General features: G+C 44.7%; 54 protein-coding genes (2 of these 54 cut by a window edge). 6 read left to right on the plus strand and 48 right to left on the minus strand.

Going from position 1 to position 57,671, the window contains the following annotated elements; genetic code table 11:
- The 10 genes from hflX to prmB all read right to left on the minus strand — a co-directional run.
- Positions 1-891, minus strand: partial view of a GTPase HflX gene (hflX, locus tag ACFI6G_RS16880; RefSeq protein ID WP_010439465.1) — the 5' portion only. 477 nt of this gene lie to the left of the window's left edge; the window shows 891 of its 1,368 coding nt (coding positions 1-891); its start codon is at positions 889-891; its stop codon lies off the left edge, out of view.
- Positions 892-1,163: 272 nt separating this feature from the next.
- The gene (locus tag ACFI6G_RS16885) at positions 1,164-2,276 is read right to left on the minus strand and encodes an ABC transporter ATP-binding protein (protein ID WP_010439463.1); all 1,113 of its coding nucleotides are present in this window, start codon (positions 2,274-2,276) and stop codon (positions 1,164-1,166) included.
- Between the two features lie 6 nt (positions 2,277-2,282).
- The gene (locus ACFI6G_RS16890) at positions 2,283-3,140 is read right to left on the minus strand and encodes a carbohydrate ABC transporter permease (RefSeq protein WP_009848502.1); all 858 of its coding nucleotides are present in this window, start codon (positions 3,138-3,140) and stop codon (positions 2,283-2,285) included.
- Positions 3,137-4,075: a carbohydrate ABC transporter permease gene (locus ACFI6G_RS16895; protein ID WP_010439457.1), complete on the minus strand. Its 939-nt coding sequence runs from the start codon at positions 4,073-4,075 to the stop codon at positions 3,137-3,139. The genes ACFI6G_RS16890 and ACFI6G_RS16895 overlap by 4 nt, the downstream gene beginning before the upstream one ends.
- Before the next feature lie 181 nt (positions 4,076-4,256).
- A complete protein-coding gene (locus ACFI6G_RS16900; protein ID WP_004736057.1) occupies positions 4,257-5,504 on the minus strand; it encodes an ABC transporter substrate-binding protein in 1,248 nt (415 codons plus the stop codon).
- A 110-nt stretch (positions 5,505-5,614) separates the two neighbouring features.
- Positions 5,615-7,060 (minus strand): ATP-binding protein, encoded by a 1,446-nt coding sequence (locus tag ACFI6G_RS16905; protein WP_010439452.1) that lies wholly within the window; start codon positions 7,058-7,060, stop codon positions 5,615-5,617.
- 73 nt (positions 7,061-7,133) lie between these two features.
- Positions 7,134-7,862: a response regulator gene (locus ACFI6G_RS16910; protein ID WP_010439451.1), complete on the minus strand. Its 729-nt coding sequence runs from the start codon at positions 7,860-7,862 to the stop codon at positions 7,134-7,136.
- A 159-nt stretch (positions 7,863-8,021) separates the two neighbouring features.
- A complete protein-coding gene (locus ACFI6G_RS16915; protein ID WP_016785768.1) occupies positions 8,022-9,479 on the minus strand; it encodes a protein adenylyltransferase SelO in 1,458 nt (485 codons plus the stop codon).
- A gap of 479 nt (positions 9,480-9,958) precedes the next feature.
- A complete protein-coding gene (locus ACFI6G_RS16920; protein ID WP_010439447.1) occupies positions 9,959-10,600 on the minus strand; it encodes a LysE family translocator in 642 nt (213 codons plus the stop codon).
- Positions 10,601-10,823: 223 nt separating this feature from the next.
- Complete coding sequence (gene prmB / locus ACFI6G_RS16925) at positions 10,824-11,756, minus strand: 50S ribosomal protein L3 N(5)-glutamine methyltransferase (RefSeq protein ID WP_010439444.1); 933 nt, start codon at positions 11,754-11,756, stop codon at positions 10,824-10,826.
- 62 nt (positions 11,757-11,818) lie between these two features.
- Between prmB and smrB the strand changes: the two genes are divergently transcribed.
- Positions 11,819-12,349 (plus strand): endonuclease SmrB, encoded by a 531-nt coding sequence (smrB, locus tag ACFI6G_RS16930; RefSeq protein WP_010439442.1) that lies wholly within the window; start codon positions 11,819-11,821, stop codon positions 12,347-12,349.
- A 148-nt stretch (positions 12,350-12,497) separates the two neighbouring features.
- On the opposite strand, the gene sixA is transcribed toward smrB, so the two are convergent.
- Positions 12,498-12,962: a phosphohistidine phosphatase SixA gene (gene sixA / locus ACFI6G_RS16935; RefSeq protein ID WP_010439440.1), complete on the minus strand. Its 465-nt coding sequence runs from the start codon at positions 12,960-12,962 to the stop codon at positions 12,498-12,500.
- A gap of 304 nt (positions 12,963-13,266) precedes the next feature.
- Between sixA and ACFI6G_RS16940 the strand changes: the two genes are divergently transcribed.
- On the plus strand, positions 13,267-16,044 hold the full coding sequence (locus ACFI6G_RS16940; protein WP_029189366.1) for an insulinase family protein: 2,778 nt from the start codon (positions 13,267-13,269) through the stop codon (positions 16,042-16,044).
- A 295-nt stretch (positions 16,045-16,339) separates the two neighbouring features.
- Here the strand turns inward: ACFI6G_RS16940 and fadJ are convergent, their stop codons facing one another.
- Both fadJ and fadI read right to left on the minus strand, forming a co-directional pair.
- Positions 16,340-18,568, minus strand: a complete 2,229-nt coding sequence (gene fadJ / locus ACFI6G_RS16945; protein WP_016788643.1) for a fatty acid oxidation complex subunit alpha FadJ — start codon at positions 18,566-18,568, stop codon at positions 16,340-16,342.
- On the minus strand, positions 18,568-19,875 hold the full coding sequence (gene fadI, locus ACFI6G_RS16950; RefSeq protein ID WP_010439432.1) for an acetyl-CoA C-acyltransferase FadI: 1,308 nt from the start codon (positions 19,873-19,875) through the stop codon (positions 18,568-18,570). The genes fadJ and fadI overlap by 1 nt, the downstream gene beginning before the upstream one ends.
- 564 nt (positions 19,876-20,439) lie before the next feature.
- Between fadI and ACFI6G_RS16955 the strand changes: the two genes are divergently transcribed.
- From ACFI6G_RS16955 to ACFI6G_RS16970, 4 genes are all read left to right on the plus strand, one after another.
- Positions 20,440-20,988, plus strand: a complete 549-nt coding sequence (locus ACFI6G_RS16955; RefSeq protein WP_010439430.1) for a sigma-70 family RNA polymerase sigma factor — start codon at positions 20,440-20,442, stop codon at positions 20,986-20,988.
- Positions 20,981-21,709, plus strand: a complete 729-nt coding sequence (locus ACFI6G_RS16960) for a DUF3379 domain-containing protein (protein WP_010439428.1) — start codon at positions 20,981-20,983, stop codon at positions 21,707-21,709. The genes ACFI6G_RS16955 and ACFI6G_RS16960 overlap by 8 nt, the downstream gene beginning before the upstream one ends.
- Before the next feature lie 298 nt (positions 21,710-22,007).
- The gene (locus ACFI6G_RS16965) at positions 22,008-23,276 is read left to right on the plus strand and encodes an outer membrane protein transport protein (RefSeq protein ID WP_016767068.1); all 1,269 of its coding nucleotides are present in this window, start codon (positions 22,008-22,010) and stop codon (positions 23,274-23,276) included.
- A 295-nt stretch (positions 23,277-23,571) separates the two neighbouring features.
- Positions 23,572-24,894, plus strand: coding sequence for an outer membrane protein transport protein (locus tag ACFI6G_RS16970; protein WP_016767067.1), 1,323 nt, complete (start codon positions 23,572-23,574; stop codon positions 24,892-24,894).
- 94 nt (positions 24,895-24,988) lie between these two features.
- Here the strand turns inward: ACFI6G_RS16970 and ACFI6G_RS16975 are convergent, their stop codons facing one another.
- The 35 genes from ACFI6G_RS16975 to fliG all read right to left on the minus strand — a co-directional run.
- Positions 24,989-25,774: an MlaA family lipoprotein gene (locus ACFI6G_RS16975; protein ID WP_010439421.1), complete on the minus strand. Its 786-nt coding sequence runs from the start codon at positions 25,772-25,774 to the stop codon at positions 24,989-24,991.
- Positions 25,775-25,892: 118 nt separating this feature from the next.
- On the minus strand, positions 25,893-27,113 hold the full coding sequence (gene ccmI, locus ACFI6G_RS16980; protein WP_010439419.1) for a c-type cytochrome biogenesis protein CcmI: 1,221 nt from the start codon (positions 27,111-27,113) through the stop codon (positions 25,893-25,895).
- Positions 27,113-27,601, minus strand: coding sequence for a cytochrome c-type biogenesis protein (locus ACFI6G_RS16985; protein WP_010439418.1), 489 nt, complete (start codon positions 27,599-27,601; stop codon positions 27,113-27,115). The genes ccmI and ACFI6G_RS16985 overlap by 1 nt, the downstream gene beginning before the upstream one ends.
- A complete protein-coding gene (locus tag ACFI6G_RS16990) occupies positions 27,598-28,149 on the minus strand; it encodes a DsbE family thiol:disulfide interchange protein (RefSeq protein ID WP_010439416.1) in 552 nt (183 codons plus the stop codon). The genes ACFI6G_RS16985 and ACFI6G_RS16990 overlap by 4 nt, the downstream gene beginning before the upstream one ends.
- Before the next feature lie 5 nt (positions 28,150-28,154).
- Complete coding sequence (locus ACFI6G_RS16995) at positions 28,155-30,125, minus strand: heme lyase CcmF/NrfE family subunit (protein WP_016767066.1); 1,971 nt, start codon at positions 30,123-30,125, stop codon at positions 28,155-28,157.
- On the minus strand, positions 30,122-30,604 hold the full coding sequence (gene ccmE / locus ACFI6G_RS17000; protein WP_009848524.1) for a cytochrome c maturation protein CcmE: 483 nt from the start codon (positions 30,602-30,604) through the stop codon (positions 30,122-30,124). Before ccmE ends, ACFI6G_RS16995 begins: the two co-directional genes overlap by 4 nt.
- Positions 30,601-30,807: a heme exporter protein CcmD gene (gene ccmD / locus ACFI6G_RS17005; protein WP_010439411.1), complete on the minus strand. Its 207-nt coding sequence runs from the start codon at positions 30,805-30,807 to the stop codon at positions 30,601-30,603. Before ccmD ends, ccmE begins: the two co-directional genes overlap by 4 nt.
- A gap of 14 nt (positions 30,808-30,821) precedes the next feature.
- Complete coding sequence (locus ACFI6G_RS17010) at positions 30,822-31,562, minus strand: heme ABC transporter permease (RefSeq protein ID WP_010439410.1); 741 nt, start codon at positions 31,560-31,562, stop codon at positions 30,822-30,824.
- Positions 31,563-31,708: 146 nt separating this feature from the next.
- Complete coding sequence (gene ccmB, locus ACFI6G_RS17015) at positions 31,709-32,377, minus strand: heme exporter protein CcmB (RefSeq protein ID WP_004736228.1); 669 nt, start codon at positions 32,375-32,377, stop codon at positions 31,709-31,711.
- A gap of 1 nt (position 32,378) precedes the next feature.
- Positions 32,379-32,996, minus strand: coding sequence for a cytochrome c biogenesis heme-transporting ATPase CcmA (gene ccmA, locus ACFI6G_RS17020; protein WP_010439401.1), 618 nt, complete (start codon positions 32,994-32,996; stop codon positions 32,379-32,381).
- A gap of 278 nt (positions 32,997-33,274) precedes the next feature.
- Entirely contained in the window at positions 33,275-33,787 is a 513-nt protein-coding gene (locus tag ACFI6G_RS17025; RefSeq protein ID WP_010439397.1) for a DUF2802 domain-containing protein, read from the minus strand.
- Positions 33,787-34,281 carry a chemotaxis protein CheW gene (locus ACFI6G_RS17030; RefSeq protein WP_009848530.1) on the minus strand — a complete coding sequence of 165 codons (495 nt, stop codon included), beginning with the start codon at positions 34,279-34,281 and terminating at the stop codon, positions 33,787-33,789. Before ACFI6G_RS17030 ends, ACFI6G_RS17025 begins: the two co-directional genes overlap by 1 nt.
- Positions 34,282-34,335: 54 nt before the next feature.
- Positions 34,336-35,490 carry a chemotaxis protein CheW gene (locus ACFI6G_RS17035; RefSeq protein ID WP_412496503.1) on the minus strand — a complete coding sequence of 385 codons (1,155 nt, stop codon included), beginning with the start codon at positions 35,488-35,490 and terminating at the stop codon, positions 34,336-34,338.
- Positions 35,477-36,259, minus strand: coding sequence for a ParA family protein (locus ACFI6G_RS17040; protein ID WP_010439391.1), 783 nt, complete (start codon positions 36,257-36,259; stop codon positions 35,477-35,479). Before ACFI6G_RS17040 ends, ACFI6G_RS17035 begins: the two co-directional genes overlap by 14 nt.
- A gap of 10 nt (positions 36,260-36,269) precedes the next feature.
- Complete coding sequence (locus tag ACFI6G_RS17045; RefSeq protein ID WP_010439388.1) at positions 36,270-37,391, minus strand: protein-glutamate methylesterase/protein-glutamine glutaminase; 1,122 nt, start codon at positions 37,389-37,391, stop codon at positions 36,270-36,272.
- Positions 37,392-37,404: 13 nt separating this feature from the next.
- A complete protein-coding gene (locus tag ACFI6G_RS17050; RefSeq protein ID WP_371964902.1) occupies positions 37,405-39,579 on the minus strand; it encodes a chemotaxis protein CheA in 2,175 nt (724 codons plus the stop codon).
- Positions 39,580-39,588: 9 nt separating this feature from the next.
- Positions 39,589-40,320 (minus strand): protein phosphatase CheZ, encoded by a 732-nt coding sequence (locus ACFI6G_RS17055; protein ID WP_010439383.1) that lies wholly within the window; start codon positions 40,318-40,320, stop codon positions 39,589-39,591.
- 106 nt (positions 40,321-40,426) lie between these two features.
- Positions 40,427-40,795 (minus strand): chemotaxis response regulator CheY, encoded by a 369-nt coding sequence (gene cheY / locus ACFI6G_RS17060; RefSeq protein WP_016767062.1) that lies wholly within the window; start codon positions 40,793-40,795, stop codon positions 40,427-40,429.
- 42 nt (positions 40,796-40,837) lie between these two features.
- Complete coding sequence (locus ACFI6G_RS17065; RefSeq protein WP_010439379.1) at positions 40,838-41,572, minus strand: RNA polymerase sigma factor FliA; 735 nt, start codon at positions 41,570-41,572, stop codon at positions 40,838-40,840.
- Complete coding sequence (locus tag ACFI6G_RS17070; protein ID WP_016767061.1) at positions 41,565-42,452, minus strand: MinD/ParA family protein; 888 nt, start codon at positions 42,450-42,452, stop codon at positions 41,565-41,567. Before ACFI6G_RS17070 ends, ACFI6G_RS17065 begins: the two co-directional genes overlap by 8 nt.
- Positions 42,453-42,465: 13 nt before the next feature.
- Positions 42,466-43,986: a flagellar biosynthesis protein FlhF gene (gene flhF / locus ACFI6G_RS17075; RefSeq protein ID WP_010439374.1), complete on the minus strand. Its 1,521-nt coding sequence runs from the start codon at positions 43,984-43,986 to the stop codon at positions 42,466-42,468.
- A gap of 27 nt (positions 43,987-44,013) precedes the next feature.
- Entirely contained in the window at positions 44,014-46,113 is a 2,100-nt protein-coding gene (gene flhA / locus ACFI6G_RS17080; protein WP_016767060.1) for a flagellar biosynthesis protein FlhA, read from the minus strand.
- Between the two features lie 241 nt (positions 46,114-46,354).
- On the minus strand, positions 46,355-47,485 hold the full coding sequence (gene flhB, locus ACFI6G_RS17085; protein WP_010439371.1) for a flagellar biosynthesis protein FlhB: 1,131 nt from the start codon (positions 47,483-47,485) through the stop codon (positions 46,355-46,357).
- Between the two features lie 9 nt (positions 47,486-47,494).
- Positions 47,495-48,277: a flagellar biosynthetic protein FliR gene (fliR, locus tag ACFI6G_RS17090; protein WP_010439369.1), complete on the minus strand. Its 783-nt coding sequence runs from the start codon at positions 48,275-48,277 to the stop codon at positions 47,495-47,497.
- Between the two features lie 6 nt (positions 48,278-48,283).
- The gene (fliQ, locus tag ACFI6G_RS17095) at positions 48,284-48,553 is read right to left on the minus strand and encodes a flagellar biosynthesis protein FliQ (protein WP_004736211.1); all 270 of its coding nucleotides are present in this window, start codon (positions 48,551-48,553) and stop codon (positions 48,284-48,286) included.
- An 11-nt stretch (positions 48,554-48,564) separates the two neighbouring features.
- Positions 48,565-49,494 carry a flagellar type III secretion system pore protein FliP gene (fliP, locus tag ACFI6G_RS17100; protein WP_010439367.1) on the minus strand — a complete coding sequence of 310 codons (930 nt, stop codon included), beginning with the start codon at positions 49,492-49,494 and terminating at the stop codon, positions 48,565-48,567.
- Entirely contained in the window at positions 49,481-49,939 is a 459-nt protein-coding gene (gene fliO / locus ACFI6G_RS17105; RefSeq protein WP_016767058.1) for a flagellar biosynthetic protein FliO, read from the minus strand. Before fliO ends, fliP begins: the two co-directional genes overlap by 14 nt.
- Positions 49,939-50,349 (minus strand): flagellar motor switch protein FliN, encoded by a 411-nt coding sequence (gene fliN, locus ACFI6G_RS17110; RefSeq protein WP_004739851.1) that lies wholly within the window; start codon positions 50,347-50,349, stop codon positions 49,939-49,941. Before fliN ends, fliO begins: the two co-directional genes overlap by 1 nt.
- Before the next feature lie 29 nt (positions 50,350-50,378).
- Positions 50,379-51,422: a flagellar motor switch protein FliM gene (gene fliM, locus ACFI6G_RS17115; protein ID WP_010439360.1), complete on the minus strand. Its 1,044-nt coding sequence runs from the start codon at positions 51,420-51,422 to the stop codon at positions 50,379-50,381.
- A 7-nt stretch (positions 51,423-51,429) separates the two neighbouring features.
- Complete coding sequence (gene fliL / locus ACFI6G_RS17120) at positions 51,430-51,918, minus strand: flagellar basal body-associated protein FliL (RefSeq protein ID WP_010439358.1); 489 nt, start codon at positions 51,916-51,918, stop codon at positions 51,430-51,432.
- Positions 51,919-51,988: 70 nt separating this feature from the next.
- Positions 51,989-54,193 carry a flagellar hook-length control protein FliK gene (locus tag ACFI6G_RS17125; RefSeq protein ID WP_016785778.1) on the minus strand — a complete coding sequence of 735 codons (2,205 nt, stop codon included), beginning with the start codon at positions 54,191-54,193 and terminating at the stop codon, positions 51,989-51,991.
- A gap of 182 nt (positions 54,194-54,375) precedes the next feature.
- Positions 54,376-54,813 (minus strand): flagellar export protein FliJ, encoded by a 438-nt coding sequence (fliJ, locus tag ACFI6G_RS17130; protein WP_010439339.1) that lies wholly within the window; start codon positions 54,811-54,813, stop codon positions 54,376-54,378.
- Positions 54,814-54,832: 19 nt separating this feature from the next.
- Positions 54,833-56,152, minus strand: a complete 1,320-nt coding sequence (gene fliI / locus ACFI6G_RS17135) for a flagellar protein export ATPase FliI (RefSeq protein ID WP_010439337.1) — start codon at positions 56,150-56,152, stop codon at positions 54,833-54,835.
- Positions 56,152-56,952, minus strand: coding sequence for a flagellar assembly protein FliH (gene fliH / locus ACFI6G_RS17140; protein ID WP_016785779.1), 801 nt, complete (start codon positions 56,950-56,952; stop codon positions 56,152-56,154). The genes fliI and fliH overlap by 1 nt, the downstream gene beginning before the upstream one ends.
- 124 nt (positions 56,953-57,076) lie before the next feature.
- Positions 57,077-57,671, minus strand: partial view of a flagellar motor switch protein FliG gene (gene fliG / locus ACFI6G_RS17145; RefSeq protein WP_010439333.1) — the 3' portion only. It continues 467 nt past the right edge of the window; the window shows 595 of its 1,062 coding nt (coding positions 468-1,062); its start codon lies beyond the right edge, outside the window — the gene reads right to left on this strand; its stop codon occupies positions 57,077-57,079.

A 57,671-nucleotide genomic window follows, 5' to 3' on the forward strand; every position in this document is an offset into this window, starting at 1 on the left:
TGGCAATTTCTTGATGAAACCAACGGTGTCTGAAACCAAGATACGCGGTTGAGTAATTGGTTGAAGTGCACGAACCGTAGTATCTAGTGTTGCGAACAGTTTATCTTCACCCACCACTTCGGTTGCGGTCATTGCACGCATCATCGAAGATTTACCGGCATTGGTGTAGCCAACTAAAGCAACAGTGAAAAGCTCCGCACGCCTTGTGCGTCGGGTCTTCATTTCATCTTGTACGCTTACTAGCTCACGCTTAAGCGCAGCAATTTGGTCACGTACGTTACGACGGTCTAGCTCAAGTGAAGTTTCACCGGCGCCCTGACCCATTTGACGCTCTTTATCACCCTCAGCCGTTTCACGCAGTCGCGGCACTAAGTAGTTTAGACGAGCGATATCAACTTGCAGACGAGCAGTACGAGTACGAGCGTGACGGCTGAAAATTTCGATGATGATACCAGTACGGTCAAATACTTCCACACCCAAACTCGCCTCAACAGTACGCATTTGAGATGGACTTAAATCACAGTCGAATACCACAACATCAGCGGCACCGTATTGGAAGTTGCCCGTTGGAAGATCATCAAAATCTAACTCATCGATTTCAGAATCAAACAAACCCGACTCATCAAGAAAGTCTTCATCTTCAGCTTCTTCAATAGAGCCTTGGTAACCAGTTAGATGTGCAATTTCGGCAAGCTTACCTGCACCCAACACATTCTGTCTTTGAGATGAACTGTGGTGTTGCGATTGTGTACCGACGACTTTAAACCCTAGGGTTGTCACTAAGCGAGCAAGTTCGGCAAGAGACTCTTTTGCTTCGTCACCTTTAAAATCCGGTGTCGTAATAGAAATAAGTAAAGCGTTATTCGCCGCTGGTTTTGCTGTTAGTTTCATGTATTCTTCTGTTTATGCACCAAGGTGCAACCTAGTTTTTGGTCTAAAGTAGTGTGATCCTACGCGTTTCTACGTCAGCTTTATAGAGCTAAGGGATACTAAATCAAGATATTATTGCAGTAGAAGCATATATATCGTTTATCCCTCTGTTTTTATAAGGGATAAAAAGCAAGTATAGACAACGAAAAAGGCAGCATCACATTACTTATTAGTAGTTGGTGATACTGCCTTTGATTTAGACATGAACTTTGATTGTTAAACTAACTCAGCAACTAGAAGTCGATTCTCGCTTCGGTTTGAGCATCGAAGAATACCGCCTTTGATAAGTCAAAATGCAGCGGTGCCATTTGACCAACCGATACTTCAAACTCTGGCGACAAACGACACGCGACTTCTTGATCGTTCACTTTAACCATTGCGATGGTATCTGGCCCTGTCGGTTCCAGCACCTCCAGTTGTAAGTCTAGCTTTGTGGAGGCAGAAACATCATCACTTTCTTGCTCGGTAATGTGCTCAGGACGTAGCCCTATCACCAATTCCTTGCCATCTTGGTCGCGCATACTCTGTGGCAATCGAATGTGGTGTTCTTGTTCGGCAGTGCCCACAACCTTAATAATTGGATTCTGTTCCTCATCCAAATCCACCATGGTCTTAATGAAGTTCATTGATGGTGACCCCATAAAGCCCGCTACGAACATGTTGTTTGGCTTGGTGTAGATCTCTTGTGGAGTACCGAGTTGCTGCAGTTCACCATCTTTCATTACTGCGATGCGATCTGCAAGAGTCATAGCTTCGATCTGATCATGGGTTACATAAACAATCGTGGTATTCAGCTTCTGGTGCAAACGTTTGATCTGGTGGCGCATTTCAACACGCAGCTTGGCATCCAAGTTAGAAAGCGGTTCATCAAACAGATACAGCTTAGGACGACGAGCCAAGGCGCGCCCCATCGCGACACGTTGACGCTGACCACCAGAAAGTTGCGACGGTTTACGATCCAGCAACTGTTCGATTTGCAGCATTTCAGCCACTCGGTTTACTTCTGCATCGATCTCGTCCTGTGGCATCTTACGGATCTTCAAACCGAAAGCGATATTGCCGCGTACCGTCATGTTTGGGTAAAGCGCGTACGACTGGAATACCATCGCAATATCGCGATCTTTAGGTTCTACCTGCGCCACGTCTACACCATCAATTACAATCTCACCCGAGCTAATATTCTCGAGCCCAGCGATGGTGTTCATTAGGGTGGATTTCCCACATCCCGAAGGGCCGACAAGTATCAAAAATTCCCCCGAATCGATACTGATGTCGATGCCCTTTAACGTTTCGTTGTCCGCGTTGCGATAGGTTTTACGGATCTGTTTTAAATCTAATGTTGCCATGGGTAATTATCCTTTTACTGATCCTGCCGTTAGGCCACGAACAAAATATTTTCCTGCGAAGACGTACACCAATAGCGTTGGCAGTGCGGCGATGATCGCGGCAGCCATGTCGACGTTATATTCTTTAACGCCTGTGCTGGTGTTGACTAGGTTGTTTAATGCCACGGTGATCGGCTGAGTTTCTGAGCCCGAATACACCACCCCGAACAAGAAATCATTCCAGATTGCGGTGAACTGCCAGATCACCGTCACCATGATGATTGGCGTTGAGATCGGTAATAAGATCTTGAAGAAAATGGTAAAGAAGCCTGCACCATCCAGTTTTGCCGCTTTGATCAATTCATCAGGAATCGAGATATAGAAGTTACGGAAAAACAGGGTCGTAAACGCCATGCCGTAGATAACGTGCACGATCACCAGACCAATGGTCGTGTTAGCCAAGCCCATCTTGCCAAGCATGGTTGCCATCGGCAGTAGCACCACTTGGAACGGAATGAAGCAACCAAACAACAGCAAGCTGAAGAACAGGTTCGAGCCTCGGAATTGCCATTTCGTCACTACATAACCATTGAATGCACCCAACAATGTTGAAATCGCAACCGCAGGAATCACCATTTGGAACGAGTTCCAGAAATAGCCTTTGATACCTTCACATTTCACGCCCGTACAGGCGGTATCCCACGCTTTATACCAAGCATCGAAAACCCACTCTTTCGGCAAGCTCATTAAGTTACCCGCCTTGATGTCAGGCAGAGTTTTGAATGACGTCAGCGCCATTACAAACAGTGGCATTAAATACACCAAGCAGAAGAAAAGCAGTGCTGAATAGATAAAGATTCGAGCAAAATTGATGTTATTCATCATGACTTTTTCTCCCTAAGTTCAGAGTAAAGATAAGGCACGAGAATCGCTAAGATACCAGCAAGCATCATCATGGCACTGGCAGCACCAAGGCCAATTTGTCCGCGAGTAAAGGAGTGGGCGTACATAAATAGCGCTGGAAGATCCGATGAATAACCCGGGCCACCCGCCGTCATTGCCGTCACAAGGTCAAAGCTCTTAATTGCAATGTGTGAGGTGATGATCACCGCACTGAAAACCACAGGGCGCAAGCAAGGTAAAATGATTTTGAGATAGATAGTGGGTAAGCTTGCCCCATCGATTTGAGCCGCTTTGATGATTGAAGAATCGATGCCACGCAGACCTGCTAAGAACATCGCCATCACGAATCCAGAAGACTGCCAAAGTGCTGCGATAACCAAGGTGTAAACGGACATTTCAGAATTGACGAGCCAATCGAATTTGAAGTCAGTAAAGCCCCAGTCTTGCATCAGCTTTTCAATGCCCAGACCCGGGTTAAGAATCCATTTCCACGCCGTACCCGTCACAATGAATGACAACGCCATTGGGTAGAGATAGATAGTACGAATCGCGCCTTCTTGGCGGATATTTTGGTCAAGCAACACAGCCAAACCAACACCTAACAAGATAGCAATCGCCATGAATAGAAAACCAAACACACCGAGGTTAGTGATTGAGGTGATCCAGCGATCGTTATCCATCAGCTTTTCATATTGGGTTAAACCAACGAAGTTAAAGCTCGGCAGAAATCGAGAGTTGGTGAACGACAAAGCTGCCGTCCAAAATATATAACCGTAGATACACACCACGGTCACTAACGCAGTTGGCGCCAGCACAATTTTAGGTAACCAATGTTGCAACCTGTCAGCAAAACTCGGTTTCGGTGCCGGCTGGCTCCTTGTGGGTTTTGGAGTCGACTCAGTCAAAACATGCTCCATAACTTATCCTTGTTGCACAATCGAGCCAATGGCTTACCTTTCGGCACCACATCAGCATCACGCATATTAGAATTGGGAGTGAAGAGCAGATAGGCTCCCTACGAGCCTACCCACCCTGGGGGTTCGATAAAGCAACACAACCCGACACTCACGTGCGTTGTGTGTCACTTATCAAGTTTGATTAGATAGCCGCTTTCACTGCTTTTGCTAACTTAGCTGCCGCTTGTTTCGGATCGGCATCTTTCTCATTGAAGAAGTTGGTCACTACGTCATAGATAGCGCCTTGAGCGTAGCTTGTTGTCGCTAGGCCGTGAGCCATACTCGGAACAAGATCGCCCGATTCAGCACTTGCTTTGAAGGTTGCCATTGAGTCCAACGCACATTGGTCAAACTTAGACATATCCATATCTAGACGTACAGGGATAGAACCTTTGTTAAGGTTAAAGACTTCTTGGAAATCTTTGGTAAGAATGGTTTTTGCCAGGTCTTGCTGCGCTTTTTGGTTCTCTTTGTCACTTAACTCAAAGAACGCAAAGCTATCGATATTGAAGGTAAATTGACCGTCAGTACCTGGAGCTGGTGCACAGATGTAATCTTTACCCGGCACTTTACCTGCCGCAGTAAATTCACCTTTCGCCCAATCACCCATGATTTGCATCGCGGCTTCGCCATTGATAACCATTGACGTTGCTACGTTCCAATCACGACCGGGAGAGTTGCTGTCGATGTAGTCACGCATCTTTTTGAACTTGGTGAAGACTTCCACCATCTTGTCGCCAGATAACACATCCATATCAAGATCAACGAACGCTTTGTTGTAATCTTCACTGCCTAATACATCAAGTGCTACTGCTTCGAATACCGTCGCGTCTTGCCAAGGCTGGCCACCATGAGCCAGTGGAATAAAGCCAGCTGCTTTAATTTTGTCTGCGGCAACAAAGAACTCATCTAACGTAGTTGGAACCGTCACGCCTGATTTTTCTAAAACAACAGGGTTAGCCCAAAGCCAGTTAACACGGTGAACGTTGACAGGAACCGCGACATATTCACCATCCCACTTCATCACTTTAGTCACGACTTCTGGTAGTAGTTCATCCCACTGTTCTTGTTTCGCAGTTGCATCGAGAGACGTTAGAAAACCTAAACCACCCCACTCTTGAATATCATGACCTTTAATCTGCGCAGCAGATGGAGGATTGCCCGATACTGCTCGCGTTTTCAAAACAGTCATCGCACTTTCACCGCCGCCACCAGCAACAGCAAAATCTTTCCAAGTATGGCCTTGTTCTTCAATCATCTCTTTCAGTACCGCTGCTGATTTCGCTTCACCACCGGCAGTCCACCAGTGAAGCACTTCCACTTCACCAGCTTGAGAAAATGTTGAGGCAGCAAGAAGAGATAGAGTAAGTAGGGTTTTATTAATTTTCATTATTATCTTCCATGTTTAGCGGACTCGACGTCCGGTTCAATAAAGAGTCTACTTATTCTAATTTTTAAGATTGAAACAAAAGGTAAGCCCAATGTAACGCAATTGTTACATTACACTTCTAGGCCTCTAGGGATATAGACTTTGGCTTCTAAACCACCTTGAGGGCAGTTGCGAATAATGAGATCTCCGCCGTGTCCATGCAAAATATTTCGGCAGATCCCGAGGCCAAGTCCGTGTCCTTGGTCATCGGTTGCGAGCCTAAAGTAGGGTTCGAAAACCAACTCTAACTTGTCTTCAGGGATACCCTTACCGTGATCTTGAATCGTCACAACCACCCATACAGAATCACTACCGATATCTACCTCAGCTGATTTCCCATATTTCACCGCATTATCTATGAGGTTGGTCAGCACACGTTTTATGGCTAATGGTTTGGCGACTAACGGTTCAACCACGGACGGCTCAAACTCAACTAAGGTTTGATGTTGGTTGTGCAGTTCAATTACAGAGAGCATCATCTCGTTGAGATCGATAATGGCATTGTTTTCATGAAGGTCTGTGTCTCTCACAGCCTGAAGAGCACCTTTAACCATCATCTCAAGCTCATCAAGATCTTTATTGAATTTGTCTTTCTTTACTTCACTTTCCAACAATTCTGCCCGTAACCTGAGTCGGGTGATAGGTGTCTTTAAGTCATGAGAAATAGCAGAGAAAAGATGTTCACGGTCGGCAACATAGCGACGAATCCGTTGCTGCATGCGATTAAAAGCTCGGGTCGCGGTGACCAGTTCTGTTGCCCCTTCTTCGTTAAGCGGAGGCTGCTGAATATCCATACTCATTTCATTAGCCGCTCTTGCTAACTTTTTGAGAGGACGCACTTGGCGACGAATCATAAAATAGGTAAGTACAAGCAGAATGAGCGTTGAAGATACTAAGAAAATCACCTGTTCCCGACCGAGAATTGTATCGTCGAGCTTTACATAAGGCGCAGGCAACAACGCCGCAATATAGACCCATTCATGGCTCTTTAATTCTATTTGGACAACCAGAATAGGAGGATTGAGAGGTTCTAACGTTAGAGTATGATGTGCCCACGATCGCGGGAGGTCGCTTAAATAGATATCATTTTTAAGCAAACGAAGATGCTCAGGTCGCGAAAAGTCGACCCTTACCGATTCGACTTTATTGAGTTTGCTACTTAAAACACTTTCTATCGCTTCTATCGATGCGGTTTTTAAGCGGGTGTCAGGGATAGGCTCAACAATCAAAGCCTCTTTATTGAAAGAAACGAAGAAGCGCGTACCGCCCATATTGCGGATCTGATCTAATACGATATGACGATACTTGACGGGCAAAGATTGGAAGAAAGTCACCGTTGAGGCAAACATGTTTGCCATGCTCGACGAGGCAGAACGAATCCCCTCCAGTTCTTTGTGTTTGGATTCGCTATACCAAATAGATGTAGCGATACCTTGAGCAATCACAACGGCTAACAAGGTCAGCAACAATGTTCTTGCGACCAAGGAGTTTGGTTTTAATCTACTCAACCACTTCATGCGAGATACTTTATCCGGAATACTTCATTGGAAATGACTCTATTAGCATTAGTTCATTAACAGCAAGTCATGCTTAGTGTTCATACTGAACAGGCACAGCGAGAATATAGCCGTTACCGCGCATGGTTTTGATGTAGTGAGGATATTTTCCGCTATCGCCCAATCGACTTCTCAGGCGACTAAGCTGTACATCAATGCCACGTTCAAAAGGCAGCGCTTCACGACCTCTAGTAGCAAAAGATATGGTGTCACGATCTAGAACTTCGTTTGGACGAGTTAAAAACAACATTAACAATGAAAAGTCGCTGCCCGACAAGTCCATCTCTTCTGAGTTTTCATTGTGAGAGATTCGATGCGCGAGCGTATCGAGAGTCCAGTCACCAAAAATGATCTGCTTTGGTAGTGCATCGCTTGGCTTGTCATCCACCACTTGAACACGTCGTAATAACGCTTTAATACGAGCCATTAACTGACGAGGGCTAAACGGTTTGGCGATGTAGTCATCGGCACCAATTTCTAAACCGATAATCTGGTCGGTTTCATCCGATACCGCCGTTAGCATGATGATTGGCACATTGGATCGTTTGCGGACTCGTTGGCACAAGGTAAAACCATCATCACCGGGTAGCATCACATCAAGCAGAATCAGATCTGGATAACCTTGCTTTTGCAAGTGAGCTTCTAGTTCAACACCATCTCCCACAGAAGAAACATCGAAACCAGATTTTGTGAGGTACTCTTCCAGCAGTTCGCGGATTTCTTGATCATCATCCACCACGAGAATTCGAGTATTTGTTGGCATCGCCCAAACCTATTAAATTTACAACTTATTCACATAGTGTATAGGCTGGCCGATTGTTTGATTATTGACATGTTTGTAAAGTTAGAAGAACAAACAGATAAAGATCACAACTTAGTGACCTCTATCTGAATCTTAACGGCTTAATCCGCTATTGGTTAATTATGACGAGCAGCTGATCTCCATGGCTTTGCCCCACTCAGGAGGTAGAGCCGCTAGATGTTCATAGTCCGGATGTTCCGCATAAGGGTTTGCAAGCACCACCATCAAAGCGTCAATATCGCTACTATCACCGCGCTCAGCTTTATCGATAGCTAGTTGAGCTAGATAGTTTCTGAGAATGTATTTCGGGTTTACCTGTCGCATGTTTTCGCAGCGCTTTACCACTGAACTCTCTTCTAATTCGCAGCGCTGTAAATAGTTATCTACCCATAGCTTCGCGGCCTCGCGATCGATAACCAAATCAATCACGTCTTGAGGCTTCAATGTATCTAGGTTCGACAGCGTTCTAAAGAACCTTGGGTAATCGACTTTGTTTTGCGACATTAGCTCGAACATAGATTCAAACAAACGACTGTCGCCCTCTTGTTTCGAAAGCAGCCCTAACTTACGACGCATCATCTGACTGAAATAACCGTTCATTTGTGGTTCGTACTGCTCTAACGCCGCCTCTAAATCGGCCTTATCCACCAACGGAGAAAGTGAGTGAGCCAGTGCCGATAGGTTCCACAATCCAATTCGAGGTTGCTGATTGAAAGCATAACGACCTTGATAATCGGAATGGTTGCAGATCAAGCGAGGATCATATTCATCAAGAAATGCAAACGGGCCGTAATCGAAGGTTTGCCCGATGATCGACATGTTATCGGTGTTCATCACCCCATGAGCAAAACCATTCGCTTGCCACAAGGCCACCATTTCTGCGGTGCGGTCAACAATCAGGTTAAACATAGCAGCGTAAGGTTTCTCAGCATCCAAACACTCAGGGAAGTGCCATTCAATCACTTTATCGGCCAACAACTTATGCTCAGCCAATTGATTGGTATAAAAAAGGTGTTCAAAGTGACCGAAACGGATGTGTGATTCAGCAGCACGCACCAACAATGCGCCCCACTCTTGCTTCTCGCGGTAAACTGGCGTGTCACTGGTCATCATGGCTAATGCACGTGTGGTTGGGATATTAAGCCCTGCCATTGCTTCACTACACAGGTACTCACGTACAGTTGAACGAATAACAGCGCGCCCGTCCCCCATACGAGAATAAGGCGTTTTACCTGCACCTTTAAGGTGTAAGTCGAACGTTTCACCACATTTAGCAACAACTTGAGCTAATAACAACCCTCTTCCATCACCTAAATCAGGGTTATAAGAGCCAAACTGATGGCCAGCGTATTTCATTGCTACTGGTGAGAATTGATCAGGTTCAACATTGCCCGATAACGTCTCAAGCAATTCCTCAGAAGCACCTTCAAATGACGGAAAGCCGAGTTCATTCGCAAGGTTATGGTTCCATGAGAGCCATTGAACATTACTGAGCGGTGTAGGTTGAATTGGGGTATAGAACAGTCGAGGTAATGCAGTAAATCGATTGTTAAATGAAATAGAATCCCAGACAGACATGAGAGGCACACTGTAGATAAAAGATAACTTAAGATTATCACAGTTTAGTAACAACTTCAGATTGGCTTACGTGTCTAGTTTGTTGAGCGAAAAGGACTTGACTGCTTTGCGAAGAGAAAAATTAGGTGGCTAGACTGATGAGAAGAGCCACATTTACGAGAATAAGAGTTCTGACTTTGAAGACTTTTTGAAAAGTGTATTCATAATAAAAACTGAAAATATAGAGCCGAAAAGCAGGCTACATTAGAGCGAGAATACCCAGAAGAGAAAGAGTAGAGAAAATCCAAGTACGACTGATTACGCCAAAGTTACTGTGTTGAATCATTTCTTGATGCTGCATATGTCTCTCCTTGAGAACGTGATGGTGTAACACCAATATATCGACTTTATGCCGATATCAGCAAGCACATTAATATTAACCTTTTATTACAGCATCAAGAATATTCCGTAATCATTCACCTCTATTATAAAACAGAAAGTTATGCTCGGCTTGTCGTCGAAAGCAGTGCACCAGCACCAATAAAGACACCACCAGTCACACGATTAAAAACCTTGGCTCTACCTTTAGCGAACAACCAATTAGATGACTTAGCTCCTAGATAGGCGTAAACCAATAACCAAGATAACTCCATCACAGCGAAGGTCAAAGCGAACACAGCAAACTGAGGAAGAAGTGCTATTGAAGGATCAATAAACTGTGGGAAAAGTGCGGTAAAAAACAAAATCGCTTTAGGGTTACTCGCACCAACAATAAAACCACTGACATAATGCTTTGCAGCGCTCTCTTTAACAGATTGAGAATCTGCTTTTTGATTCGATAATTTGTCATAATCTTGCTGGCTAGAACGTAATGATTTCCAACCAAGGTAGATAAGATAGGCAGCACCAGTCCATTTGATAATGTTAAAAACCAGTTCCGACGAAGCGATAATCACACCCAAACCGGTAAACGATAACGTAAGAATTCCGGTAATCGCGGTCAAGCTACCCAAGGCAGTAAATATTGATAACTTAAAACCAGACTGCACACCCTTGGTCATGCACAATAAAGAACTTGGCCCAGGTGAAGCTGTCAGTATCAGCACTGCTAGTAAATAATAAATCCATGTATCAAAACTCATCGCGAATTCTCCTTAACTCACTAGAACGTCTAAATATTAAGCATCAATATGTAATAATTATTCATATTAAGCAACTAAATACTGAGCGTAACATCTTCGCTCTAAGCGCAAACAGCCTCAATGTGGACAATAAAAAACGCCATACATTGCTGTATGGCGTTTGAATTAATACCGAGAGGGTTTATTCAGTTGTTAACTGATATCCCTATCTAACTAAAACGGTTTAGTCTTTGTAGATTGAAAACTCATCTGCACAAGCCACTAACTGCTCGCGAGTGATCATGAATACGCCATGGCCACCATTTGAGAACTCAATCCAAGTGAATGGAATCTCAGGGTATTGGTCCATCATGTGAACCATTGAGTTACCCACTTCACAGATCAAGATACCATCATCAGTTAGGTAATCTGGTGCGTTAGACAGAATACGGCGAACCAGTTTAAGGCCATCAGTACCCGCTGCTAGGCCAAGTTCCGGCTCATGAGTAAACTCTTCCGGTAGGCTGTTCATATCTTCTTCGTCCACGTAAGGTGGGTTCGATACGATCAGGTTGTATTTCTCTTTAGGCAAATCACGGAAAAGATCTGAACGGATTGGGAATACTTGTTGCTCCATGCCGTGATCTTGAACGTTCTGCTCTGCAACTTGTAGTGCATCCGTCGAGATATCAATCGCGTCAACTTCAGCATCTGGGAAAGCGTGAGCACATGCGATAGCAATACAACCACTACCCGTACACATATCCATGATACGAACTGGTTCTTCAGTTAACCATGGTTGGAACTGAGCTTCGATCAATTCACCAATTGGAGAGCGAGGCACAAGAACACGCTCATCAACAAAAAACTCAAGGCCACAGAACCAAGCTTTATTGGTTAGGTAAGCCGTTGGTGTACGATCATTGATACGCTTGATCACACGTTCAACGATGCGTAAACGCTCGCTGCTCGTTAGACGAGAGTTCATAACGTGCGAGGGAACATCAATCGGTAGATAAAGAGTAGGTAAAATAAGTTGTACCGCCTCATCCCACGCGTTATCAGTGCCGTGACCATAAAATAGGCCCGCTGCGTTAAAGCGGCTAACAGTCCAACGAATCACATCTTGAAGCGTGTGTAGTTCTGATACCGCTTCTTCTACAAAAATCTTATCCAAAATTGTCTCCGAAAAGCGCTACAATACTGCTAATTACGTTTCTAATTAGAATTCATAACCTGATGAGCAAAAAAGACACCGACTTTGATGACGATTTCGCCCTGTTCAACGATGCAGTAAAGGGCGTTAAAAAGTTGCAACAGGATACCATAGTCCAGCAGCCAAAAAGAAATGCCAAACAAAAAGAAATTACTCGAACGGCAAGACAAGCCAGCGATAGCGAGTTTTATTTCTCTGACGAGTTCATTCCGCACCTTAGTGAGGAAGGGCCAACACGCTATGCGCGTGATGATGTCTCTAAATACGAAGTCAAGCGACTGCGTCGCGGTGTTTACGTGCCTGACGTGTACCTAGATATGCATGGTATGACACAACAAGAAGCAAAGCGCGAACTAGGAGCTATGATTGCTCACTGTATTAAAGAGAGCGTAGCTTGTGCTTGCGTGCAACATGGTATCGGTAAGCACATTCTTAAACAAAAAGTGCCTTTGTGGTTAGCACAACACCCAGATGTAATGGCTTTTCACCAAGCACCTTTAGAATTTGGTGGTAATGGCGCACTACTGGTTTTGCTTTCAATTCCTGAGAAGTAACTCTCATTTACTCGACGGGTTTACTTGTTACCGATTAACTCCTTCCCCCAAAGCCAAAACAACAAAGGGCACCTCAATATGATTGAGGTGCCCTTTCTATTTATCTTTGCTTATTGTTGTCTTTAGGATTTCACCAAGCTTTGTCAGCCTATGGATTAATGTTCCAAAGCAACTCGCCCTTTTGTGTCTCAAGGTCAAATTCAATACAAGCTAAACCAGAAGTCGGAAACATGGGCGGTGCCATGCCTGTCGCGAACTCTGCGGTTAAGTAGCCAACTAGAGGTAAATGAGAAACAAATAAAATGGTCTCTAGTTTTTCTACTTCAGCCATAGCTAAAGCCAAATCAAACACATCGTCGGACATACCATAAGGGGTAATATCATCACAGGTTTCTACTTTTTTTCCAGAAAACGCCTGAGAGATCTCTAACCATGTTTCTTGTGCCCTTAGATATGGGCTCACAAGCACTTTATCGAACTGGCTGAACCCTTGCTCATTTGCAGCTTGTGCCACCGCAAGAGACGCCATTTTGCCGCGCTTCGTTAACGCTCGTTCTGCATCCGAGTTAGCAAAATGTTCTGCTTCACCGTGGCGCATTATGAATATTTTCATGTTCAGTCCTGTCTACGTAACATTTCGAAAGTCGATATATCCCATATCAGCGATACGCTACTTAGCGTTTGGCTCTCAATCCAGAGAATCCGCAGTCTATATAAATAATTATATCAAGTCACTTGCTAAAGAGTCCGACTTTCTTAACAATCTTATTAAAAGAAAATAAATCACTGATAAAAATCGATAAAAGTGATTTAGAAGTCGCCAAAAAGCTCTTGATATCCCAAAATATGAACGCAAGGTTTGCACCTCAAATCATCACGTACATAATTTAAAAACCACCTTCTCTGGAGATGCTTCTGTGCATTTAAGCCCTAATGATGAACATCAATACCGTTACCTAACGCTAAATAACGGATTGCGAGTAATGTTAGTTCAAGATCAAAACGCTCAAAAAGCTGCAGCCGCACTCGCCGTTAATGTTGGGCACTTTGATGACCCTGCAGACCGAGAGGGGTTAGCTCACTACTTAGAGCATATGCTATTTTTGGGAACTGAAAAGTATCCAAAGGTCGGAGAGTTCCAAAGTTTTATCAGCCAACATGGCGGTAGTAACAACGCTTGGACCGGAACAGAACATACCTGCTTCTTTTTTGATGTCGAATTGAATGCATTTGAAACAGCACTCGATCGATTCAGCCAATTTTTTACAGCACCACTTTTTAACGAAGAAGCACTAGATAAAGAACGCCAAGCGGTGGATTCTGAGTACAAGATGAAACTCAATGATGACTCACGACGCTTGTACCAAGTTACCAAAGAATTAGTTAACCACAATCACCCATTCTCGAAGTTTTCTGTCGGTAATATCGATACGTTAGGTGACAGAAACGGTGAAACAATTCGACAAGAGATCTTAGCTTTCCACCAGCAACAGTACTCTGCAGATTTAATGACACTGACATTGTCTGGCAACCAATCATTAGATGAGATGCAAAGTTGGGTGGAGAATCGTTTTAACTCAATCACCAATCACAATCTACAAGGTAAAAAGGTTGAAGTGCCTATTATTGGCGAGTTAAGCACGGGCGTACAGGTCCACGTTGAGCCGATAAAAGAAGTTCGCAAACTGATTTTAACCTTCCCGATGCCAAGCATGGATGAGCACTATGGTATTAAGCCATTGTCATTCTTTGCACACCTTTTAGGTTATGAAGGGGAAGGTAGCTTGATGATGCAGTTAAAAGAGAAAGGTTGGATAACCTCACTCTCAGCTGGTGGCGGCGCAAGCGGCAGTAACTATCGTGATTTCACTGTGAGTTGTTCATTGACCATCGAAGGTTTGACCAAAACAGACCATATTATCCAAGCGGTGTTTCAATACATCAAACTGATCGAACAACAAGGCATTGAAGAGTGGCGCTATTTAGAAAAGCGCGCGGTTTTAGAATCTGCATTCCGCTTTCAAGAACCAGCACGGCCACTCGATGTTGTCAGTCACCTCGTGATCAACATGCAGCACTACCAAGAGCAAGACGTGGTGTATGGCGATTATAAGATGTCGCATTTTGACGAAGAGTTACAACGTTCTTTGCTTTCTTACCTATCTGTCGAAAACATGCGTGCGACCATCGTTGCTCAAGGTTTGGAATACGATAGAGAAGCAAAGTGGTACTTTACGCCCTACTCGGTCACGCCTTTCAGCACAGAGCAAACTCAGTGTTTTATGTGCATAAATCCCGGTTGGCAGTTTGAGCTACCCAGCAAAAACCCATTTATTTGCTATGACCTCGATCCGGCTGAGATCGAAGGCAACGCTGAACACCCACAACTATTGGAAGAGCTTGACGGCTTTAAACTATGGCACCTGCAAGACCATCAGTTTCGAGTGCCTAAAGGTGTCGTATATATTGCTATCGACAGCCCTCATTCGGTAGCTAGCCCGAGAAACATCGTAAAAACTCGCCTATGTGTAGAAATGTTTTTGGACTCACTTGAAAAAGATACCTATCAGGCTGAAATTGCTGGTATGGGTTACAACATGTATACCCATCAAGGCGGCGTGACTCTGACTCTTTCTGGGTTCAGCGAGAAGCAGCCACAGTTGCTCAATATGATCCTTGAACATTTCCAAGCTCGTAACTTTAGTCCAACACGCTTCGAAACGATCAAGCATCAATTGCTCAGAAACTGGAACAACGCATCGCAAGATCGTCCTATTTCTCAGCTATTTAATGCGATGACTGGAATACTTCAGCCAAACAACCCACCCTATTCCGTTTTGATAGAAGCCTTGGAAACGATAGAGGTCGATGAGCTTTCTTCCTTTGTTCAAGCTATCTTGGCAGAACTGCACGTAGAAATGTTTGTGTATGGCGATTGGCGACAAGCTGATGCTTATAAGATGGCTGAAACACTTAAAGATGCACTGCGTGTTCAAGATCAGGCTTACGAAGAGTCATTGCGTCCATTAATCATGCTTGGTGAAAACGGCAGTTTCCAACGTGAAGTTGTGTGTAATCAAGATGATTCGGCAATTGTGGTTTACTACCAATGTCCGGATATCTCACCTAAAAACATTGCACTGTATTCGTTGGCAAACCACTTGATGTCAGCTACGTTCTTCCATGAGATTCGCACCAAGCAGCAACTAGGCTATATGGTCGGCACTGGCAACATGCCGCTGAACCGGCACCCAGGTATTGTACTTTACGTGCAGTCGCCTAATGCAGCTCCAGCAGACTTGTTAGCTTCTATAGATGAATTCCTCAATGCCTTTTATATGGTGTTGTTGGAACTTAATGACTATCAATGGCACAGCAGCAAACGCGGGCTTTGGAATCAGATTTCAACGCCAGATACGACTTTACGAGGTAGAGCTCAGCGCTTATGGGTTGCGATTGGCAATAAAGATTTGGAATTCAACCAAAGGGATCGCGTACTAGAAGAGCTCAAAGAGCTGACTCGCTCGGACATGATGCGTTTTGTGGTCAGTCAACTTAAACCTCGTACGGCAAATCGTCTGATTATGCACGCGCAAGGTAATGCACACCACGAAGAAGAAAAGCTGTCCGCAGGTGTGGAAATAGGCTCTATTGATGAGTTTCAGTTACGTCCGAAAGATACTGAACTTGGCTAGTAATTCTAGATAAAAAACCGAAGGTTGATGCGGATGCATCAACCTTTTTTATTGGGGCAATATAAAAGCAGATCTCCTATTACGCTCCTTCGTCGCTTTAGGAGATGACGATAGTTTTGATTGAGATGTGTTTGCCCCCTCATTTATCAACGCAATAACTTACTTTTTGTCTCTCGCTCGTTATTCCCGAGAAAGAGGAACAATTGAATCGAGAATCTCATTCCTTTCGCTCACCCATAAAACAGAAAAGCCCGCATCAACTTGATGCGGGCTCAATAATTAGCGTACTAGAGAGTTACTTATAAAAAGACTCATCCAAACCAGCACGTGTCAGTAGGCCATCACATGGTGCGAAACGATCACCGTACTTCTTAGCGAAATCGTTCATCATCTCAACCAGTGACTTAATGCCCACTTGGTCCATATAACGGAAAGGCCCACCTAAGAATGGCGGGAAACCAATGCCGAAAATAGCACCGATATCACCGTCTCTTGGACTACGTATAATACCATCATCCAGGCAGCGAACCGCTTCGTTTAGCATAGGAAGCACACAGCGCATTGCGATATCGTTATCGCTCAACTTAGGATCTGGTTGTAGCTTAAGCAGCTTGTAAACTGACTTATCGACTTCTTTCTTCTTACCTTTGTAAGTGTAGAAACCTTTGCCACTCTTACGACCTTTACGGTTGTCATTTAAAAGAATATCGAACACATCAGGGCCTTGGAAACGATCGCCGAGTTCATTCACTAAAATCGGAATAATCTTCGCTCCGATATCAACACCTACCTCATCTAACAAGGTAATTGGGCCAACCGGGAAACCGAAATCCAGTAACACGCTGTCAAGTTTTTCAATCGGCTCATTCGCCAGTAACAAGTGCGCAGCTTCATTCATGTACGGAGCAAGAATACGGTTCACATAAAAACCAGCCGTGTCTTTAACAACAATCGGGGTCTTGCCTTGCTTCTTCGCTAATGCCACAACTGTCGAAATCGTCTCTTCTGACGTTGTTTCATGAGGAATAACTTCAACCAATGGCATTTTATCTGCTGGGCTGAAGTAGTGAAGGCCCACAACGTTTTCTGGTCGCTGTGCCTTCTCTGCAATCTTGTGGATTGGCAATGAAGAAGTGTTGGTCGCAAAAATAGTCTCAGGTTTCGCATTCGCCTCAATGTCGGCAATCATCGATTGCTTGAGATCAAGGTCTTCAAATACGGCTTCAATCACGACATCGGTGTGATTAAAGCTCGTAAAATCGATGCCACCAGAAAGCTGCAGCATTTTGCTTTCAAGTTCAGCTTTACTCAAAATGCGACGTTTACGCTGCTTGTCGAACAACTTAAAGTTGTAGTTAAGTGCGTTCAGAACGCCTTCGTTGGAAACGTCTTTAATGCGAACCGGCACTTTAGCTTTAGCAACACTAACATGGCTAATACCAGCCCCCATTAGGCCACCACCCAACACCCCAACACGCTTAACGGCTTTAGGCTCTGCGTCTGCACCGTGCTCTTTTTTCATTTCAGTGGTTGCGAAGAAAATCGAACGCAGGGCTTTGGATTCCGAAGTCATCACCAGCTCAGAGAAACGCTTTGCTTCATACTGAAGGCCTTTGTCGAAGCCGTTCTCGAGGCCATAACGAATTACATCAAGAATCGCATCTGCTGCTGGGTAATTGCCGCGTGTTTTCTGATTAGTTTTCTTAGAAGCTTGTTCGAAAATCACTTTACGACCAAGGCCATTACGTGAAATTAGCTTTTCTTTAGTTGAAGCCTGATTTTGAGACGCTAGGCGTTTGCCTTTTTTGCTACCAGCATTCTTTTCAACAAAGCTTTTAGCCACTTCGAGCAAGATAGTTTCCGGAACACAAGCATCGACTACACCTAAAGATTTTGCTTTCTTAGCACGCAACTGCTTACCCGTAAGGATTAAGTCCAGAGATGGCAATAAACCAATAAGGCGAGGAAGACGTTGTGTGCCGCCCGAGCCGGGCAACAAACCTAGTTGGACTTCTGGCAAACCAAGACGAGTCTTGTCTGAATCGGTACATACGCGATAGTCACAGGAAAGAGCTAGCTCTAAACCACCGCCTAAACAAGGGCCATGTATCGCTGCAACCACTGGGTAAGGAAAATCAGATAATGTTTGGAACATCTCTTGCCCTTGGCGAGCGAGAGACTGTGCTTCATCAGCCGTTTTACACGCATCAAGCATTCTTACATCAGCACCAGCGATAAAGTTATCTGGCTTCAATGAATGTACGATCAAGCCTTTAACTCGACTTTGCTTTTCTTTTAGCTGCTCAAAAATAGCTTTCATTTCTTCAGCAAAAGCGGCTTGCAGTGTGTTCATTTTCTCGTTTGGCACATCGATCGCAAGCCATGCAATATCTTGATCATCGATACTCAGAGAAAACGCTGCTTTCTTATTGGTTGGTTCACTATTTTTCGATTCAATGGTAGTCGCTGAGTCTGGTTGAGTGACTACTTCTTTTTCTTTTTTTGCATCAAGAGTCGTAGACATTATTCTACCTCCAAGATCATTGCTGCACCTAAACCACCAGCCGCACAAGCTGTATTCAGTGCCAAGCCGCCACCGCGACGTTTCAATTCACGTAATGTTTGAGTCATCATACGTGCGCCAGTTGCTGCAAACGGGTGACCATAAGCAATTGAGCTACCCAGGACGTTGAACTTCTCCATATCAATCTCACCGATCGCTTTGTCACGATCTAAATTCTTCTGAGCAAATTCATCGCTTGCAAACATTTTGACGTTAGCCAGAACTTGGGCTGCAAATGCTTCGTGCATCTCGATCAACGTCAAATCTGAAAGCTCGAGGCCTGTGTTCTTCAACACTTGAGAAGTCGCATAAGTTGGACCCATCAACATATCTGTTTCAACACCAATCGCTGAAAACGCATAACCACGGATATAACCAAGCACTTCTAAGCCTAGTTCTTTTGCTTTGCCTTCTCGCATCAACATCACTGCTGCACCACCATCAGTAAGCGGTGTAGCATTGGCTGCAGTAACACTACCGTACTTTCTATCAAATGCTGGGCGTAATTTAGCGTAACCCTCAACGGTTGAGTCGTGGCGAATATTGTTATCTTCAGCTAGGTATTTTTTATAAGGTGCTGGGAATGCAGTCATCACTTCATCTTTGATTTTCCCCTCTTTCCAGGCTTTAGAAGCCAAAGAATGAGATCGATGAGCGAGTGCATCTTGCTCTTGACGAGTAATGCTATGGGTTTTAGCCATCTGCTCTGCTGTTTGACCCATTGAAAGGCCTGTTGAGTACTCAGCGACAGCTGGTGGAACTGGCATTAGATCTTTCACTGAAAGCGTTTTAAGAATCTTCAGCTTTTGACCCATAGTTTTCGTTTTGCTTAACGCCAATAAATTTGCCGCCAACTTCTTAGAAACACCGATAGGCAATACAGAAGAGGAATCCGCACCACCGGCAATACCGACATCTATCGTGCCCGCCATAATGCTCTCAGTCACGTTAACCGCCGCTTGAAAGCTAGTTGCACAAGCTCGTGTCACACTGTACGCATCGGTATTAATATCCATACCGGTGCCAAGCACAATTTCACGTGCAATATTTGGCGCTTCTGGCATCTGTACCACTTGACCAAACACAACTTGTTCAATTAGCGCAGGATCGACATCTGTTCTCGCAAGCATTTCACTCACGACCATTTTGCCTAAGTCGACCGCAGGCACTTGACTAAATTCAGTGCTCTGACGAGCGAATGGGGTTCGTAATCCAGCGACAACGGCAACACGTTCTCCAGAACGGGTTTTGACTTCCTGTTTGCCCATGGTTTCTCCTTAAAGTTAAGAGGTCTGACCTGAAGCATTGTAAAGAAGTTGTTAATTAAATCAAACAAGCGTTTAAATAAACGTGATACGAGTATCTCACTGTTTGAAAATTTAACTGTACCTTCAGGCGAACCTTTTGGGGTGAAAGGTTGTCCTAAGAGACTAAACTATTGTTAAAGGGCACTGTTACTACAGTGTTTGGGGATTGTTTTCTTGAGGCAAAAAAAAACCACACAAAGATGTGTGGTCGGAATGTATATAAAGCAATTAACTTAACGCCAATTGAAATAATCAGTTTCCTGATTAGGAGAAAGTAAAGTCAGCCTTCAAAAGGAAGTGTCGTCTTGCTCAACATGCTAGCCACGAATGACTAACTAGACGACAAGGTGTACTATAGCTTGTTCGAAGCCTTAGATTTTGAAGTAGATCAATTTTCATTGTGATTTTACGATTTCCAGTAAATCGGTAGCTCTAAAAACGAAACACAATATAAAAACAAAGCACAACGTATAGAAGACAGCTATACACAGAGCAATTATGGAGGCTCGTGTGTCGATAATAAAAATGTTTGGAAAGAAAACTGCCAAGCGTCCGGTCAACTCTGATATGGACAAACAAAGAAAATACGAAGCACTCGTGCGTGCCTATCATCGTGACCTGTTTCGCTACGCCTATTGGTTATGCAAAGACAAAACCGTTGCCGAAGACTTAGTGCAAGAGACTTGCCTTCGTGCATGGAAGTCACTCGATAGCCTTCAAGATGAAAAAGCCGCTAAATCTTGGCTAATTACCATCTTAAGACGCGAAAACGCGAGACGCTTTGAACGCAAACAGTTTGATCTGGTTGATATCGACGATCATGGTAATGATGCTAGTGTCAGTGACGACCCGCATCACCAACACCAATGGTTGCAAGCTCAGATCATGAAACTTGAAGTTGATTACCGTGAACCACTCTTTCTACAAGTCATTGGTGGATTTAGTGGTGAAGAGATTGCCGATATTCTCAATCTCAACAAAAACACAGTAATGACACGTTTATTCAGAGCTCGAAATCAGTTGAAAGAGATGCTGGATACAGAAGAGGCAGAGAGGGGGCAACATAATGGATGATTTAGAATTTCGTCGTCGTGTTTTGTCGGAACCTAAACAACGAACACCAGATATTATCAATGCAGTAGCAAACAGCGAAGCCAATAGTCATTTCTTAGACGATGTACTATCGCTTGATAAGCAGATCCATTCAGCAATGAATGTGGATGTGCCAGATGATCTTGCCGATCGCATTCTATTCAATCAGACCTCAAGCGAAGAGAGTAAAGTCGTAAGACCTACTTTTGCTCGTCGAGCAATGGCGATGGCCGCTTCAGTGGCGTTTGTTGCGGGCTTATTGGTTGGACAGGTTAATTGGGGAAACGCACTGGTTGCTCCAGCTCAAGCAAGTTTGGTCGATACTGCGATGAAACATGTTGTTGATGAAAAAAGCTTTGTGAGTTCAATCGACGAACAAGTGACATCACAACAAATCAACGCAAAAATGAATCCATTTGCTTACCAGTTTGATGAGGCATTCCCTTATCATGTCTACTACCTGAACCACTGTGGTTTCGGGAAGTCCAATGCAATGCACATGGTTTTCCAAGGTGAAAAAGGCAAAGTAACGCTATTTTTAACAGGAATTCCAACAGACAAATCTGTCGACTTTGACGAAGAAGGCATGTCTGGTTCGGTAACACCGATCGATAACAGCAGCCTGATCCTCGTAGGTGAAGATGGTGAGAACGTTTCTAAAATCGCCGAAAAGCTGACAAAAATCATCAAACCTATGGGCTAACACTCCTCTTAAGCCCCGTTACCAAAAGGCCCAGCAATTATACTCTTGATATTGCTGGGCTTTATTTATAAACAAACCACAAAACCATTCACCACACCAATACCTCTAGAGTTAAAACTCTAAAAAACAGTATTTCTCACCATTTTCGTGCCAGATAGGCGTCATTTCCATAATTTTCCACTCAAAATTCTCAATGGTCGGATTTGTATATCGTATACTTGCGAATAGGATCAGCCACCATTGAGCAATTGCTCAAATTAATCGCCCTGTAGAGGCGGATATATAAAGGAATAAATGAATGACTACCAACAACACGCGTCTGTTTAAAAAGTCTCTTTTAGCAGTAACAATTACACTGGCGTCTTCGCAAGCGATGGCAGCAGGTTTCCAACTTAACGCACAATCAGCAACTGGCATCGGCCGTGCATTCGCTGGTGATGCAGTAATCGCAGATAACGCGTCAGTAATGGCACGTAACCCTGCAGCAATGGCACTGTTTGACAAAACTGAGCTATCTCTTGGTTTTGAAAGCATTACTTCAATGATTGAAGTAAGCGATGCTGAATATAATATTAATGGCAATCCGGTCCCTGTTGCCAACACCGACGATGTAGGTGACACTTCTATTGCACCCAATATCCACCTTATCGTTCCAGTAAATGATAAATTTGCTTGGGGTGTGAATGCATATTCAAACTTCGGAACCAAGACTGAATTTGATGATAGCTACACAGCTGCAGAATACGGTGGATTGACAGATGTTCAGAGCATTAACTTTGGACTTGCTGGCTCATATCGCCTAAATGAACAATGGAGCTTTGGTGCTGGTTTAGACCTTATTTATGGTCAAGGCACAATGAAAAGAGAAACAAGTGCAGCTCTAGGAGTCGCTAGTGGTGGCTTAGTACCAGCTGGAACAACTTTAGTTGATGTTGATGAGGCTGATGGTTGGGCAGTAGGCTTCAACCTTGGAGCTGTTTATGAGCTAGATGAAAACAACCGTTTTGGTCTAGCTTACCGCTACAGTCCAGAGATCACAGCTAAAGACGACAAAGGCCAAGAAATCACTCTGCCTTTACCAGATATCGCTGAATTCTCTGGTTACCACAAAATAGAAGATACAAAATTCGCAGTTCACTACTCCGTACAGTGGATTGGCTGGGGAGCATTCGATCAGATTGACTTTGATAACTTACAAGGTTCACCACTTGGATCGACGTATGCAAAACAATATCAATGGCAAGATGGTTGGCACTACGCTATTGGTGGTACGTACTACCTAAACTCTGATTGGACTTTACGTGCAGGTTACATGTATGACACGAGTGCACAGGATGAACTGACTTCGATTTCTGTTCCAGATTCCGATCGTCAATGGTTCTCTGCTGGTTTCACATACCACATTGACACAGTATCTAATGTTGACTTCGGCTTCACATACCTGATGGGTGATGATGTAGATGTATCAGAAACTACACCAATCGCTCCAGGGCTTTCAACAGGTGTTAACGCAACTACACACGCAGATGCAATCCTAATGGGTCTACAGTACAGCCGTAGCTTCTAATATAAGCTTCCGCTAGAAAAATTTAAGGGTCGCATTGCGGCCCTTTTCTTTGCCAAAAATTAATCAAACTAAAATATTTAGGCTTACAGGTGTACTCCACAGAGGTCATATGGCGCTACAAGTGTACGCTCAAATTTCGCAACACGGTCGAAACATTTAGATTATTTCTCTAATAATTAAACACATTTACTCATTTAATCCCTAAAACCATGTTTTATTCGAATTTCATTTTTAAAGTAATGACTCTAAAAGTAGAATCACGCCACTAAATACTTATGATTCAGCGAACATAATAATGAAAATGAATAAGACTCTTCTATCTGCTGCAGTGGCAGTTGGACTACTTTCGACTTCTACCGTTACTCACGCGGCTGGCTTTCAACTAGCAGAATACTCAGCAACAGGCCTAGGCCGTGCATACGCTGGTGAGGCTGCAATGGCGGACGGTGCAGATGCTCAATGGCGTAACCCTGCAATGCTAACTTACCTAGAAGGTACACAAGTTTCTGTTGGTGGTATTTACGTTAACCCTAACATTGATGTTAAAGGTGAAGTAAACCACGCTCACCCAGCGTTAGGTACAAGCCAAGCATCTTCAAACGATTTCGCAGATGACGCTATTATCCCGAATCTTTACATTTCTCACCGTTACAACGAAAAGTTTGCTATCGGTTTTGCATTTGGCACGAATTACGGAATGGAAACGAATTTAGGTGACGACTTCAACGCATCTCATTTCGGTAACGAAGCAAGCGTAATCACTAAAGAAGCTAACTTAAACTTCGCTTATCAAGTTGTTGAGCAAGTAAGCATTGGTGGCGGTATCCGTTACGTTATGGGTGAAGGCAGCTTCGGTGCAACAGCACCAGCGAAAAATGCAATTGGTCTAGATTCAAACCAAATGCCGATCTCAGCTCCAGAAGGCACTACACTGAAATATATGGAAGGTGAAGACACCGCTTGGGGTTGGCAAGTAGGTACAGCGTGGCAGATCAACGAAGACCACCGTATCGGTTTTGCCTACAAGTCTGAGGTTGAGCTGAAGTTAGAAGGTCACGCAGAAGGCATCGGCTTTGGCATGACACCTGGTCAACGTGACAATGGACATATGATGTTAGCACTTCCTGCAACAGCAGAGCTTGCAAGTTTCCATCAACTCACTAAAGCACTTGCAATCCATGCTAGTTTTAATTGGACTGACTGGAGTTCTTTCGAAAAATTGCAAGCTGAGCTAGATACATATGGTAGCCATACAGTTAAGGTTGAGAATTGGGAAGATAACTATCGCTTTGCTGTAGGCGCAACTTACCAAATTGACCCTAAACTGGCACTACGTACAGGTGTGGCTTACGATACTTCTGCAGTTAGCGATAAAAACCGTACTATCACTATTCCAGAAACTGACCGCACATGGTTAAGTGTTGGTGCTGGTTACCAATGGTCTGAACAGCTTTCATTGGATGCTGGCTTTACTTACATCATTGCTAAAGATGCTCCCATCACAGAATCTCGCGGTTACGCATCTGACGATGCAGCCGAAGCTGTTGGCGGCCAATTTATTGGTACAACAACGGGTAATGTTTGGCTAGTTGGTGTACAAGCTAACTACCACTTCTAATCTGTTTTACTTAATCTAAAGTAACAAGCATTAAAAAGGCTCGATGTTGTATCAACATCGAGCCTTTCTTTTGTCGATTTTCTAAAACGTATTTCTAGTAATCTTCTAGATAACCATCAATGAAGTCTTCTTCTTCGAGATCAAACTCTTCAGGTTCAATTTCGGCTTTAAAGTCACGACGTTGAATGTAGACCTCACGAGTCAAAGCATATGGATCTGGCGAGTCGTCCAATAGTGATTCTTGTGACACTAACTGAGCGCGAGTCTCCATACCTTCAAATGCCCACTTACCTAAGCTAGCCCAAAAGTTCAAAAACGATAGAGGGACATACAAACCATCGACGGTTTCAGTGACTTCACGCGTCGTTAGTGGACCATAACCCGGCACCATAAAATACGGACCATTACCTACCCCGTAATGACCAATCGCATCAGAAAATGATTTGTCGTCGTACTTGGTGATCCCTGCTTCGCTGGCAATATCGATTAAGCCTAACAAACCAATCGTTGAGTTAATCCAAAAACGATTAAAATGGTCGAGTGCTTTTTCACCATTGCCCATAATGAGGTTGTTCACCATACTTGATGGCTCGTCTAAGTTGGCTAGAAAATTCGAAATGCCAGAACGTATTGGCACAGGAGTATAGTCAACATAAGCGAGAGAAACAGGGCGAACCAAATAAGGATCTAGATATTCGTAGTTGATATCCCACATCGCTCTGTTGAAGCCTTCAAAAGGATCGTTCGGGTGGGACTCTTCGACGTATTCAGAGGTTTCGAAGTTATCATCGTTAACGCTTTCGTCCGGCGCGCTAGAGCAACCCACCGTTAAGCTTGCGATAAATAATAAACTCGAGAGTCTTAAAACACTGATAGACATATCACCTTTTCCATAAGGAATAATAAAAAAGGCCAGCAATCGCTGGCCTCAATTGTTTGCGTAAGTCTATACCGTTTATCGCAAAATCGGAATAGCTAACACCTATGCAAACTGATGATTAATATTGCTTATTGATGTTGATAGTCACTGGAGCACCCAGTTCAACAACTTCACTTTCACCGTACCAATCACCATCGCGAGTTGAAACATTGCCATCTGTATCAAGCCTAGCTCGAACCATCAGAGTTTCAAGGCTAGACAGCTTCAGACCTTCCATCATGCTATTGCCGTCATCGAGCACAACAGTACGAGGGAAAGTACCCAATGGGTAACGAGCCGCAGCGATAGGCATTGGTGAGCCATCAGCTCTGTGTACTGAAACAACCAACACAGACTTAGGGTCAGCGTTCACATCAGCGGCCAATTCAAGCGTTACTGCAACACTTTTACCTTGGTCAACACCCATGGTGTCGCCCATTTTCTTCTGAGCACTTTCAATACTGCGTGACAACATTTCGTAACGGCTATCTTGTGGACCAATCATCTGCTGCATGATGCTCCAGTACTTAACAGCACCAGGATAATCTTGACGTTCAAACGAATCGAACGCTAGCAAAGAGAATACTCGAAGGTCTACATAATCGTTTTGAATCAAACGGCTCAAAATCAGACGAGCTTGGTTTTGATCGGCTTCATCTGGTGAAAGCATCAATGCCTGTGCGAAACCTAGTTGAACATCTTCATTCTTAGGTTCAAGTTTGTAAGCTCTTTCCATAGAATCTTTTGCCGTTTCAGCATCACGGTTTGCGAGCGCAATACGACCAAGCAACAACCAACCCGTTGAATCTTTTGGTTGATAGTGAAGTCGAGTACGAAGTGCTAAAGTCAAATCTTCAAGCTCATCATCCGTTAACGCACCACCTTCCGATGACATCAACTTTTTAGACAACTCGGGAAGATTCGAGCTCACTTCTTGCCAGTGTTGAACCTTATCTAATGCACCGAACTGAAAGTACATGCCATAAGTCACAACCAGAACCAGAATCACAGAGGGTACTACCACACCAACCGTAGAGATTTGTGTTTTTGCCGTATCTTTCTGTGTTGGAACATCATCAAGTAGAGACTGCTTTAGATCTGCGATCAACTCTTGCTGGTTGTCAACAAGGCCTTCTTCTGCTTCTACTTCTAGTTCAACTAAGCGATCTTTATAGAACGCTTTATTCAACTCATCGCGAAGCATTTCATCATTGTTGGCCTTCTTATTAATGAACGGCAGAACAATAAGCAAAATCGCCGCTAATGAAAGGACAACTGTAGAAATCCAAAATAGAGTCATTACTTCTTATCTCCGTCGTTCTCTTCGTCGAGTAACGCTTTTAAGCGAGCTTCTTTGTCTGCATCCCAGTCTTTATCTGACTCTACTGCTTTCGACTTTGACTTTCTGCTTCGTAAAATGATCAAACCGAATCCAAACACAACAACCGAAAATGGGCCGACCCAAAGAATCGATGTTGCTAGCGTCAATGGCGGGTTGTAAGTCACAAAATTACCATAGCGCGCAATCATGTAATCAATGATGTCTTGCTTCGATTTGCCGTCTTTCGTCATCTCATACACTTTTTGACGCAAATCGACCGCAAGCTCTGCGTTCGAATCACCAATCGTGTTGTTTTGACATTTCGGACAACGAAGCGTGTTACTCAACTCTTTGAACTGTTGTTCTTGGTCAACCGTATCAAATTCATGAAATTCGATAGGAGCTGCTGTTACCGACGCAGATATAGCAAAAGTGGCGAACAACGCTACAAGTGTCTGTTTAATCATTTCGCCTCCTCCAATAACTCTTGGTACATCGGTTGGAGTGTCGCTGCCCAGTTTGTTGGATTAACATCACCAACGTGGCGGTAACGAACAACACCGTTAGCGTCAATTAGGAAGGTCTCAGGAGCGCCATAAACACCAAGATCGAGGCCTAGCATGCCATTGCCATCAAATAAACTGATCAGGTAAGGGTTACCTAACTCTTTTAACCAACCTACCGCTTTGTTGCGATCATCCTTGTAGTTAAGACCAATGATCTTAACGCCTTGGTCAGACAGCTTGTTCAGATAAGAGTGCTCTGCATAACAAGTAGGGCACCAAGTGGCCCACACATTAAGAAGCAGTGGCTCACCTTTGAAAATCGCTTGATCATGAAACTTACCAGGTTGTTCCAAATCTTCTAAACCAAACTCAGGAACAGGCTTACCGATCAATACTGATTCAAGCTTAGTCGGGTCATCGCCTGACTGGTTGCGCATTAATTGCGTTGCAAAGATTCCAGCGAGAACCATAAACGCGATCAAGGGAATGAATAAAATCTTCTTGCTCATTCGAATTAAGCCTCCTGCTCTTGAGCCGACTTTTTCGTTGGCTTGCGGAAACGGTAACGACGGTCACTGATAGCGATCACACCACCAATCGCCATGATCAGCGAACCTGCCCAAATCCAACGTACAAATGGTTTGTAGTAAATACGAACAGCCCACGACTTGTTATCGTCTAAACGCTCACCCATTGCGATATAAAGGTCACGTGTTACGCCACGGTCAATCGCTGCTTCTGTCATCATAGACTTAGCTGTGGTGTAGAAACGTTTTTCAGCGTGAAGCGTGTTGATGTACTTGCCTTCTTTGGTAATTTCAAAATCAGCAATATAGCCATCGTAGTTAGGACCATCTTTGTCACGAACGCCTGTGAATAGGAAGTCGTATTCTTCAAGTTGGTAGCTTTCACCTGGCGCCAGACGTACATCTCGTTCGATGCTGTAGTTTTGCACCATCGCGATACCAATCACTGTCACGGCTAAACCAATGTGACCACACATCATTGCCCAGTGGCTACGAGGTAGCTTAGTTAGACCTTTCAGGAATGTGTGACGGTGAGTCGCACGTTCATACAGCTCAAAACCGTGCATGAAGATAATCCAGAATGCCATTACCCAACCAGCAAAGGCAGTACCACTGAAGCGGTCAGCCAGTAAAGCAACTATTAGTGCGCTCAAGCCAAGTGAAAATACACCAGAAACCAGCATAGGTTTAACGAGCTTTGACAGGTTGTCTCGTTTCCAGCGGATCAGTGGGCCGATGCCTAAAAGGAAAGAGAACGGAATCATTAACCAGAAGAACAACATGTCAAAGAACGGAGCACCGATAGATACTGAGCCTAAGCCTAGCTGTTTGTGAACTAATGGTAGTAGCGTACCGACTAACACAACGACAAGCGCTGCAATCAATAAGATGTTGTTGCCAAGTAGCGCGTTTTCACGAGAAACCAGATCGAAGTTACCGCGAACGCGAACGGATGCGCCTTTAACAGCAAACAACAGCAGTGAACCGCCGATAACAAAGACTAGGAAACCTAAAATAAACATACCACGAGCAGGATCTGACGCGAATGCGTGAACAGAAACCAAAATGCCCGAACGAACTAAGAATGTACCTAGTAAGCTTAGTGAGAATGCAGAGATAGCCAGTAACACTGTCCAAGCTTTAAATGTGCCACGCTTTTCTGTTACCGCTAGCGAATGCATCAATGCAGTACCAGCCAACCAAGGCATAAATGAAGCGTTTTCTACTGGATCCCAGAACCACCAGCCACCCCAGCCAAGTTCGTAGTAAGCCCACCATGAACCTAGTGCGATACCTACCGTTAGGAACAACCATGCGGCAATTGTCCAAGGGCGCGACCAACGAGCCCATGCCGTATCTAAACGACCGCTCATTAGAGAAGCAATTGCAAAAGAGAACGCTACAGAGAAACCTACATAACCCATATAAAGCATTGGCGGGTGAATAATCAAACCCGGATCTTGCAATAACGGGTTCAAATCACGACCGTCGACAGGGAAGAAAGGCAATGTACGTAGGAACGGGTTAGACGTTACGATAATGAACAGCAAGAAGCCGACCGTTATCAAGCCCATGATAGCCAGTACGCGAGCCACAGACTCTTGAGGCATACCACGGCTAAACGTCGCTACTGCTACCGTCCAACCTGCTTGAATAAGAACCCAAAGCAGTAACGAACCTTCGTGAGCGCCCCAAACGGCAGTAATACGATAGTACCAAGGCAGTTGGCTATTCGAGTTACTTGCTACGTATTGGATTGTAAAATCATTGGTGTAAAACGCGTAACACAGGATAAAGAACGAAATCGCTAAGAATCCGAACATGCCCCACGACAACGGTCGTGCGCTATTCATTAATAATGTGTTATTTCGAGCGGCTCCATACAATGGGAGCACGCTGAGCAGCAATGCAAGTCCCAAGGACAGGATCATCGCAAAATGGCCGATCTCGGCTATCATTGAGCATTTCCTTCTTTTTGTTCAGTCGTGTATTGCAAAGGCTCATGGGTTTTCTTCATTGCTTCTGCAACTTCAGAAGGCATGTACTCTTCATCATGCTTTGCCAATACCTCGAACGCTTCAATTGTCGTCGCGTCTTTAAGGACACCTTGAGCAACAATACCTTGGCCTTCACGGAAAAGGTCAGGAAGGATGCCATCGTATAATATTGTTACTTTAGGGCCGACATCAGCCAAATCGAAGCTTACACGCAATGATTCATTGTCACGGCTTACAGAGCCAACTACGACCATTCCACCAATGCGTAGACGTTGACCCACTTCTGGTTTTTTACCATCTTTTCCGTTAACCAGCTCAGTTGGTGTATAGAACAGATCCATGTTCTGGTTAAGTGCGTAAACCATCAATCCAACAGTCGCACTGATACCAAAAAAGATCGCTAAGATAATGCCTAGCCTCTTTTTACGTCTTGGGTTCATAGAGTGTTCTCCATATTTTTTGCTGCATCGATACGAGCTTGACGATCAATCTTAGCTTGTACTTCATTAAGTAATTGCTTACCACGACGAACGCTTACCACCAGTAAGACGATCATCGCGAGGAAAGTGATTCCAAATGCACTCCATACATATGAGGCGTAGCCACCCATGGCAAAGAAATCACTCAAAGATTCAAAATACATAATTACCTACCCTACTACGCTTTTTCAGCCGCAAGTTTGCGAACCCATGGACGGTGACTTTCTTTGCTTAGGATTTCGTTTCTGAAACGAACCATCGTCACAGCACCAAAGAAAAAAGCGAAGCCGAAGATGTTGAGAAGAAGCGGCCATAGCATGTCACTAGAAATAGAAGGTTTGTCGAACTTGGTGATCGTCGCACCTTGGTGAAGCGTGTTCCACCACTCTACTGAAAAATGAATAATAGGTAGGTTGATGACACCCACGATAGCCAAAATGCCTGCCGCTTTTGCCGCCGTTTTTTGGTCATCAAAAGCATGGTGTAGAGCAATCACACCCAAGTATAGGAATAGAAGAATCAGCTCAGAGGTCAAACGAGCATCCCAAACCCACCAAGCGCCCCACATTGGTTTACCCCAAACCGCACCCGTTAACAATGCAATGAAGGTAAATACAGCACCAATCGGCGCCATCGCCAATGCGGCCATGTCAGATAGCCTTACCTGCCATACCAAGCCGATGAAGGCAGCTATCGCCATAGACATGTACACGCCCATTGACCAAATTGCAGACGGAACATGGATGTAGATAATTCGGAAACTATCGCCTTGTTGGTAATCTGAAGGCGCAAATGCTAGCCCCCATACAGTACCAGCGGATAGACACAATAGCGCTAGGATCGAAAACCACGGCAGAAGTTTACCAGCAAGCTGATATGAGGTTTCTGCTTTGGCGTAGGGATGGAGCCATTTCCACATGTTGTAATCTCACTCTTACTTCATATTGCTTACAGCTATTAAAGCTATAATTATAATAATTTATTATCTTGCTTTCAGTTTTGCTGACTCTATGAGTCCAATAGTAACTTTTGGTTCACATTAGCTATACGATAACGGCATCGTTATCAGTTCACACTCACTCTAAGTGCGGCACTGATCGCAAAAGGAGTCAAAGTCATCGCACCCATCAACATCGCCCCAAGCACCGCTAATTGACCGTTATACGCAACGCCCAGTGCTGCCGCATCAATCGCTGATGTTGCAAATATAAGAATTGGGATATACAACGGCAAAATAAGCAGACTTAAAAGCACACCGCCTTTTTGTAGTCCTACCGTTAAAGCCACACCAATCGCACCGATAAAGCTCAATGCTGGTGTACCAACCAATAACGTTAACACAACCGATAACCAAGTATCGAAATCTAAAGACAGCAATACAGCCAACAAGGGGCTGATCAAAATTAATGGTAACCCGGTCAATAACCAGTGTGCTATGACCTTGGACAAGACTACCAACTGCAACGGGATGGGCATCAGCATCATCTGCTCAAGGGCACCATCTTGAAAATCGTCGCGAAATAGGCGTTCTAAAGAGAGCAACGCAGAAAGCAGCGCAGCCACCCAAACAATACCTGCGGCAATACGCGCAAGTAAGTTTGGCTCAGGGCCAATACTTAAAGGAAAAAGGGTAATAACAATAATGAAGAACCACAGAGGGTTAAAAATATCCGCTTGACGTCGAAACGCAATCAGCAGTTCACGTCGAATAATAGTGGTCATTGAAGAGATCATATTAATCACCCAACTTTATTTTTCTTAGTTTCGGGCTATCAGCAAACATATCTTGGTGGGTAGTTAACAACACAATACCACCGTTATCTGCATGCTGAGAAAATAGAGATTCCAGAACTTTTACGCCCTGCTTATCGATCGCAGTCAGCGGTTCGTCTAAAATCCACAACATTTGCTTACTCAACCAAAGGCGTGCCAGTGCCACACGGCGCTGTTGACCCGCAGAAAGTTGACCTGCGGGCACATCCTCTCGACCAGCAAGGCCGACTTGAGCTAACGCGTGGTAAAGCTCTTCCTTCGTCGTTCCACCGCTGTGAATCGATTGATAAAAGCTTAGATTTTCATAAGCGCTTAACTCGCGTTTAACGCCAGTTTGATGCCCAAGAAAGAGTAAATTTTGATGATACGTGTCTCGACTCGATTCAATGGATTCACCATCCCAAGAAATAGTGCCTTCATCTCGGTCGCCTAAGCCAGTAATAATCCTAAGGAGTGTCGTTTTCCCGGTACCGTTTCGACCTTCAACTTGAACCAGTTCACCTGGTTTCAATTGAAAAGACAACGATTCAAACAGAACCCTGTCGTCACGAATAGCAGTTAAATTTGAGACTTCTAGCATAGGTAAATTTAGTCGAGTAATGAGAGCGCTATAGTAGCACACCAACATGGTGACAAAACAGGACTAGGCGTTTTCGTGAGAACAAACTCCGTAAGAAACTGTTACCATCGCATCACAATTTACACATTTTTATCAACAAACGAGATATTGTCGTATATACAAGCACTTATAAACATCGTTCTATATAAGAAAAGCAGATACAAAAAAAGAAGCCGAAGCTTCTTTTAAGAGGAATGCGTGACAAATATCGGGCATTCGAGCCACTATAAACACTCAATTTAACGACGTCGAGGTGGGTCTCTTCGTTCACGAGAAGCGGCCGGTTGTCCATCTAGCGATGAAGGATTACTTCTTAACGAAGGAATTTTCTCTTTACCTGCGAGCTTATTCTGCAAAGACATCATGAGCTCAGCTTCCGCTTTCGGCAGTTCACACTCTTCAATTAGTTCGTTAATTCCAGCGCCCAGTTGAACCATTTTCGTTGCACGAGTGTACAAGCGTCCATCGGTATCAGCATGTTCCAGCTCAACAATACGTTCATTCAAGTGCTTAATCAGATCTTGCTGCTCAGTCACTTTTTGACCAAGCCCAACCACGACAGAGCGAACCTCAAGTAATTGCTTACTCGATTTTTGAAGCTCTTTATCCAAATTTCGAATTTGCAGACGTGATTGATCGAGCTGTTTTTGAATCGCACGTTTTACTTTGCTAATCAAAATTACGATGAATAACGTAAAAACCCCAACTCCCGCTATCAGAGCAACAGGGCTTATAGGAAGCGCTTCAAACATTACAGATGAGCCATCTCATCCCATTCGTCTTCGCTTAGTAGTTTGTTTAGATCTACTAAGATAAGCAGCTTGCCATCACGGTTACTAACACCTTGGATGAACTTAGCGCTTTCATCAGTACCAACACTTGGTGTCGTATCGATCTCAGAAGAACGTAAGTAAACCACTTCAGCAACGCTATCAACGAGAATACCGATAACTTGGCGTTCAGACTCAATAACGATGATACGAGTGTTATCTGTGATTTCACCTTGCATCAAACCAAAGCGAGAACGAGTGTCGATAACAGTAACAACATTACCACGCAGGTTGATAATACCTAGAACGTAGTCTGGAGCACCCGGTACTGGAGCAATTTCGCTGTAACGCAGTACTTCACGTACTTGCATTACATTGATGCCGTAAGTTTCTTCTTCTAGCTGAAATGTCACCCATTGAAGTACTTCATCATTCGTTTGATCTTTTCTTACTTCAACTTCACTCATATGAGACATAGATAATCCTCTTGCCGTCGTTACCGACCACTATTATTAACTTGATATGTTTTATTAGCTTAATGCTTTTACATCTAGCCCTGCGTTTAGCATGGCGATTAATGCTTCAACATGGATCAAAGCACACATTTTTTCTTTTACCATACCGGCGAGCCATGGACGTTTCCCTGCCATTTCTCGCCAACGTACTTTATCTGTATTAAGTAACTCTGTGCCCTTTAGCTCGGTGCCCGCGAGGCCCCACAAGCTTTCTCCAAGCATGACTATATATTGATAGTTTTCTTTGTATTCGTCACCCGATAGTTTCTCGGACATCACCCATTTTGCGGTATCGACCACATCTAGTTGGCTATCGCGGTTAGTTTGTAAACCTAAATACCAAGCTGGCTTACCAATGATATGACTTAACTCTTCAAGGCGGTGAATGCCACCTAACTCATCAAGTGGTACCGCAAAGGTCACGCCGTTTACATCAAAATACAAGACTTGGAAATCTTCAGTTCGAACTGTGCTTTCCCAAGAAGTAAACTGGTCAGCTCCTCCAACTTGAGTTTCAGGTTCAATAACTGTCTCAATATCAGGTTCTTGAACTTCGACTTCAGGAGCTTCAACCTCTATCTCGGAATATTCTATTTTCGCTTCTGTTTGTTCAGTTTCTAGCAATTCATCTTCAGCTTGCTGCAATTCGATTTGAGGTTCTGCAACAATGGATAACTCTGGTTCTGGCAAGTTCCAGTCTTGAATTTCAGGTTCAGTAAATACTTGAACAGATTCTACAGCGGCATCGAACATTGGCATGTCGGCTTGCTGAGCGATTTTCTGTGTATTCTGATCCATCAACTCATCAAGATTGAGGTCATCGACAATGTTAGTCGCCTCTAGACGGCTCAGTAGTTTCTGAACATCCTCAAGATTAGGAACCTCAAATTCAGCTGCACGTATTTCGGCATAGCTTGAGTAATGAGTCGCTAATTGACGCTCTGGCTCTGGCTCTGGCTCTGGCTCTGGCTCTGGCTCTGGCTCTGGCTCTGGCTCTGGCTCTGGCTCTGGCTCTGGCTCTTCAGATTGTGACTCATCATCACACTCGTCAACAAAAAGCTCGTCAGATTCAAAGTTTTCATCGCCTAGTAGCGCAGTAAAGTAATCATCCAATGCTTGTTCACTCGATAAGCTTGGACGCTCTACTGTTAGTTCTTTATTCGCGCTCATTTATCGCCAGCCTTTCGAGATAAATAAGCAGCTGTTTATAAGCAAATACACCACGGCTACCCGATGCAAAATGAGATGCAGGCAAGCGTTTTAAGCTCGCATCTCGAAACTTAGTATCAATAGGAACAGCAGATGTCCAAACTTGATTTGGATAATCGTCTTTAAGCTGAGTTAATGTTTGCAATGATGCTTTGGTTCGCTTGTCGTACATCGTTGGGACTATTGTCACCTTAAACGGTGTTTTACGTGACTTCTGCATGATAGCTAAAGTTCGAATCATACGCTCCAAGCCCTTCATTGCTAAGAACTCAGTCTGTACCGGGATTAAGATACGATCGCTGCCAGCCAATGCGTTAACCATCATCACACCTAGAATTGGCGGACAATCGATTAGCACATAATCATAGTCATCTTTTAGCGCAGCTAAAGCACGCTTCAAGATAAGCCCCATACCACTGCGATTACCCATAACACGATCGAGTGTCGCCAATGACATATGTGCAGGAATAATATCGATACCTTCGACTTCCGTTTGCAAAATCAAAGGTCTTACTGTCTGCGCCGTAAACTCTCGCAATTGAAATAGATCAAACAAGCTCGACTCCACGTTATCTGAGTCGTAACCCAGATACGTGGTTAGTGATGCATGCGGGTCAGTATCAACCAACAATACTCGGTGCCCTTTTAAAGCAAGTAAGCCTGCTAAGGTCACTGTTGTGGTTGTTTTGCCAACACCACCTTTTTGGTTTGCAACACTCCAAACAATCATTTCGATTTACCTAAGCTAACCCAACTTCAACCAAGATCCTTTCCGCAATGCGGTCTAGAGGGAGGTCTTCAGTAGAAATGCCAGCTTTTGCTACAGCTTGAGGCATACCATATACAACACAGCTATCTTCGTCTTGTGCCCAAATTGTCGAGCCCGCAGTTTTCAACATACGCGAACCTTCTCGACCATCTGCGCCCATACCGGTCAGGATCATAGACAAGACTTTGTCGCCGTAGATCTTCGCAGCAGAACCGAAAGTCACATCCACACATGGTTTGTAGTTCATACGGTCGCCGCCATCAATAATTCTTAAGCGTGCAGACCCAGCGCGGCCATCAACCATCATCTGCTTGCCGCCAGGAGCAAGATAAGCCACTCCAGGTTTCAACACATCTCCGTCTTGCGCTTCGCGAACTTCAATCTTACACAAGGTATTCAATCGGCTGGCAAATGCAGCGGTAAAAGTTGCTGGCATATGCTGAACTAACACAATTGGGTGTGGATAGTGTGCTGGAATACGCGTCAAAATTTTCTGTAGTGCAACAGGGCCACCAGTAGACGTACCAATTGCCGTCAATTGATACTTTTTACCAGAAGCTCTGAATTTCGCTGTCGATGCAGCCACTGGTTTCACTGTCGAAGCTGCGGCTGAAATCGGTTGGCGCAATGGTGTCGAAGTTGTTGCTGGTGTAGTTGTAGCTCGTGGCGCAATAGGAGCACGGCGCATAAACGCACGTTTTGCTGCAATCTGAATCACACGTTGTTGAAGTAATGCAACAGCATCATCACGGTTACGTGCGATGTCTTCAAACTTCTTAGGTAGGAAGTCTAGAGCACCTGCGTCTAACGCATCTAACGTTGCTCTCGCTCCATCATGCGTCAACGAAGAGAACATCAAAATAGGCGTTGGAGACGCTGCCATGATTTCACGAACGGCAGTTATGCCGTCCATGACAGGCATTTCGATGTCCATCGTGATTACGTCAGGTCTTAGCTGTTTCGCTTTCTCAACCGCTTCTTTACCGTTTACTGCTACATCAATGACTTCTAGGCGAGCCTCTGAGTTGATGATCTCGCTAACGCGACGACGAAAGAAACTCGAATCATCAACGACTAATACTTTAATCGCCATATTTATCCTTAAATTAAATTCTTGACGCAGCTGCGTACTGCTTTAGCAAGTCCGGCACATCTAGAATCAATGCAATGTGTCCGTCACTTGTAATTGTCGCGCCTGCCATTCCTGGCGTGCCTTGCAGTAGTTTATCAAGTGGCTTGATCACTACTTCTTCTTGACCGATAAGCGTATCGACAACGAAACCAACACGTTGGCTACCAAGTTGTACAATAACAACATGGCCATGTCCTTTACGCAGTTCAACAATACCTGCTTTAGGTGCGAGCCAATTTTGCAAGTAGAACAACGGAATAGACTTATCACGAACGATGATAGTCAGTTGACCATCAACCACGTTTGTACGGCTTAAATCTAGGTGGAAGATCTCATTTACAGAAGCCAGCGGCAATGCAAATGGGTGACCCGCAACACCGACCATCAAAGTTGGTAGAATCGCAAGCGTCAGTGGAACCTTGATCGTGATCTTAGTGCCTTGTCCCATCTCTGAGTCGATATCAATGGAGCCGTTCAGTGTGTTGATCGCTGTTTTCACAACGTCCATACCTACACCACGACCAGAGATATCAGAGATCTGCTCTTTGCTTGAGAAGCCTGGAGCAAAGATGAGGTTGAAACACTCTTTGTTTGATAAACGAGATGCAGCATCTTCATCCATCAGACCACGTTTAACCGCGATAGCGCGAAGCTTATCTGGGTCCATGCCGCCACCGTCATCAACGATAGCCAGTTCAATGTGATCACCTTCTTGAGAGGCAGACAGTATCACTTTACCCGTTTGTGATTTACCTGCAGCAACACGATCTTCCGGCATCTCAATACCGTGGTCGACAGAGTTTCTCACTAAGTGAATCAGGGGATCAGCAAGTGCTTCCACTAAGTTCTTATCAAGATCCGTTTCTTCGCCACGCATTTCAAGAACAATGTCTTTCTTCAAGCTACGAGCAAGGTCACGGACAACTCGTGGGAAGCGACCAAATACTTTCTTGATCGGCTGCATACGAGTCTTCATTACCGCACCTTGTAGGTCTGCGGTAACAACGTCTAAGTTAGAGACAGCTTTCGCCATTTCTTCATCGTTACTATTTAAGCCAAGGCTAACAAGTCGGTTACGAACCAACACCAGCTCACCCACCATGTTCATGATGGTATCAAGTGTTGATGTGTCTACACGTACTGTAGCATCAGCTTGTTGTTTCTTCGCTGGCGCTTTAACTTCAGTTTTCGCAGGTGCTGCTTTCACAGCAACGGGTGCAGATGGCTGATGCTTAGGAGCCGCTTGTGGTGCTGGTGCGATAGGCTCGGGCTTGACTGCTGCTGGCTTCGTTGCTGCGTCCAGTTCTTCAAGAGTCGGACCATTACCTGAACCATGTAACTGATCAAGTAACTTCTCGAACTCTTCGTCAGTCATCAGATCATCGCCCTCAGACATCGCCGATACTGGTTCTGGAGAAGGTGCTGGCGGTGGCGGCGGTGTTGAACCTGCTGCTGTCGGGCTCTTACCCGCACCATGCAATTCATCTAATAACTTTTCAAATTCGTCATCAGTGATATCACCACTATCAGAAACTGGCTGAGGTGCGACTGGTGCTGGCGGTGTTGGTGCTGAAGTTGCTGTCGGCGAACCACCTTTCCCATGAAGTTCATCAAGCAAGCGCTCAAACTCATCTTCAGAGATATCATCGACCGAAGATGCGCTGATGCTTGAGCTTTCAACAACAGGCTCTGGAGCCGCTGCTATAGGTTCAGGGATAACTGGAGCTGGAGCTTCTACTGGTGTAACTTCATCGGCGGACTGTGGTTTACAGAGACGATGAAGCTCATCCAATAACGCTTGATCAGCTGGCACTAAAGGCTCCTGATCTTGCACGGCTTGAAACTGTACATTTACTGTATCTAAAGCCTGTAGCATTGTATCCATCAAACCTGAGGTTACACTGCGTTGGCCGTTTCTTAGAATGTCGAACACATTCTCAGCACCATGACAAGTATCCACCAGCTCAGTCAATGCTAGGAAACCAGCACCACCTTTTACTGTATGGAAACCACGGAAAATAGCATTTAATAGGTCTTTGTCGTCAGGGTTATTCTCAAGCTCTACCAGTTGTTCTGATAAAAGTTCAAGGATCTCTCCTGCTTCGACTAAAAAGTCCTGAAGAATATCTTCGTCTAAATCGTAGCTCATACGTTACCTTTAAAATCCAAGACTGGATAACAAATCGTCGACTTCATCTTGAGATGCAACAGCGTCTTCGCGCTCTTCTGGGTTCATAATTGGACCCTCGGGAGCAATGGACGCTTTCTTCTCTGACTCTGGAGTTGGCTCTATCTGATTCGCACCAAATACTGTGAGAATCTCGACCAAACGTCCCTCAACCTCATTCACCAAGGTAATAACTTTGCTAATTATCTGCCCAGTTAAATCTTGGAAATCCTGAGCCATCAAGATTTCAGTCAATTGTCCACGTAGTTCAGTACTATCGCCTTCTACCTGGACAAGCAATCCATCAATGCGGTGACATAAAGCTTTAAATTGTGCCAGCTCAATGCGGCCATGCATCAGTTCATTCCATTGAGGCCTTACTTGAAGTAAACACTCGTGTAGGTTGTCTGCTATTGGCATACAGCGATCGACAGCGTCCATCGTCTTATTTGCCGCAACTTCCGTTTTATCAATGACATACTGAAGGCGATCCCTAGCGTCAGGGATTTCATCATTTGCGATGACGCTAATGCGTTCATCGAAATTAAATTGAGTCAAAGAATCATGGAGGTCGCGAGTCAGACTGCCTATTTCTTGAAGCATTGGATTGTCTTGAAGATTAAAATTATCTTCATAAATGCTTCTAACAAGAGAATCAGCACCTTGCTGCTCATTGTTCTCAAGCAGCTCTACTAATTTTTTTGCTTGTTCTAATGAAATCATCCTGAGTTCGGCCTTACTCCGCATACTTTGTGCGCTTAGGCTATCGAGATAAACAGAGGACTTTTCAGTCAGTGTTTACCTAAAAGTGCCTAAAACTTATTGATGCTTATAAGCGATCAAAAATCTTATCTAGTTTCTCTTTCAGCGTTGCAGCAGTGAAAGGCTTCACAATGTAACCATTAACACCCGCTTGCGCTGCTTCAATGATCTGCTCGCGTTTCGCTTCTGCGGTGATCATAAGCACTGGAAGGTGCTTAAGTTCTGCGTCTGCGCGAATGTGCTTAAGCAGGTCAATACCTTGCATGCCTGGCATGTTCCAGTCAGTTACCACGAAATCAAATTCGCCTTTTTTCAGCATAGGTAACGCGGTCAAGCCATCATCTGCTTCTTGAGTGTTGTTGAAACCTAGGTCACGAAGTAGGTTTTTAACAATTCGGCGCATCGTTGAAAAATCATCAACAATGAGAATTTTCATGTTTTTGTTCAAATTAGCCTCCACTGAATAAAACCAGTGTTGTTAGTCGTTCTGTGTCCAAGCACTTAACTTAGTGCGTAAACGCTGCATAGATTGGCTTAGTATTTGGCTGACGCGAGATTCGCTGACACCTAACACTTCCCCAATCTCTTTTAAATTGAGTTCTTCGTCGTAATAAAGTGAAAGCACTAGGCCTTCTCTTTCCGGAAGTTGTTTTATCGAATCGATCAAAGCTTGGCGGAAGGATTCATCAGCAACCCCTTGAAAAGGCGTATTGTCTTGAGAATCTTCATTCGGAGATATTACATCATCTGAGACGCCTAAATCTTCGATCCCAACCAGTCTTGAGCAATTTATGTCAGTTAAAGCACTATGATATTGGTCTAAACTGAGTCCCATGTGCTTTGCCACTTCGGCATCACTTGGATCACGGTTTAGCGTTCCCTCTAACTCGGCTATTGCACTACTGATTTCACGATTGTTTTTATGAACCGATCTTGGCACCCAATCTCCACGTCGAATGTCATCTAACATCGCCCCGCGAATTCGGATACCTGCGTACGTTTCAAAGCTTGCGCCTTTAGTACCATCATAGTTTTGTTGCGCCTCAATCAAGCCAATCATGCCAGCTTGAATCAAGTCATCAACCAATACATTAGGCGGTAATCGCCCCAACAAGTGATGAGCGATACGTTTAACCAACACAGAGTACTTCTCAAAAAAAGCCTGTTGGCTATTGTGATTAGCATGCTGGTCGTAAGTAAGCGCTTTATTCACCAAATGGTTCCTCTACAAATTCAGTACGATTCAGCAGTCTTTCAACAAAAAATTCCAAATGCCCACTTGGGGTTTTTGGTATTGGCCAGGTCAATGCTTTATTTGCCAGTGAGCTGATTGCTAACGCAGCAGGAGAGCGAGGATACGCATCCACTACGATTTTCTGTCTCTTGACTGATTGACGTACTTTATCATCTAAAGGAATACATGCTACGAGTTCGAGGCTCACATTCAAGAAGCGCTCTGTGACCAAAGTCAACTTTGCAAATAATTCTCGACCTTCGCGGTAGCTTCTGACCATATTTGCAACAACTTTGAATCGTTGAACTTGGTGCTCTCTACTCAACAACTTGATTAAGGCATATGCATCAGTAATCGAGGTCGGTTCATCACAAACGACTACAACCACGTCTTGTGCCGCTCTTGAGAAGCTAATGACCATATCCGAAATGCCAGCAGCTGTATCAACCAACAAGATATCCATCTCGTCTTCAAGCGAACCAAAAGCTCGAATCAACCCCGCATGTTGAGCGTGTGAAAGTTCAGTCATGCTCTGTGTACCAGATGTCGCTGGAATGATTTTAATTCCATGCGGTCCTTCAACAATCGCATCTTTAAGTTCACACTCACCGGCCAGCACATGCCCTAGGTTTCGTTTAGAACGAATTCCTAGCATGATGTCTACGTTGGCAAGCCCTAAGTCGGCATCTAAAACCATGACTTTTTTGCCTTGGCGAGCCATACAAATAGCCATACCTAGCGTCACATTAGATTTACCTACACCACCTTTACCACCCGTTACCGCAATAACTTTTGTTAATGAAGGCTTGGTTAAGCGACGGAGGCCGCTAGCTTGATCATGTATCATATTTTCATTCATATTTATCCGCCGCCTAGAGCCCTTCTGAATCGCTATTCCAGTAATGAGGTTCATTCTCTGTAGATTTTTCTAATAACTCATTCGCCTTAGCAATCATGTACTTTGGCTGAGCTATAACGATATCTTCAGGAACTCGTTGACCATTTGCTATGTAAGCAACTGGTAATGCATTTTGTATTACTACACTGATGAATTCACCTAGACTTAGGGATTCATCCAGCTTAGTCATGATGCACCCCGACAACGGGATTCTTCTAAAGTGTTCAATGGTTTCTTGTAGCACTTTGCGCTGCGCAGTTGCGGGTAACACAAGGTAACTATTGATAACGGAACCACTCTCTTGCATCAATGTGTCTAACTGCTCAGATAGGCGAACATCTCGTTGTCCCATGCCTGCAGTATCGACCAGAATTAGGCGACGATTACGTAACTGATATATTACATCGGCCAACTCACTAGAATCTTTAGCAACTCTTACAGGACAACCCATAATTCGACCATAAATCGATAACTGCTCATGTGCACCTATACGATATGTGTCGGTTGTCACTAGTGCGACGTTGTCTGCGCCATACTCCATGGCGGCACGTGCAGCTAGTTTTGCAACAGTCGTTGTTTTCCCCACGCCAGTCGGGCCTAGCAAGGCCACAATACCACCGCGTTTTAAAATATCTTTTTGTGTTACCGAGATTTGATCAGCAACCAACGCTAACAAGGCTTTCCAAGCTCGTGCTGGTTTGGTGTCTTCAGGAATGTAGCAAGCCATCTGATCAGCAAGTTCAGCCGAAACACCCATACGTTCAAGGCGCTTGATAAGCATGGCTCTAAGTGGTTCACGGCGCTCAACTTCTTGCCACATTAGCCCAGATACTTGGTGCTCTAACAAACGACGAATTGAGGTCATCTCTTCGCGCATTGTTTCCATTTCAGTATCTGAACCTTTCGATTGGACCGGATCACGACCACGATCGTAACGAGTAGGATCTAAACGAGGTGCAGGGCGCTCTACTCTTCGGTCTTCGGCAATCAATTTAGACAAACCCGTTTCACGAGCAAATGCAGAATCTATATTGCTGTTACGAGGCTGTGACTGTTGGTTGCTTTGAGAACCTTGATGACCGCCCGATTGACGATTGAGTAATGCAGACAACGAATCTTCGTTTTCTGCACGGTGTTGCGGTTCTTCGTCTGCGCCATGGCTGTATTGCTTCAGCATGTTCGCGAAACGCTTAGTCATTGAACGTCCGCCTTCAGAATTCGACTGTAGGCTAACCTTGTCATCATCTAATTGACGACGACTCGCAGGTACAGCGGGCGCTGCCATCTGCGTATATTGACTTTGCGCAGGCTGCTGAGGTTTGTTTAATCTTTGGCTCGCTGTCGACGGGCTGGATTCGCCATCAATAGCAGCAACAATTTCCACGCCACCTGCGACCTTTTTGTTAGACATGATCACCGCTTCTGAGCCAAGTTCTTCTTTAACTTGGAGCAAAGCTGTTCGCATATCTTTTGCAAAAAATCGTTTAATTTTCAATTCGATCGTCCGTTCTAATTAGGCGGCTTAATTACCAACAGCTTGTACTATGCGTATCTGCTTTTCGTCTGGTATCTCTTGGTAAGACAAAACTCTCAAGCTTGGGATCGTGTTTTTCACGAACTTAGCCAAAGTTGAACGCAATACACCAGAGGTCAGCAACACCGCTGGCTCCCCTTTCAGTTCTTGCTCTTGTGTGGCATTACTAAGAGAAGTCTGTAAACGTTCGGCTAAACCAGGTTCAATACCAGCAGATTCTCCGCCGGATGCCTGCATAGTTTGATGCAAGATTTGTTCCAGCTCGGGAATTAAGGTTATAACTGGCAACTCTGGTTCTATACCATTGATTTCTTGAACAATTAGTCGTTTCAATGATATACGAACAGCCGCTGTCAAGATGTCAGGTTCTTGACTCTTACTTGAATACTCCGACAAAGTTTGGACGATGGTGCGAATGTCACGTATTGGAATAGCTTCATTCAATAGGTTCTGTAGCACTTTCACCACCACACCAAGCGGTAATTGATCCGGCACAAAACCTTCCACCAATTTAGGCGTTGTGCGGCTAAGCATTTCAAGTAGGTTCTGAACTTCTTCGTGACCAATCAGCTGCGACGCATTATTCGTTAACTGTTGACTGAGATGGGTAGCCAACACGGTTGATGAATCAACCACCGTGTAACCTAAGGCTTGCGCATGTTCACGCTGCTCTTCACGAATCCAAACCGCTTCAAGGCCAAAAGCAGGATCAATCGTCGGCTCGCCATCGATCATGCCGTAAACTTGACCCGGGTTAATCGCGAGTTCCATGTCAGGCTTAATCTCGGCTTCACCAACGGCAACTCCCATCAAGGTGATTCGGTAGCTGTTTGGTGTCAGTTCTAAGTTATCGCGAATATGAACGGCCGGGATCAAGAAACCAAAATCTTGAGACAGTTTTTTACGTACCCCTTTGACACGTTCAAGCAGTTCGCCGCCTTGATCTCTGTCTACTAGAGGAATCAAACGGTAGCCTACTTCTAAGCCAATAATATCGACAGGTTGAACGTCATCCCAAGAGAGCTCTTTCTTGGACCCCGTTTCTCCGCTTGCTTCAACGGTCGTAGGAAGATTCGGTTGTTCAGCCTTCTTTTTGTTCTTTTTATCGATGTAATAGGCAGCTGCACCTGCAATGACAGCAAGACTCAAGAATGAGAAATGCGGCATACCAGGAACGATACCCATGATGCCAAGGATACCTGCTGTGATCATCAAGGCTTTTGGATTGTCGAACATTTGGAAGACAAGCTGTTGCCCCATGTCTTCATCGGTGTTTTGGCGCGTCACCATCATCGCGGCTGCGATCGACAATAGTAGAGACGGAATTTGTGCAACCAAACCATCACCGATAGTCAGCAGCGTGTAGATCTCGATCGCTTCACCAAAACCTAAATCAAACTGAGCCATACCAATGCTCAAGCCGCCAATGATGTTGATGAATAAGATCAAAATACCAGCGATCGCATCGCCTTTAACAAACTTAGACGCACCATCCATCGAGCCATAGAAATCGGCTTCTTTGGTGACTTCAAAACGACGGGTCCGAGCCTGATCTTGGTCGATCAAACCCGCATTTAAATCGGCATCGATTGCCATCTGCTTACCCGGTAAGGCGTCCAAGGTGAAACGCGCACTTACTTCCGAGATACGGCCTGCACCTTTGGTGACAACCATGAAGTTGATAATCATCAAAATCAAGAACACCACTAAACCAACCGCATAGTTACCACCGATAACCACGTTACCGAAGGCTTCAATAACGTTACCGGCAGCATCACCGCCTTCATGACCATGGAGTAATACCACACGTGTCGAAGCAACGTTCAAGGCTAAGCGGAGTAGAGTCGCAATCAGAAGTACAGTCGGAAATGCAGCGAAGTCTAAAGGCCTGCGGGTATAAACCGAAACCAATAGCACCACCATAGACAAAGCGATGTTAAAGGTGAAAAACATATCCAACAAAAAGGCTGGAATGGGCAACACCACCATAGCAAGCGTTGCAAGTACCATAACAGGTGCACCAATCGCAGGCATGGCACGGTTAGGAATTTTAGGTAGCTTGTCCGCAAAAGGCAGGGAAAATTTCATAAATCTAGGCTGTTTCGCTATGTTGTAGCTATCTCACTAAGCGGACTGAGGCCTAGGTCTAAGCTATGTTGCTAAAGTTTATTATGATCAGGTTTATAATGATCGGACTTAGTATGTTCGGATTGATATAGCAAACACTGTACCAACATCTCACGTCAAATTATCGCCATCACATCAAAAAAGAGAGGTGTAGCTAAGTCACCATTATCACGGTTCATCAAGCTGAGCTCAAGCAATTGATCTAATGACGTAAATCAGGTGGGATCGGCATATTGGAATCTTGCAGCTTTGGCCTCTCGCCACCTTTTTTCCGGTACTGTTTAAGTTGAAATACATATGCAAGCACTTGTGCAACCGCAGTAAACAGACCGTCAGGAATTTGTTGTTCTAGCTCGGTGGTGTGATACAGCGCCCTAGCTAACGGCGGTGCTGGAATAATATAGATGTCATTTTCTCGAGCGATTTCACGGATCTTCATCGCCATGTGATCGACCCCTTTGGCGACCACAATTGGCGCTTTGTCTTGATTCTGCTTATAACGCAGAGCCACTGAAAAGTGTTCCGGGTTGGTCACAATCACATCTGCCTGAGGAACATCAGCCATCATACGTCGCTGAGCCGCTTCCCTCTGCAACATACGAATACGCCCTTTCACTTCAGGCTTACCTTCTGTGTCTTTAAACTCATCTTTCACTTCTTGCTTGGTCATCTTAAGTTGATCGGCATGTTGCCAAATCTGGAATGGGATATCTATCGCCACCACAATCAACAGAGAACAACTGATAAGCAGAATAAAATTAAGCAAGATATCCAAGGCGTGGAAGATATTCTGCGGATACACATCCATACTCAATTGCATTAAGTCATGTTGGGAAGCTTGGATAAGGTAGATAGCCATGCCTGATACCAGAGCGACCTTCAAAATAGATTTCAGCAGCTCAACCCAACTTTGTAGGCCAAACATACGCTTAATACCGCTTAAAGGGTTGAGCTTAGACGCCTTAGGCATTGCTGCTTGCATCGAAAAGTTAACACCACCGACACCCGCAGCACCAATAACAGCAGCAACGAACAAAGTTATTAAGATCAGGAACAGCGGAAACAATAGGTTTACTAATGCACCACCCGCTATTTCGAAGAGTTTATTGGTATCAAATATCTCGTCGCGGCTCAGAGAAAACAGGCGTTGCATCGCCTCGAACAATGCCTTCGCCATCGATTCGCCAAACCACATTAAGGAAATTGCACCGACTATCAGTACCGACGCTGACGCTAGCTCTTTTGACCTTGCAACCTGCCCTTTTTCTTTGGCCTGTTGCAAGCGTTTGGGCGTGGCGTCTTCTGTGCGTTCTTGACCGTCTGACTCTGCCATATCAGTCTCCTAACAATCTAGTCGGATTAGACGACATATCTGTTGCTCGCCTTGCATCCAGAATAACTCATAATGACTATACAAGCCGCCAAGGATGTACCAACAAAGTAACAAACCTACAAGTAGCGCAAATGCAAAACCCAAAGAAAATATGTTTAACTGAGGTGCTGCACGCGTCATTACACCAAAAGAGAGGTTAATCGTTAGCAACGCAATAATCCCCGATAAGGACATCGCCAATGCTGTTTTGAACATGATGCCAAGCCACAACGCCAGTTCTCTAAAATCAACAGCCGTCAAAGAACCACTGCCAATCGGCAAGGTCTTGAAGCTGAACACCACTAACTGCAGCATTTTTAAATGGCCATCGGTCACCAAGAAAAACATGGTCGCCAACAACATGAAAAGCTGACCAAGTACTGGCGTGTTTTGACCGTTTGCAGGGTCCACCATAGAGGCGAAACCCAAACTTGATTGCATACCCAAAATCTGACCGAGCATTACGAAAGTTTGAATCATGAATTGAGTGACAAACCCCATGGCAACACCAATCACGATTTGCTCAAAAACCGTCAAGAACCCTTGGAAAGACAGTAGTTCAATTTCTTTAGGGACAGCAGGAATCGCAGGCATAACAGCGAAGGTAATCGCCAAACCTAAATACAGGCGTATACGCGGCGACACAAAACGTGCCCCTGTCACCGTCATCACCATCAGCATGGCTGAGATACGAGTGTATGGCCAAAAATAATTGGCTAACCACTCTAGTACAAGGCTCGTTGGGTATTCCATGTTGGTCTAATACAGAACTTGCGGCAAGCGTTCTATGAGTTCAAAAAAGAACTCCATCATCATTTGAGTCATCCAGTGAGCAAACATCATCAACGCTAATAGCGTCACGATTAAACGCGGAAGGAAACTCAATGTTTGTTCGTTGATAGACGTCGCGGCTTGAAAAACAGCAACGACTAAACCGATCAGAAGGCTCGGAATAATAATGGCGCATACCATGATCAGTACCATCCAAAGCGCGTCTCGGAACAATTCTACGAATATTTCAGGATTCATTATTCCCCCAGCTACAAGGCAAAACTGCCGGCGAGTGTGGAGAGTATCAAGTTCCAGCCATCAACAAGGACAAACAACATCAACTTAAACGGCAACGATACAATCATCGGTGACAACATCATCATACCCATAGCCATCAATACCGAAGCCACCACCAAGTCGATAATCAAAAACGGTAGGAACAACATGAAGCCGATTTGGAACGCCGTTTTTAATTCCGATGTGATAAATGCTGGAATCAGAACCGCCATCGAAACATCTTCAGGATTGGTTACTTCCGCGCCGGAAATCTCAACAAAGGTTTCAAGATCTTTGATTCGAGTCTGTTTGAGCATGAAGGACTTGATCGGTTCTTGAGCAATATCAAATGCCTGTCGTGCCGATATCTGTTCATTAAGATAAGGCTGAACTGCTTGTTCGTTAACTTGATTAATCACTGGCGACATGATGAAGAAGGTCAAGAATATCGCGATACCAATAATGACTTGGTTAGACGGTGTTTGTTGTAGACCCATTGCCTGACGCAAAATAGACATCACCACCACAATACGAGTGAACGACGTCATCAAAATCACCATCGCAGGCAAGAAGCCAAGCATGGTCATTAAGGCTAGAATTTGCAAATTGACCGAGTAGTCTTCGCCGCCATTAGCATTGGTAGTCATGGTAAAGGCTGGAATACCGCCACCGTTGCCAGTTAAACTACCAGTCGTCATTGTTTGTGATGTGGCTTGGTCTTGCTCCATCGTACTGATGGTGACCGATTCTGAACCAGCCGTATTCGCAGGAATCACGGCGCCATCTTCAGCTTGCGCAAATACCGATACACTGAAAACGAGAGAGCAGAAGAGAATGATCTGAACCAGCAGCACTTTTACCGATCCGAAAGCTCCGGCTGGATAAAAGTAAGATGAGTTCAAAAGTCCGTTATTTGTTTGCATCTTTTTTAATTAGCTGGGAAAGCTGACTTGAAAATGTACTTTTTTCCAGCATCTCCTGAGTAAGAGGTTTATCGAGCTTAGAGATCAGCTGAATCGACTGAGTGGTAATGCCAACCAAAAACTGTTCATCTCCCGCTTGTACGATCGCAATCCGTTCTTTAGTCCCAACAGGGATTTGCCTAACAATGGCCAAACCTTGTTGGTTCGACATCGCAGGCACTTGCATTCGTTTCAATAACCAAGCAATAAATAAGATGAAGGCAATAACGAAAATTAGCGACCCAAAAGTGGTCGCTAAATCAAGAGAAGGAGGTGCGGCAAAAGCAATTGAAGGCGTAGACAACAGCCCTATTCCCAATATTCCACGAGACAAACGTTTTATTCCGCAAAACAAAACTGTCATTCCGTGAGAAAAGCCCGCCAGTATTTGAGACAAAAAGCTCATTAACGCAGCTTCTTAATTCGTTCTGTTTGGCTAATGACGTCAGTCAAGCGAATACCAAATTTGTCGTTTACTACAACCACTTCACCGTGAGCAATCAGAGTACCGTTGACCATCACATCTAGTGATTCACCAGCAATTCGGTCGAGCTCAACAACCGAGCCTTGGTTTAGTTGCAGTAGATTACGAATGCTGATCTGAGAGCGGCCAACTTCCATAGAAATCGTCACTGGGATATCCATGATGGTATCCAGTTTACGACGCTCATCTTCAGAAATAGGAGACGATGAATCGGTCAGCTCATCGAGTGGTGCCGCAAGCACGTCATCGACATCAATTGACGGTGCAGAAGGGTCTTCACCAAGTGCAGCAGCCCATTCGTCCGCTAACTTTTGATCTTCACTAGGTTCCATTACCAATTCCTATACTTTTATCTATTTTACTATTCGTTATCATCGCTATTTTCTAGTTCAGACATTAAGTCTTTACCTAGGAATGCGAGATCAGTTTTGACCACATGCGGTCTTTGAATTTTTTCAGAAATCTGTACGGCAAGCTTCTCGCCCGAACGACCCATCTTCACACGGTAAGTCGGCAATTCTTCGACAAACATCGTCGCGTGCTCAGGCATGTTCATGGGAATAACGTCACCTGGTCGCAATTCCATCAGATCACGCAATGAAATATCTTGCTCTAGCAAGTTCACGCGAAAGTTAACTGGCACATCCATGATTTCATCACGAAGGGCAGAACTCCAACGAACATCAGTTTCCATTTTGTCGGATTGAACACCCGCATCCAGCAGTTCACGAATCGGCTCAACCATGGAGTAAGGCATCACGACGTGGAAGTCACCACCACCACCATCAACTTCAATGTGGAATGAACTCACAACAATCACTTCTGTTGGGCTCACAATGTTCGCCATACTCGGGTTCACTTCAGAATCTAAGTACTCAAACTCAACCCCCATCACCGGAGACCATGCTTCTTTGTAATCTTCAAACACAATTTTCAGTAATAGCTGAATAATGCGTCTTTCAGTCGGCGTGAATTCACGACCTTCAATCTTGGCGTGAAATCGCCCATCGCCACCAAAAAAGTTTTCTACAAGAATAAATACAAGGCGTGCTTCCATAGTGATCAGCGCCGTACCTTTTAACGGACGGAAACGAACCATGTTCAAACTGGTGGGTACATACAATGTGTTCTGGTACTCACCAAACTTCATCATTTGTACGCCGTTGATCGACACTTCAGCCGTTTTACGCAACATATTAAACAAGCTAATCCGCATATGACGCGCAAATCGCTCGTTAATAAGTTCAAGGGTCGGCATTCGACCACGAACGATTCGATCTTGAGATGAGAAATCGAAATTGATCGCATTGTCATTTTCGGTTTCTAAGACATCTTCAACGTCTTCAACATCATCAACGCCATGCAATAGCGCATCAATTTCGTCTTGGCTTAATAAATCGGTCACAAATTACCTATTGAATTACGAAGTCAGTGAATAACACTTTTTCAATCACAGGCTGGCCAACAGCTTGAGCCAGACTTGCTTTAATATCTTCCGTAGCCTTATTACGCAGTTCCACGCGGCCTGTTGGTGAGCGTAATTGGTCTACCGTTGCCGAAGCGAATGTCGCTAGTAGTGTACTTTCTACCAAGGGGGAGTGGTAACGAGCCAAGTCTTCATTCTTGCTGCCCCGCACCATCAGCTGTGCTTTTATCTGCACTAGGCGATCTTTTTTATCACCTGTCACATTGAATAAGAAAGGCTGAGGAATATTAACATACATAACGGGTTCTGCAGCGACCACTGCACTGGCTGGCTGAGACTGAGACTCAGAGGCACTATCATCGGAGCCTAAGAAAAAGAACAGAGCACCACCTATTCCAAGCAGTAAAACGACTACCGCTATAATGATAATGAGGAGCTTACTCTTCCCTTTGGGTGCATCTTGTTCTTCGGCCATATTTTGCTCTAACTTCCTGTTCTTTCGATTAACTGACGTTTTTTATTAACTAAGTCTTCTTAGCCTGATATTAGGCATAATAACTAATTCCATCACGCTTTGATGCGACATTCAATTCAAGATTGCTGTTGCTATCAAGGTTTTCATCACCTTGGGCATCATTTGTGCGGTTAGAGCCGGATTGTTGCTCACCACTGTTGTAATTATCCTGACCCTGACCCGAACTCTGCTGCTGAACGGACGATTCAGCAAGCTGCATGCCTTGCTGAGCAAGCATCTCTCTCAAGCGAGGTAAGGTTTGTTCAATCACATCTCTCGCCTGTTGATTGCTTACCGTAAAATGCACGTTAGCTACATCATTATTCATCGTCATTCGGATTTTCATCTGACCCAACTCTGGTGGGTCGAGACGGATATCTAAGTTCTTAAGATTCTTAGACATCATCATTTGTACTTTTTCCGCAACCTGCTCGTTTGCTAACTCTTTGGTGAGCTGCAACGGGGCCTGTTGAGCGGCTTGAATTTCAGCTCTTGTTGGTGCTGAACCAACCGTTGCTGCCCCTTGCGTACCCGCCGCAGAAGCAATTTGCTGAGCAAAGGTCGAATCTTTAGAATCTTCTTTAGCCCCAGCTTTACCCAAGCCAGACAATGCAGTGGCACCTGCGCCTGCTTTAAGAAGCGCATCAGTAACACCCGCTTTTGTAGTGGCTGGCGTTGCATTCATCGCTAGGCTTTGTGCCGTTAAGCTAGGGTCTAAGGCTGCTTGTTGTGTTGAAGCTGCATTCCCTTGCTGAGAGGCCAATTGCTGAGCAGCAGCCTGTTGAGCTGCATGCGCATTGTTGGCATTTAGCATTGCCGCTTTATCCGCAAAGGCATTCATTGCAGATTGAGAAGTCGCCTGCGCTGATACTTGTTGTGAAGCATTCGCTACTGCCGCTGTTGCTGTTGATGCTGCCGCAGCTAAAGCTTTAGTTTCAGCCGAATCCGTCTTGTCCCAATCAATAGCGGCGGGTTCACCGGGAGTGCTGTTCACGTTCGGAGCTTGGCTTAGTAAAGCCGTTGCTTGCTGTTGAACATTGGTTAGTTGTTGATTCAATACTTCTAAGTTAGAGGTTGCTTGAGCCAGCGCAGCTTGCTCATCGACCGTCAACTTAGCGCCGTTTTGTTGCTTTCTCTCCAAACCATCGACAACAGACTGTTCTGATTCGATTTGTCCATTCAATTGATTTAGCGCTTTGGTATGGGCATCAACCTGCTTTGCCAGTTCCATATCCGCTGCTGAGAATTCTTGGCTCTGACCTGCATTAACCGCACTGACCACATTCTTTTGGCTAAGCTCTCGGCTCATACTTACTTCAATTTGTTCTGGGGTAACGCCTTTATCCATCAGCTGGCGAATTTCATCATCGGTCAGTTGAGAAACACCTTTACCACCAGTAAGTACTGCGATCTCAGAATCGACTTCTAAGCCGTTATTTGAGTTTACTGTGTTGGATTGTTTTTTCGATGATTCTGTCACTTCGGCAATAGAACTGCCCGCAACGAAAGCACTCGATACATTGCCTTGATCTTGGTCTGCATTCACTTGTAGATTAGTTTGTTGATTGACTTGTTGAGGCAAGCCTTTGCCGTTTGCAGGCTGATTCAATGTTTTGTTTGCCTTATCCAATTGACCAAGCAATTTGTTGCCTTCATTCATCGCATCACTGGCTTGCGAAGCACCTTGAGCCTGCAACTCTGCAGTTTTATCTTTGGCTTTATTGCCAGTTGAAGCAACCTCAAGTTGATTTCCTTTGGATGGAACCTGCTCTGTAGAACGAGTATCACCTGTCGGTTTCAACGAGTTCTTGTCTTTTGATTGTGGCTCTAATTCAGATGTTTGTTCAGCGCCTACTTTCTTTGTCGCCATTTCTTCAACTGACGACTTATCAGAGCCAGTTGTTACTGAAGCTTGTTTTGCTTGGGCTTCGCTAGAAGCATCTGCGCTCTTAGGTTCAGCTGAATCACCTTGAGCTTCCCCCACCGAGTCACTGTTAGCCTTGTCCTCAGGTACCCCTCCTTCAGCAGAGGTTTGTTTTTCTGTAGATTTTGAGGCGCTTTCCGCGTCTTTCACTGCCGCTTTACTGTCACTTTCTTCAAAGCCAAGCGCTTCTTTAAACGACTCCAAAAAACCTTTTGAGTCGCCGGTTTCATCTACCTTTGAAGAGGCAGAGCCGGAGTCCAACAACGATGATGTTTTGTTGGTAGCTGAATTTGAGGAAAGACTAACGTTCATATATACGAGCTCTATCTACTAGCTTTGCTGTCATAAATTAGACAACAAAAAGAAAGTCGGGTGCTTTTCATGCCTTTGCTGGGCATAACGCGCAATTTTATATAAAACCGAGCAAGAAACATGCCTATTAGTTCTGTTCTCACAATCTGAACGGTAACACCTGCGTCATTCAGGGCTTAGGATCACATCTTCTTTCGGCCATACATCAGCGTCGAGAACTCATCCATTTGCTTTTGTTCTCTTTGATCTTGCAGCTTTACCTTCTCTTTCTGTTTTTTCTCCATCAACCACTCGTAGGATTTACGCTTTTTACGTAGCTCCAACCAGTAGTTTTGGCAGTTGTCGACTTGGTTTTTAAAATGGTGCTCCGCTTCTCTTTGCTTGGAAAGCGTTTCGTCAAGCTGAGTCAAGAAGCGATTCAAGTGACCATACTGGCTCGCAGTTAAGCCAGCTTTACCACGATCGACAAGTTGCTGACAGTAATCAAGCCTGTACTTTTCGATCTGTGCAACCTGATCGTAGTAACCTTGAAGCTCCGAGTTCGCTTTGTTGAGCGCTAATACGGCTTGGTTCTCTTGATCTTTGGCTTGATCGAGTAGAAATTCTAATGCGTTATCCATGAATAACCCTTTTCACCCGCTAACCACCTAATACATGTTTCAACATATTGACACACATGTCGTATGGTACGGTTTCTTTCATCTTCTGCTGCAAGTATTCATCCAACCTTGGCTTCAAGGTAAAGGCACTATCAATAGCTGGATCGGTACCCGGCTTGTAGGCGCCAATCGATACCAAATCTTGGTTTTTACGACAAATAGACAACACTTGTCTGACTGCTTTCGACATCAAAACATGTTCTTCAGTAGTGATTTGAGGCATAACACGACTGACCGATTTCTCTACATCAATCGCAGGATAATGGCCCGCATCGGCCATCTCTCGGGACAACACAATGTGACCATCCAAAATCGCTCGCGATGCATCAGCAATCGGATCTTGCAAATCATCGCCTTCGGTTAACACGGTAAAGAAAGCAGTGATAGAGCCTTGCTCATCATTACCATTACCCGCCCTTTCCACCAGCGCAGGAAGCTTGGCAAATACAGATGGCGGATAACCTTTGGTTGCTGGCGGTTCACCCACAGACAAAGCAATTTCACGTTGTGCTTGAGCAAAACGAGTCAATGAGTCCATAAGTAACAGTACATCTAAGCCTTGGTCACGGAAATATTCCGCTACAGCCAGTGCAGTTTGGCAACCTTTCAATCGCATCAGTGGCGATGAATCCGCAGGAGCAGCGACCACCACAGATCGTTTGCGTCCATCTTCGCCAAGAATCTCTTCAATAAATTCTTTAACTTCTCGTCCACGCTCACCGATTAGACCTACCACCACCACTTGCGCGGTTGTGCCTCGAGTCATCATCCCGAGCGTGACCGACTTACCGACACCGGAACCAGCAAACAGACCAATACGCTGACCTTTTCCTACCGTAAGCAAACCGTTTATGGCCTTCAAGCCGACATCGAGCGGTTCAGAGATAGGTTTTCGAGCTAAAGGGTTGATTGGCTCAGCGTTAAATGAAGCGCGTTGTTCGGTATAAATTGGACCTAACCCATCAAGTGGGTTACCCACCCCGTCGATCACTCGGCCAAGTAATTCCATTCCGACAGGAATGCCACTTTCAGTGGTTACGGGGGTCACACGAGCGCCAGGTAATATCCCAGTGATTTGTTCACTCGGCATCAAAAATAAGTTATCTCCAGAAAAGCCAACCACTTCAGCTTCCATCTGACCAGACATCGTTTCGACTAGGCACAAACTACCGATTGGGGCTTTACAGCCAGTCGCTTCCAGCGTTAGACCCACAACACGTACCAGTTTTCCAGATGCAATCGGTCGCGACTTCAGGCCTTCAACTTTGTATTGGCTAAGACGGTTCGCTAACTCTAGCATTACTCATGCCCTTGATGACGATTTACACCGCAGAAGCTTTGAATCACGTTCTTCACACGTTCTTCCATGCGGTAGTTAACACTCGACTCACCTGCTTCGATTTGAACATCACCACGGTTAAGTGCAGGCTCCGCTACTAACGTCCAATTACGGTAATCCAATTCTGTCTCACCATAAGCAGAGCGAATAATCGCGACGTCTTCAGGGTTAAGCTTCAAGGTGATCGCATGACCCGAGATTGGTAGTGATTCTACTGATTCTTTCACGGTATCTAATATGATTTGTGGGTTGGTTTGTACTTCAACATGAACCACTTCTTTAACCATAATAAGCACCATGTCCACCAGTTGCTTCTCTACTTGAGCGTTCATTAACTCTAATGGTTGAGCAAATTGGTTCGCGAGTCCCATAAAGATGGCTACTTGCTGCTGAATGTATTCCTGACCGGCAGTGACACCTTCGAGTTTACCGGCTTCGTTGCCTTCTTCGTGTCCTGCGGCAAATCCTTCTTCTTTACCCTTTTCGTAACCTTGCTTAAAACCAGCCTCTTGTCCTTGATGAAGCCCTTCTTGATAAGCACCTTGCTTGATCAATTCAATTTGCTCTTCAGTCAGAACCAGTTCTTCATCTTCAATGGCTTCTTCGACCGTCGGCATCCAACCAGGGTCATAGTTAAAGGCGGTTTCTTTGGCTTGTTTATTCACATCAGAGGTGTAGTCAGGCAATCCCCATTTTTGAGGTTGGGCTACCGTATTATCTTCTTCGGGGCGAAGGAAGCCGCGTTTTCTATCACCTGACATATCAGTACCTATCTATGTGTGAGTCAAACTACTTCATAAATTCAAGCAGTTAAACTGAGTTAATCTGTAGTGTGAGATTGGATAAAGAAAAGCCCCAACAGTGTGGGGCTTTGAGATTACTGTATTAAAGGAACTCGTCGGCGCCACCAGACAACATAATTTCGCCACTGTCTGCCATTTTCCTCGCAATACCCAATATCTCTTTCTGAGCCGCTTCCACCTCAGAGACTTTCACCGGCGGCATCGCCTCAATATCGTCTCTCATCATATCAGCAGCACGTTTCGACATGTTCTTGAAGATCTTCTCACGCAGACCATCATCGGCACCTTTAAGTGCTTTTTGTAGAATGTCTTGTGGAACATCACGCAGCAATCGCTGAACACCTTGGTCATCGACTTCAATAAGGTTTTCAAAGACAAACATAAGATCTTGAATCTGTGTTGCCATGTCTTCGTCTTGATCGCGGATTTGATCCATCAAGACACCTTCTACGTTGTTGTCCATGTAGTTCATGATCTCTGCCGCCGCTTTTAGGCCACCAATTTTGGCTGCTTGAGCACCTGCTTGACCCGCAAACTGTTTCTCCATGATTTCGTTCAATTCAGCAAGTGCCGAAGGTTGGACTTCTTCAAGGTTCGCAATACGCATCATCAAATCCAAGCGCACACGTTCAGGGAACTGCGACAAAATCTCGGCTGACTGGTCAGCTTCCAAGTAG

Source organism: Vibrio sp. PSi01, assembly GCF_054960695.1.

Excerpts from the sequence above, each read along its gene's own strand:
- ACFI6G_RS16885 (WP_010439463.1), bottom strand. The coding sequence starts at position 2,276 with ATGGCAACATTAGATTTAAAACAGATCCGTAAAACCTATCGCAACGCG.
- ACFI6G_RS16890 (WP_009848502.1), bottom strand. The coding sequence starts at position 3,140 with ATGATGAATAACATCAATTTTGCTCGAATCTTTATCTATTCAGCACTG.
- ACFI6G_RS16895 (WP_010439457.1), bottom strand. The coding sequence starts at position 4,075 with ATGGAGCATGTTTTGACTGAGTCGACTCCAAAACCCACAAGGAGCCAG.
- ACFI6G_RS16900 (WP_004736057.1), bottom strand. The coding sequence starts at position 5,504 with ATGAAAATTAATAAAACCCTACTTACTCTATCTCTTCTTGCTGCCTCA.
- ACFI6G_RS16905 (WP_010439452.1), bottom strand. The coding sequence starts at position 7,060 with ATGAAGTGGTTGAGTAGATTAAAACCAAACTCCTTGGTCGCAAGAACA.
- ACFI6G_RS16910 (WP_010439451.1), bottom strand. The coding sequence starts at position 7,862 with ATGCCAACAAATACTCGAATTCTCGTGGTGGATGATGATCAAGAAATC.
- ACFI6G_RS16915 (WP_016785768.1), bottom strand. The coding sequence starts at position 9,479 with ATGTCTGTCTGGGATTCTATTTCATTTAACAATCGATTTACTGCATTA.
- ACFI6G_RS16920 (WP_010439447.1), bottom strand. The coding sequence starts at position 10,600 with ATGAGTTTTGATACATGGATTTATTATTTACTAGCAGTGCTGATACTG.
- smrB (WP_010439442.1), top strand. The coding sequence starts at position 11,819 with ATGAGCAAAAAAGACACCGACTTTGATGACGATTTCGCCCTGTTCAAC.
- sixA (WP_010439440.1), bottom strand. The coding sequence starts at position 12,962 with ATGAAAATATTCATAATGCGCCACGGTGAAGCAGAACATTTTGCTAAC.
- fadJ (WP_016788643.1), bottom strand. The coding sequence starts at position 18,568 with ATGTCTACGACTCTTGATGCAAAAAAAGAAAAAGAAGTAGTCACTCAA.
- fadI (WP_010439432.1), bottom strand. The coding sequence starts at position 19,875 with ATGGGCAAACAGGAAGTCAAAACCCGTTCTGGAGAACGTGTTGCCGTT.
- ACFI6G_RS16955 (WP_010439430.1), top strand. The coding sequence starts at position 20,440 with ATGTTTGGAAAGAAAACTGCCAAGCGTCCGGTCAACTCTGATATGGAC.
- ACFI6G_RS16960 (WP_010439428.1), top strand. The coding sequence starts at position 20,981 with ATGGATGATTTAGAATTTCGTCGTCGTGTTTTGTCGGAACCTAAACAA.
- ACFI6G_RS16965 (WP_016767068.1), top strand. The coding sequence starts at position 22,008 with ATGACTACCAACAACACGCGTCTGTTTAAAAAGTCTCTTTTAGCAGTA.
- ACFI6G_RS16970 (WP_016767067.1), top strand. The coding sequence starts at position 23,572 with ATGAAAATGAATAAGACTCTTCTATCTGCTGCAGTGGCAGTTGGACTA.
- ACFI6G_RS16975 (WP_010439421.1), bottom strand. The coding sequence starts at position 25,774 with ATGTCTATCAGTGTTTTAAGACTCTCGAGTTTATTATTTATCGCAAGC.
- ccmI (WP_010439419.1), bottom strand. The coding sequence starts at position 27,113 with ATGACTCTATTTTGGATTTCTACAGTTGTCCTTTCATTAGCGGCGATT.
- ACFI6G_RS16985 (WP_010439418.1), bottom strand. The coding sequence starts at position 27,601 with ATGATTAAACAGACACTTGTAGCGTTGTTCGCCACTTTTGCTATATCT.
- ACFI6G_RS16990 (WP_010439416.1), bottom strand. The coding sequence starts at position 28,149 with ATGAGCAAGAAGATTTTATTCATTCCCTTGATCGCGTTTATGGTTCTC.
- ACFI6G_RS16995 (WP_016767066.1), bottom strand. The coding sequence starts at position 30,125 with ATGATAGCCGAGATCGGCCATTTTGCGATGATCCTGTCCTTGGGACTT.
- ccmE (WP_009848524.1), bottom strand. The coding sequence starts at position 30,604 with ATGAACCCAAGACGTAAAAAGAGGCTAGGCATTATCTTAGCGATCTTT.
- ccmD (WP_010439411.1), bottom strand. The coding sequence starts at position 30,807 with ATGTATTTTGAATCTTTGAGTGATTTCTTTGCCATGGGTGGCTACGCC.
- ACFI6G_RS17010 (WP_010439410.1), bottom strand. The coding sequence starts at position 31,562 with ATGTGGAAATGGCTCCATCCCTACGCCAAAGCAGAAACCTCATATCAG.
- ccmB (WP_004736228.1), bottom strand. The coding sequence starts at position 32,377 with ATGATCTCTTCAATGACCACTATTATTCGACGTGAACTGCTGATTGCG.
- ccmA (WP_010439401.1), bottom strand. The coding sequence starts at position 32,996 with ATGCTAGAAGTCTCAAATTTAACTGCTATTCGTGACGACAGGGTTCTG.
- ACFI6G_RS17025 (WP_010439397.1), bottom strand. The coding sequence starts at position 33,787 with ATGTTTGAAGCGCTTCCTATAAGCCCTGTTGCTCTGATAGCGGGAGTT.
- ACFI6G_RS17030 (WP_009848530.1), bottom strand. The coding sequence starts at position 34,281 with ATGTCTCATATGAGTGAAGTTGAAGTAAGAAAAGATCAAACGAATGAT.
- ACFI6G_RS17035 (WP_412496503.1), bottom strand. The coding sequence starts at position 35,490 with ATGAGCGCGAATAAAGAACTAACAGTAGAGCGTCCAAGCTTATCGAGT.
- ACFI6G_RS17040 (WP_010439391.1), bottom strand. The coding sequence starts at position 36,259 with ATGATTGTTTGGAGTGTTGCAAACCAAAAAGGTGGTGTTGGCAAAACA.
- ACFI6G_RS17045 (WP_010439388.1), bottom strand. The coding sequence starts at position 37,391 with ATGGCGATTAAAGTATTAGTCGTTGATGATTCGAGTTTCTTTCGTCGT.
- ACFI6G_RS17050 (WP_371964902.1), bottom strand. The coding sequence starts at position 39,579 with ATGAGCTACGATTTAGACGAAGATATTCTTCAGGACTTTTTAGTCGAA.
- ACFI6G_RS17055 (WP_010439383.1), bottom strand. The coding sequence starts at position 40,320 with ATGATTTCATTAGAACAAGCAAAAAAATTAGTAGAGCTGCTTGAGAAC.
- cheY (WP_016767062.1), bottom strand. The coding sequence starts at position 40,795 with ATGAAAATTCTCATTGTTGATGATTTTTCAACGATGCGCCGAATTGTT.
- ACFI6G_RS17070 (WP_016767061.1), bottom strand. The coding sequence starts at position 42,452 with ATGAATGAAAATATGATACATGATCAAGCTAGCGGCCTCCGTCGCTTA.
- flhA (WP_016767060.1), bottom strand. The coding sequence starts at position 46,113 with ATGAAATTTTCCCTGCCTTTTGCGGACAAGCTACCTAAAATTCCTAAC.
- flhB (WP_010439371.1), bottom strand. The coding sequence starts at position 47,485 with ATGGCAGAGTCAGACGGTCAAGAACGCACAGAAGACGCCACGCCCAAA.
- fliR (WP_010439369.1), bottom strand. The coding sequence starts at position 48,277 with ATGGAATACCCAACGAGCCTTGTACTAGAGTGGTTAGCCAATTATTTT.
- fliQ (WP_004736211.1), bottom strand. The coding sequence starts at position 48,553 with ATGAATCCTGAAATATTCGTAGAATTGTTCCGAGACGCGCTTTGGATG.
- fliP (WP_010439367.1), bottom strand. The coding sequence starts at position 49,494 with ATGCAAACAAATAACGGACTTTTGAACTCATCTTACTTTTATCCAGCC.
- fliO (WP_016767058.1), bottom strand. The coding sequence starts at position 49,939 with ATGAGCTTTTTGTCTCAAATACTGGCGGGCTTTTCTCACGGAATGACA.
- fliN (WP_004739851.1), bottom strand. The coding sequence starts at position 50,349 with ATGGAACCTAGTGAAGATCAAAAGTTAGCGGACGAATGGGCTGCTGCA.
- fliL (WP_010439358.1), bottom strand. The coding sequence starts at position 51,918 with ATGGCCGAAGAACAAGATGCACCCAAAGGGAAGAGTAAGCTCCTCATT.
- ACFI6G_RS17125 (WP_016785778.1), bottom strand. The coding sequence starts at position 54,193 with ATGAACGTTAGTCTTTCCTCAAATTCAGCTACCAACAAAACATCATCG.
- fliJ (WP_010439339.1), bottom strand. The coding sequence starts at position 54,813 with ATGGATAACGCATTAGAATTTCTACTCGATCAAGCCAAAGATCAAGAG.
- fliI (WP_010439337.1), bottom strand. The coding sequence starts at position 56,152 with ATGCTAGAGTTAGCGAACCGTCTTAGCCAATACAAAGTTGAAGGCCTG.
- fliH (WP_016785779.1), bottom strand. The coding sequence starts at position 56,952 with ATGTCAGGTGATAGAAAACGCGGCTTCCTTCGCCCCGAAGAAGATAAT.